The sequence below is a fragment of the Corynebacterium sp. ACRPJ genome (genome assembly GCF_022347345.1).
GTDB lineage: Bacteria > Actinomycetota > Actinomycetes > Mycobacteriales > Mycobacteriaceae > Corynebacterium > Corynebacterium tuberculostearicum_D.
In genome coordinates this window covers 112,618-169,005 of the sequence record NZ_JAKRNC010000001.1, presented here as the reverse complement: position 1 = coordinate 169,005, position 56,388 = coordinate 112,618, and the positions used below count along the sequence as shown (strand labels likewise).

The 56,388-nt window shown below is 59.8% G+C and carries 56 protein-coding genes (2 of these 56 cut by a window edge); 42 read left to right on the top strand and 14 right to left on the bottom strand.

Going from position 1 to position 56,388, the window contains the following annotated elements:
- Positions 1–753, top strand: the 3' portion of a protein-coding gene (locus MHY08_RS00810) for a cobalamin-independent methionine synthase II family protein (protein ID WP_239193209.1). The gene continues 438 nt to the left of window position 1, outside the view; only the last 753 of its 1,191 coding nucleotides appear in the window; its start codon lies off the left edge, out of view; the stop codon is at positions 751–753.
- Between the two features lie 49 nt (positions 754–802).
- Here MHY08_RS00810 and MHY08_RS00805 read toward each other — a convergent pair whose 3' ends face one another.
- Together MHY08_RS00805 and MHY08_RS00800 are read right to left on the bottom strand one after the other, a co-directional pair.
- On the bottom strand, positions 803–1,288 hold the full coding sequence (locus tag MHY08_RS00805; protein ID WP_239234763.1) for a hypothetical protein: 486 nt from the start codon (positions 1,286–1,288) through the stop codon (positions 803–805).
- Between the two features lie 62 nt (positions 1,289–1,350).
- Positions 1,351–3,216 (bottom strand): choice-of-anchor I family protein, encoded by a 1,866-nt coding sequence (locus tag MHY08_RS00800; RefSeq protein ID WP_239234761.1) that lies wholly within the window; start codon positions 3,214–3,216, stop codon positions 1,351–1,353.
- A gap of 99 nt (positions 3,217–3,315) precedes the next feature.
- Here MHY08_RS00800 and ilvA point away from each other — a divergent pair, with 99 nt between their 5' ends.
- The 4 genes from ilvA to MHY08_RS00780 are packed head-to-tail and all read left to right on the top strand — an operon-like array spanning position 3,316 to position 5,854.
- Positions 3,316–4,584 carry a threonine ammonia-lyase IlvA gene (gene ilvA, locus MHY08_RS00795; RefSeq protein WP_239234759.1) on the top strand — a complete coding sequence of 423 codons (1,269 nt, stop codon included), beginning with the start codon at positions 3,316–3,318 and terminating at the stop codon, positions 4,582–4,584.
- Positions 4,584–5,222 carry a YigZ family protein gene (locus tag MHY08_RS00790; protein ID WP_204608408.1) on the top strand — a complete coding sequence of 213 codons (639 nt, stop codon included), beginning with the start codon at positions 4,584–4,586 and terminating at the stop codon, positions 5,220–5,222. The genes ilvA and MHY08_RS00790 overlap by 1 nt, the downstream gene beginning before the upstream one ends.
- Before the next feature lie 2 nt (positions 5,223–5,224).
- Positions 5,225–5,464: a hypothetical protein gene (locus tag MHY08_RS00785; protein ID WP_204608410.1), complete on the top strand. Its 240-nt coding sequence runs from the start codon at positions 5,225–5,227 to the stop codon at positions 5,462–5,464.
- Positions 5,465–5,854: an RNA-binding S4 domain-containing protein gene (locus MHY08_RS00780; RefSeq protein ID WP_239228150.1), complete on the top strand. Its 390-nt coding sequence runs from the start codon at positions 5,465–5,467 to the stop codon at positions 5,852–5,854.
- 21 nt (positions 5,855–5,875) lie between these two features.
- Here the strand turns inward: MHY08_RS00780 and MHY08_RS00775 are convergent, their stop codons facing one another.
- The 5 genes from MHY08_RS00775 to MHY08_RS00755 form a co-directional block, all read right to left on the bottom strand.
- Positions 5,876–6,874 (bottom strand): GTP pyrophosphokinase family protein, encoded by a 999-nt coding sequence (locus MHY08_RS00775; RefSeq protein ID WP_239193197.1) that lies wholly within the window; start codon positions 6,872–6,874, stop codon positions 5,876–5,878.
- Positions 6,875–6,884: 10 nt separating this feature from the next.
- On the bottom strand, positions 6,885–7,502 hold the full coding sequence (locus MHY08_RS00770) for a hypothetical protein (protein WP_239193195.1): 618 nt from the start codon (positions 7,500–7,502) through the stop codon (positions 6,885–6,887).
- 80 nt (positions 7,503–7,582) lie between these two features.
- Positions 7,583–8,914, bottom strand: a complete 1,332-nt coding sequence (locus MHY08_RS00765) for an exonuclease domain-containing protein (RefSeq protein WP_239234757.1) — start codon at positions 8,912–8,914, stop codon at positions 7,583–7,585.
- Positions 8,915–8,927: 13 nt separating this feature from the next.
- Positions 8,928–11,126 carry a glycogen debranching protein GlgX gene (gene glgX / locus MHY08_RS00760; RefSeq protein WP_239193191.1) on the bottom strand — a complete coding sequence of 733 codons (2,199 nt, stop codon included), beginning with the start codon at positions 11,124–11,126 and terminating at the stop codon, positions 8,928–8,930.
- 21 nt (positions 11,127–11,147) lie between these two features.
- Positions 11,148–11,687, bottom strand: a complete 540-nt coding sequence (locus MHY08_RS00755) for a TetR family transcriptional regulator (RefSeq protein WP_239193189.1) — start codon at positions 11,685–11,687, stop codon at positions 11,148–11,150.
- Between the two features lie 164 nt (positions 11,688–11,851).
- Between MHY08_RS00755 and MHY08_RS00750 the strand changes: the two genes are divergently transcribed.
- Positions 11,852–12,664 carry a hypothetical protein gene (locus MHY08_RS00750; RefSeq protein WP_239193187.1) on the top strand — a complete coding sequence of 271 codons (813 nt, stop codon included), beginning with the start codon at positions 11,852–11,854 and terminating at the stop codon, positions 12,662–12,664.
- 82 nt (positions 12,665–12,746) lie between these two features.
- The gene (locus tag MHY08_RS00745; protein ID WP_225746752.1) at positions 12,747–13,151 is read left to right on the top strand and encodes a hypothetical protein; all 405 of its coding nucleotides are present in this window, start codon (positions 12,747–12,749) and stop codon (positions 13,149–13,151) included.
- 9 nt (positions 13,152–13,160) lie between these two features.
- Here the strand turns inward: MHY08_RS00745 and MHY08_RS00740 are convergent, their stop codons facing one another.
- Entirely contained in the window at positions 13,161–14,057 is an 897-nt protein-coding gene (locus MHY08_RS00740) for a YbjN domain-containing protein (protein ID WP_239234755.1), read from the bottom strand.
- A 126-nt stretch (positions 14,058–14,183) separates the two neighbouring features.
- Here MHY08_RS00740 and hisD point away from each other — a divergent pair, with 126 nt between their 5' ends.
- The 14 genes from hisD to MHY08_RS00670 all read left to right on the top strand — a co-directional run bounded on the left by hisD (position 14,184) and on the right by MHY08_RS00670 (position 27,338).
- Positions 14,184–15,494 (top strand): histidinol dehydrogenase, encoded by a 1,311-nt coding sequence (gene hisD / locus MHY08_RS00735; protein WP_239234753.1) that lies wholly within the window; start codon positions 14,184–14,186, stop codon positions 15,492–15,494.
- Positions 15,495–16,625 carry a histidinol-phosphate transaminase gene (locus MHY08_RS00730; protein ID WP_239234751.1) on the top strand — a complete coding sequence of 377 codons (1,131 nt, stop codon included), beginning with the start codon at positions 15,495–15,497 and terminating at the stop codon, positions 16,623–16,625.
- On the top strand, positions 16,622–17,224 hold the full coding sequence (hisB, locus tag MHY08_RS00725) for an imidazoleglycerol-phosphate dehydratase HisB (protein ID WP_239234749.1): 603 nt from the start codon (positions 16,622–16,624) through the stop codon (positions 17,222–17,224). The genes MHY08_RS00730 and hisB overlap by 4 nt, the downstream gene beginning before the upstream one ends.
- A 169-nt stretch (positions 17,225–17,393) precedes the next feature.
- Positions 17,394–18,644 (top strand): MFS transporter, encoded by a 1,251-nt coding sequence (locus MHY08_RS00720; RefSeq protein WP_239234747.1) that lies wholly within the window; start codon positions 17,394–17,396, stop codon positions 18,642–18,644.
- Positions 18,645–18,647: 3 nt separating this feature from the next.
- On the top strand, positions 18,648–19,280 hold the full coding sequence (gene hisH / locus MHY08_RS00715) for an imidazole glycerol phosphate synthase subunit HisH (RefSeq protein WP_239234745.1): 633 nt from the start codon (positions 18,648–18,650) through the stop codon (positions 19,278–19,280).
- 14 nt (positions 19,281–19,294) lie between these two features.
- On the top strand, positions 19,295–20,083 hold the full coding sequence (gene priA, locus MHY08_RS00710) for a bifunctional 1-(5-phosphoribosyl)-5-((5-phosphoribosylamino)methylideneamino)imidazole-4-carboxamide isomerase/phosphoribosylanthranilate isomerase PriA (protein WP_239228140.1): 789 nt from the start codon (positions 19,295–19,297) through the stop codon (positions 20,081–20,083).
- Between the two features lie 3 nt (positions 20,084–20,086).
- Positions 20,087–20,869, top strand: a complete 783-nt coding sequence (locus MHY08_RS00705; RefSeq protein ID WP_239234743.1) for an inositol monophosphatase — start codon at positions 20,087–20,089, stop codon at positions 20,867–20,869.
- Between the two features lie 30 nt (positions 20,870–20,899).
- Positions 20,900–21,670, top strand: a complete 771-nt coding sequence (gene hisF, locus MHY08_RS00700) for an imidazole glycerol phosphate synthase subunit HisF (protein WP_239234741.1) — start codon at positions 20,900–20,902, stop codon at positions 21,668–21,670.
- The gene (gene hisI, locus MHY08_RS00695; RefSeq protein ID WP_239234739.1) at positions 21,667–22,029 is read left to right on the top strand and encodes a phosphoribosyl-AMP cyclohydrolase; all 363 of its coding nucleotides are present in this window, start codon (positions 21,667–21,669) and stop codon (positions 22,027–22,029) included. Before hisF ends, hisI begins: the two co-directional genes overlap by 4 nt.
- Positions 22,026–22,664 carry a TIGR02234 family membrane protein gene (locus MHY08_RS00690; RefSeq protein WP_239234737.1) on the top strand — a complete coding sequence of 213 codons (639 nt, stop codon included), beginning with the start codon at positions 22,026–22,028 and terminating at the stop codon, positions 22,662–22,664. The genes hisI and MHY08_RS00690 overlap by 4 nt, the downstream gene beginning before the upstream one ends.
- A gap of 84 nt (positions 22,665–22,748) precedes the next feature.
- Positions 22,749–23,579: an indole-3-glycerol-phosphate synthase gene (locus tag MHY08_RS00685; protein WP_005324614.1), complete on the top strand. Its 831-nt coding sequence runs from the start codon at positions 22,749–22,751 to the stop codon at positions 23,577–23,579.
- A gap of 45 nt (positions 23,580–23,624) precedes the next feature.
- Complete coding sequence (gene lgt / locus MHY08_RS00680; protein WP_239234735.1) at positions 23,625–24,578, top strand: prolipoprotein diacylglyceryl transferase; 954 nt, start codon at positions 23,625–23,627, stop codon at positions 24,576–24,578.
- 158 nt (positions 24,579–24,736) lie between these two features.
- Entirely contained in the window at positions 24,737–26,152 is a 1,416-nt protein-coding gene (pyk, locus tag MHY08_RS00675; protein ID WP_100067822.1) for a pyruvate kinase, read from the top strand.
- Positions 26,153–26,447: 295 nt separating this feature from the next.
- Positions 26,448–27,338: a cation diffusion facilitator family transporter gene (locus MHY08_RS00670; RefSeq protein WP_005328806.1), complete on the top strand. Its 891-nt coding sequence runs from the start codon at positions 26,448–26,450 to the stop codon at positions 27,336–27,338.
- A gap of 7 nt (positions 27,339–27,345) precedes the next feature.
- On the opposite strand, the gene MHY08_RS00665 is transcribed toward MHY08_RS00670, so the two are convergent.
- Positions 27,346–28,029, bottom strand: coding sequence for a hypothetical protein (locus tag MHY08_RS00665; protein ID WP_239234733.1), 684 nt, complete (start codon positions 28,027–28,029; stop codon positions 27,346–27,348).
- Positions 28,030–28,132: 103 nt separating this feature from the next.
- On the bottom strand, positions 28,133–29,476 hold the full coding sequence (locus tag MHY08_RS00660; RefSeq protein WP_239234731.1) for an IS256 family transposase: 1,344 nt from the start codon (positions 29,474–29,476) through the stop codon (positions 28,133–28,135).
- 132 nt (positions 29,477–29,608) lie between these two features.
- On the opposite strand from MHY08_RS00660, the gene MHY08_RS00655 reads away from it, so the two are divergent.
- From MHY08_RS00655 to MHY08_RS00645, 3 genes are read left to right on the top strand one after another with little or no spacing between them, the layout of a single operon-like run.
- The gene (locus tag MHY08_RS00655) at positions 29,609–29,809 is read left to right on the top strand and encodes a hypothetical protein (protein ID WP_239234729.1); all 201 of its coding nucleotides are present in this window, start codon (positions 29,609–29,611) and stop codon (positions 29,807–29,809) included.
- A gap of 36 nt (positions 29,810–29,845) precedes the next feature.
- Positions 29,846–30,082, top strand: coding sequence for an alkaline phosphatase (locus MHY08_RS00650; RefSeq protein WP_239234727.1), 237 nt, complete (start codon positions 29,846–29,848; stop codon positions 30,080–30,082).
- Positions 30,083–30,121: 39 nt separating this feature from the next.
- Positions 30,122–30,637 carry a hypothetical protein gene (locus MHY08_RS00645; RefSeq protein ID WP_239234725.1) on the top strand — a complete coding sequence of 172 codons (516 nt, stop codon included), beginning with the start codon at positions 30,122–30,124 and terminating at the stop codon, positions 30,635–30,637.
- Between the two features lie 73 nt (positions 30,638–30,710).
- Here MHY08_RS00645 and MHY08_RS00640 read toward each other — a convergent pair whose 3' ends face one another.
- On the bottom strand, positions 30,711–33,101 hold the full coding sequence (locus MHY08_RS00640; protein ID WP_239234723.1) for a glycogen/starch/alpha-glucan phosphorylase: 2,391 nt from the start codon (positions 33,099–33,101) through the stop codon (positions 30,711–30,713).
- Between the two features lie 98 nt (positions 33,102–33,199).
- Positions 33,200–34,405 (bottom strand): amidohydrolase, encoded by a 1,206-nt coding sequence (locus tag MHY08_RS00635; RefSeq protein ID WP_239234721.1) that lies wholly within the window; start codon positions 34,403–34,405, stop codon positions 33,200–33,202.
- A 36-nt stretch (positions 34,406–34,441) separates the two neighbouring features.
- Here MHY08_RS00635 and MHY08_RS00630 point away from each other — a divergent pair, with 36 nt between their 5' ends.
- A complete protein-coding gene (locus MHY08_RS00630; RefSeq protein ID WP_239234719.1) occupies positions 34,442–34,840 on the top strand; it encodes a hypothetical protein in 399 nt (132 codons plus the stop codon).
- Here the strand turns inward: MHY08_RS00630 and MHY08_RS00625 are convergent.
- The gene (locus tag MHY08_RS00625) at positions 34,837–35,919 is read right to left on the bottom strand and encodes a glycerate kinase (RefSeq protein ID WP_239234717.1); all 1,083 of its coding nucleotides are present in this window, start codon (positions 35,917–35,919) and stop codon (positions 34,837–34,839) included. The two genes, MHY08_RS00630 and MHY08_RS00625, sit on opposite strands and share 4 nt — an antisense overlap.
- Positions 35,920–36,118: 199 nt before the next feature.
- Here MHY08_RS00625 and gdhA point away from each other — a divergent pair, with 199 nt between their 5' ends.
- Together gdhA and MHY08_RS00615 are read left to right on the top strand one after the other, a co-directional pair.
- A complete protein-coding gene (gene gdhA / locus MHY08_RS00620) occupies positions 36,119–37,465 on the top strand; it encodes an NADP-specific glutamate dehydrogenase (RefSeq protein ID WP_239234715.1) in 1,347 nt (448 codons plus the stop codon).
- A 201-nt stretch (positions 37,466–37,666) separates the two neighbouring features.
- Positions 37,667–38,425: a DivIVA domain-containing protein gene (locus tag MHY08_RS00615; RefSeq protein ID WP_179386675.1), complete on the top strand. Its 759-nt coding sequence runs from the start codon at positions 37,667–37,669 to the stop codon at positions 38,423–38,425.
- A gap of 174 nt (positions 38,426–38,599) precedes the next feature.
- Here the strand turns inward: MHY08_RS00615 and MHY08_RS00610 are convergent, their stop codons facing one another.
- Complete coding sequence (locus MHY08_RS00610) at positions 38,600–39,262, bottom strand: hypothetical protein (protein ID WP_239193142.1); 663 nt, start codon at positions 39,260–39,262, stop codon at positions 38,600–38,602.
- 150 nt (positions 39,263–39,412) lie between these two features.
- On the opposite strand from MHY08_RS00610, the gene MHY08_RS00605 reads away from it, so the two are divergent.
- From MHY08_RS00605 to MHY08_RS00535, 15 genes are all read left to right on the top strand, one after another.
- Complete coding sequence (locus tag MHY08_RS00605; RefSeq protein ID WP_204608457.1) at positions 39,413–39,958, top strand: DUF177 domain-containing protein; 546 nt, start codon at positions 39,413–39,415, stop codon at positions 39,956–39,958.
- The gene (gene rnc, locus MHY08_RS00600; RefSeq protein ID WP_204608460.1) at positions 39,955–40,725 is read left to right on the top strand and encodes a ribonuclease III; all 771 of its coding nucleotides are present in this window, start codon (positions 39,955–39,957) and stop codon (positions 40,723–40,725) included. The genes MHY08_RS00605 and rnc overlap by 4 nt, the downstream gene beginning before the upstream one ends.
- Positions 40,726–40,727: 2 nt before the next feature.
- The gene (gene mutM, locus MHY08_RS00595) at positions 40,728–41,543 is read left to right on the top strand and encodes a bifunctional DNA-formamidopyrimidine glycosylase/DNA-(apurinic or apyrimidinic site) lyase (protein ID WP_204608463.1); all 816 of its coding nucleotides are present in this window, start codon (positions 40,728–40,730) and stop codon (positions 41,541–41,543) included.
- 53 nt (positions 41,544–41,596) lie between these two features.
- On the top strand, positions 41,597–43,096 hold the full coding sequence (locus tag MHY08_RS00590) for a sodium:alanine symporter family protein (RefSeq protein WP_239234713.1): 1,500 nt from the start codon (positions 41,597–41,599) through the stop codon (positions 43,094–43,096).
- Between the two features lie 16 nt (positions 43,097–43,112).
- Entirely contained in the window at positions 43,113–43,397 is a 285-nt protein-coding gene (locus MHY08_RS00585) for an acylphosphatase (RefSeq protein WP_239193139.1), read from the top strand.
- Between the two features lie 78 nt (positions 43,398–43,475).
- Positions 43,476–46,997 carry a chromosome segregation protein SMC gene (gene smc, locus MHY08_RS00580; protein ID WP_239234711.1) on the top strand — a complete coding sequence of 1,174 codons (3,522 nt, stop codon included), beginning with the start codon at positions 43,476–43,478 and terminating at the stop codon, positions 46,995–46,997.
- A gap of 90 nt (positions 46,998–47,087) precedes the next feature.
- A complete protein-coding gene (gene ftsY, locus MHY08_RS00575; protein ID WP_239193137.1) occupies positions 47,088–49,052 on the top strand; it encodes a signal recognition particle-docking protein FtsY in 1,965 nt (654 codons plus the stop codon).
- Between the two features lie 370 nt (positions 49,053–49,422).
- The gene (locus MHY08_RS00570; protein ID WP_239234708.1) at positions 49,423–52,401 is read left to right on the top strand and encodes a DUF4040 family protein; all 2,979 of its coding nucleotides are present in this window, start codon (positions 49,423–49,425) and stop codon (positions 52,399–52,401) included.
- On the top strand, positions 52,401–52,877 hold the full coding sequence (locus MHY08_RS00565; protein WP_005325274.1) for a sodium:proton antiporter: 477 nt from the start codon (positions 52,401–52,403) through the stop codon (positions 52,875–52,877). Before MHY08_RS00570 ends, MHY08_RS00565 begins: the two co-directional genes overlap by 1 nt.
- Positions 52,877–54,418 (top strand): monovalent cation/H+ antiporter subunit D family protein, encoded by a 1,542-nt coding sequence (locus tag MHY08_RS00560; RefSeq protein ID WP_204608481.1) that lies wholly within the window; start codon positions 52,877–52,879, stop codon positions 54,416–54,418. Before MHY08_RS00565 ends, MHY08_RS00560 begins: the two co-directional genes overlap by 1 nt.
- Positions 54,419–54,952 (top strand): monovalent cation/H+ antiporter subunit E, encoded by a 534-nt coding sequence (locus MHY08_RS00555; protein ID WP_005325271.1) that lies wholly within the window; start codon positions 54,419–54,421, stop codon positions 54,950–54,952. It begins immediately after the preceding gene.
- Positions 54,949–55,239, top strand: a complete 291-nt coding sequence (locus MHY08_RS00550; protein ID WP_005328765.1) for a cation:proton antiporter — start codon at positions 54,949–54,951, stop codon at positions 55,237–55,239. Before MHY08_RS00555 ends, MHY08_RS00550 begins: the two co-directional genes overlap by 4 nt.
- A 3-nt stretch (positions 55,240–55,242) precedes the next feature.
- Positions 55,243–55,611, top strand: coding sequence for a Na+/H+ antiporter subunit G (locus MHY08_RS00545; RefSeq protein WP_239234706.1), 369 nt, complete (start codon positions 55,243–55,245; stop codon positions 55,609–55,611).
- A gap of 230 nt (positions 55,612–55,841) precedes the next feature.
- Positions 55,842–56,180, top strand: a complete 339-nt coding sequence (locus tag MHY08_RS00540) for a P-II family nitrogen regulator (RefSeq protein ID WP_005325265.1) — start codon at positions 55,842–55,844, stop codon at positions 56,178–56,180.
- Between the two features lie 6 nt (positions 56,181–56,186).
- Positions 56,187–56,388: the beginning of a [protein-PII] uridylyltransferase gene (locus MHY08_RS00535; protein WP_239234704.1), read on the top strand. It continues 1,922 nt past the right edge of the window; the window shows 202 of its 2,124 coding nt (coding positions 1–202); its start codon is at positions 56,187–56,189; the stop codon falls past the right edge of the window.

Sequence of the window (56,388 nt, the reverse complement as noted above, 5' to 3'; positions counted from 1 at the left end):
CCTGTGACCTACATCGGCCAGGACGAGGTCGCCGCCGATGTGCGCCTGCTTGCCGACGCCCTCCCAACCGGCACCCCCGGCTTCATCGCCGCCCTTTCACCCGGCTCGGCAGCGCGCCTGACCAACCGCTACTACGACGATGAGCATGAGCTGCTTGCCGACGTCGGCCGCGCTATGCGCACCGAATATCAGGCCATCACCGATGCTGGGCTGACTGTGCAATTCGACGCACCCGACCTGGCCGAGGCTTGGGACCAAATCAACCCGGAGCCGTCGGTGGAAGACTTCCGCGGTTTCATTCGCGAGCGCATCGATGTGCTCAATGACTCCATCTCTGGCCTGCCCAAGGAACAAACGCGCCTGCATATCTGCTGGGGCTCCTGGCACGGCCCGCACGTTACCGACGTGCCCTTTGCGGATATCGTCGAGGAAATCCTGCGTGCCGAGGTCGGCGGTTTCTCCTTCGAGGCCGCTTCGCCGCGCCACGCGCATGAGTGGCGCGTGTGGCAGGACCATGCGCTGCCGGAAGGCACTGTGATTTACCCGGGCGTGGTCTCTCACTCCACCAACGCGGTAGAGCATCCGCGCCTCGTGGCCGATCGCATCATCCAATTCGCCGAGGTGGTCGGCCCAGAAAACGTCATCGCGTCGACCGACTGTGGTCTGGGCGGCCGCTTGCACCCCCAGATTGCTTGGGCGAAGTTGCAGTCCTTGGTCGAGGGTGCGGAGATTGCTACCCGCGAACTCTTCTAAAACGCACAAAGCCGCTCCGGAGTTCCGGAGCGGCTAAATTATTTAGTGCTTAGAAGCGCACGCCCAACTGCTTGAGGGCATTCTTCATCGGCTCCAGCACAGCGGGGTTCACCTTGGCAACCATGGTGAAGGCCTGCAGCAGCGCGGCAACGAGGCTGGTAGCCACGGTAACCCAGCTCATGACCTCGAGGAACTTCTCTGGGGAGGAAGAACCCCAGATGGGAAGCTTCTTGAGCGCCTCGATCTGGTGCGCCTCTGCCTCCTCGGCCACGCAGTCCGGCTCCTTCGGCATTCCGGAAGAGCCGTAGCCGTTAGCCAGGCCCTGCATGAGCTCCTGCGGGGTGCGGGCGGAAGATCCGAGCTCGCCGCTCTCAATCTTCTTGAGGTGCTCTTCCTTGGCGTTGTCGACCTCGGCCTGGCATTCAGCCGAAATCTCCTTCGGCTTATCTTCTGCGGCAGAAGCGGTAGCTGGTGCAACGAGGCCCGCTGCCACGGCGGTGGCGGCGACGAGCGAAGTGTTGAGACGGTTGCGCATGGTTCTCCTTTAGAGTGAGAGGTATTAGCCTCAAATAATTTAGCAGGTAAACCCCGGAAGGTCTATGGCAAAAGCTTGCGCACCTGGGCCGGCAACAGTGCATAGAACTCGTCGACGGTCTTCGGTAGGAAGGCCAGCGCCCCGCCAATCAGGGCGCCAAGACCTACCAAACCAGCCACGATGCCCACGCCGGCGGCGACGCTGCTGCCGTTGCTGCTGTTGCTGGAACCGTCGGAGCTGCCGGATGCGGTAGGGGAGTCGGCGTTGTCGGAGGCGTCGGCAAGCAGGTCCTTGACGGAGAACACGGTGGTGGTGCCGGATACCTCGTTGCCGGCGATGAGAAGGGCGTCCTCGGTGGGGGAATCTGCGGCGGGAACGAAGGCTAGGCCCTCTGGTCCGAGGTCGCCGGCCTGGGTGGTGGCAGCGACATCGTCCTCGTCGTAGCCGACGGAGAAATCGCGATTGTTGACGTAGGTGACAAACTTTGCCTCGGCGGGGGTGGTTACGTCGTAGACAAAGATGCCGCCCACTCGCTCTGCGCCGATGAAGGCATAGGTGCGATCGCCAACCTTGCCGATGGTCAAGGCTTCTGGCTCTGGTCCCTTGTTATCGGAGCGGTCATCGAAATCCGGATCCTCGTTATCAGCGTTGAAGTTCAGGCCGGGCATATCCTTGGTGATGTTCTCGAAGTCCGCACCGGAGTCGAAGACGACGTTGCCTTCGGCGTCGTAGATGCTAAAAGAGCGCGAGCCATAGGAATACAGGCCGTCGAAGCATTCCTTTTCTTCGTTCCAGCCAGAAGCGTTGGAGAGCTTGAGGTTGCCGGCGACCTTCTTATCCTCGATGCCCTCGGGAAGCTCGAGGTCATCGCAGACCTTGCCGTCCTTTACTAGGTCCTTGAGCTCTACTTCGTCGGTATAGCCGCCCCACTCGCGGGCATCGCCTTCGTTGGCGGTGGCGAAATAGGTCTGGCCTTCAGTCTCGAAAGCGCCGATGGAGTCCGGCATGGACAGGCCCTTGACCGGAATGGTGCGCAGCTCCGCCACGTCATCCTTATTGGATGGATCCACCGGTACCTGGGAGTGGTCCGCGATATGAGCGGGAATTACCTTTTCCACGGTGGCGGACTCGATATCGATGACCGCGATGGCGTTGTTTTCCTGCAGCGTGGCGTAGGCCTTGCCGCCCGCGGAGGAGATGTACTCCGGCTCGAAGTCCCGCGAGGGCAGGTTGTGGTGCGCGGAGGGGCTGAAGACACGGATCGAGGGGTCGAGGTCGGCGGTGTCAAAGGCGGTGAAATCGGCCGTGTGGACGTCGCCAAGCGCGGGCGCTGCGACGTCCTCGGGCAGGCTGATGACGGAAATGGAGCCCTCTGGGTCCTTGAGGTAGGCGGTGCCCTCGGCGTTGAGGGCGTCGGAAGGCTCGCCCTCGTTGGCAACCAGCGCGTGGCGGCCTTCGGCGGTGAGGTGCACGTTATCGGGCAGGGCGCCAACGCCTACGCGCCCAAGCTCCTCGCCGGTTTCGGCATTGAAGAACAGCGCCTCGCCGTTGTCGGTTTTGTCCGCCTGCTGTACCGCGGCGACGGCCAGGCCATCGGGGCGCACGGCCACGGAGTTGATTTCCTTGTCCCCGCCGGCGGAGAGGGCGCCGATCTTGCGCGGCTTAGTGGGATCGGAGGCGTCGAGGATATCGACCTCACCGGAGCGCGCATTGACGGTGAGGATGCGCTGGGACGCAGCGTGGTAGGCGACGATTTCGGCGGCGGATTTGCCCAGCACGCCGGATTCATGGGAACCGATGGGAGTCAGCTGCAGTGCCGCGTTGGGGGCGGAGTGCTCCAGCACGTTATCCACGATGTGGGCGTGGGCGGCCGGGGCACAGGCGAGGACGAGCGAGGAGGTAACGCAGAGAGAGATGCGCTTGAGCATAAGTATTCCTTTCTTGTGGTTATGTCCACTATTGCTGATGGAGGTAACGCTGCAACTAAAGGACAGTGAATTTCCAGTGAATGGGTAGACTGTCAAGACATGACTGATTCGACCATCCATGCATCCGATATCCAGCAGGCGCAGGCGCGGATTAGCTCGGAAATCGCCCCGACTCCGCTGCAATACTGCGCTCGGCTGTCGGCCGAGACGGGCTGCGAGGTCTATCTCAAGCGGGAGGATCTGCAGGACGTGCGCTCCTATAAGATTCGCGGCGCGTTAAACGGTATGTCGAATGTTCCCCAAGAGGAGCGCGGCCGGGGAATTGTTACGGCCTCGGCCGGCAATCACGCGCAGGGCGTGGCCTATGCCTGCCGCACGATGGGCATTGCCGGCAAGATTTTTGTGCCGGAGCCCACGCCGATGCAAAAGCGCGACCGCATCCTGGTCCATGGCGGCGACCAGGTGGAACTGGTGGTGGTCGGCGCCAACTTCGATGAGGCAGCCGCGGCGGCGCATGCCGACGCCGCCGAGCGCGACGCCACCTTCATCGAGCCCTTCGACGCCCGCGATACCATCACCGGGCAAGGCACGGTCGCGGCGGAGGTTCTGGCGCAGCTTTCGGCCAAGGGCAAGTCGCTCGATACCATCGTCGTTCCTGTGGGTGGCGGCGGCCTGATTTCTGGCATCACCTCCTATGTGGCGGATATGGCGCCGCAGACTCGGGTGGTGGGCATGGAGCCGGAGGGGGCGGCGTCGCTAAGAGCGGCGTTTGACCACGGCGGCCCGGTGACGCTGGAGGAGGTCGACCCCTTCGTGGATGGCGCGGCCGTCAAGCGCCTAGGCGCGCTGCCCTATGAGATTTTGCAGGCCAATCGCGAGCGCCTGAGCTTCGATACCGTGTCCGAGGGCGCGGTGTGCACGGACTTGCTCAACCTGTATCAAAATGAGGGCATCATTGCGGAGCCGGCCGGTGCACTTTCGGTGGCGGGCCTGCACCAATTGGACCTGGAACCAGGCTCGACGGTGGTGTGCGTAATTTCCGGCGGCAATAACGATGTGCTGCGCTACGCCGAAATCATGGAGCGCTCCCTGGTCCACCGCGGCCTGAAGCATTATTTCCTGGTGAATTTCCCGCAGGAGCCGGGCCAGTTGCGCCATTTCTTGCACGAGATTTTGGGCCCGACCGATGACATCACGCTCTTTGAGTACCTCAAACGCAATAACCGCGAGACGGGAGCTGCGCTGGTGGGCCTGCAGCTTAGCCGTGCCGAGGATCTCCAGGGCCTGCTAGAGCGCATGGGAGAATCCAAGATTTCGGTGCAGTACCTTAAGCCCGGCACCCCCGAGTACGAATTCCTCGTGGCCTAATGCAGAATTCTTATCGTCGCCCAGTAGGCCAGGTCGAACACGAAATTGAAATTAAGCGCTCCCGGTTTATTACCTTGATTGGTCGCGTCACCAATGAGGAAGAGGCTCGCGCGTTTATCGACGCCGCCCGCAGCCGCTTTCCCGACGCCCGCCACCACTGTTCCGCCTACGTCTATCACGTTGATGGTGCGAACCCGGTGGAGCGCTCTTCCGATGACGGCGAGCCCTCCGGTACGGCCGGAAAGCCGATGCTGGACGTGGTGAAGGGCTCCGGCATGCTCGATGTGTGCGCGGTGGTCGTGCGCTACTTCGGCGGCATCAAGTTGGGCGCTGGCGGGTTAGTGCACGCCTATGGTGGTGCGGTGAGCGAGACCATGGAGAAGGTGCGCGCAGTAACTAGGGCGCGCCGGGAGCTTTATGCCGTGGAGTGCCCACATGCGACGGCCGGGCGGGTAGAGGCGGACCTGCGCGGGCGCGGCTATGAGATAATCGATACCGCCTATGCGGCCGCGGTGACTTTTATGCTAGCCGTGCGCCCAGGCGGGCTGGACGAGCTGGAAGCTACGCTGGCAGCGATCTCGCAGGGCCAGCTCGAAGCGGCAGAGGCCGGCAGCGCGTGGGTTGAGGTAGGATCCTGACCATGACTATGCAGCAACGACCGAATAACCCCATTGCGCAGCGCAAGCAGCAGGTGCGCAAGCACTCCCGCAATGCCGTCGTATGCGTGGCCGGCGGCATTGGTGTGGGCGTAGTGCTCGGCGTGCTTTCGGCTAACTTCTGGGCTTGGATGCTACTGGGTGCCATCGTCGCCGTCGCAGGTGGCGGCTATAACTGGCTGAAGATCCAGAAAATCGTCAACGAGAACCACAACCAGTACTAGATGCCGGTACCGCAACCTAGCGGCCGCCCCGTCAGGATCGATGCCTGGGTGTGGGCCGTTCGCATGTTTAAAACCCGATCCGCGGCCGCGACCGCCGTGCGCGCCGGGCACGTGAAGATCAACGGCGAGGCCGTCAAGCCTTCCCAACAGGTGGTGCCTGGCGACCGCGTGCGCGTATGGCGCAACCACCATGAGCATGACCTCGAGGTTTTAGCGACCGTCGCTAAGCGCGTCGGCGCGCCCGTCGCGCGCACCTGCTATACGGACCACGCGCCACCGCCGCCGCCCAAGGAGTTTCTGCCGTCGGTTCCCGTGCGCCCGCGCGGCGCCGGTCGGCCGACGAAGAAGGAGCGCCGCGATATGGAGAAATTCCGCGGCGGTTTCCGGTAAGTTGCCGAAAATCCTGCGCGGCTAGTGGGCGGCGCGTAGGGCTTTCAGGCGCGCAGTAAGCCGCCGCTTGCGGCCTGGGCGGTCGCCGGATTCGGCGGTGGCCTCGATGTGTTGTTTGCCAAACTTGTTGAGCAGGAGGTCGTCGATAAGCCGCACCTGGCCGGGGCGGAAACGGTAGCGCATGGCGTCGTGGACGTGGGCAATGGCGGTATCATCCAGCAGCTGCTCAAGCTGGCCTAAGTGGCGCACGCCGTTTTGCTCCAATAGCTCCGCCAAGAAGCGGTAGTGCTCCGAGCGTGAGAGCGGGAAGCGATTGCCCAAGATGATGGCGAGCACGCCCGGCAGGGTCTCGGCGGTAAGCTCGACGTCCTTGTCGGTTTCTGTATCGGGGGCCTTGAGCGCGGCAATCTCATCGAATTGCTGGTCGGCGAGCTCGATAAGCCCCGCGGCCAAGGTAAAGAGACGATCTACCTCAGGTGACGGTGGGTTCGGTCCTTGCTTATAGCGGATATCGTGCTCAAACTCCGCCCACGCGTGCTGCAGGACGGTGCGAATTTGCACCTCAAAGGTCCATCCCACGTAGGCGGCGAGCTCTTCCATCGCAGCCGCGCTATCTTCGGTCACGGTAAGCACCAGGTGGTGGGAGCCGTAGCCAAAGCCACCAGAGATGCGAGTTTCGGCCGCCTTGTCTACGGAGCGTTCAACCTTAAAGGATTCACCGAAAACGTCTAGCGCCTCTGGAATTGCGGTGGAGTGATACAGGGTGACGCGCACTCCCATGACGTCGTGAATCTCGTCCCACGGCTGGGGATAGACAAACTCGCCGTTCTCGCGGCGCTTTTTGGCCTTCGCCTTCAGCGAGGGCCAGGTTTTGACGCGGGTAGACACGCGGTCAAAGATGATGCCGGCGTCATTGAGGAGGTCCTCGATGGCGGTGCGGAAGTCCACCGCGGCGGTGGGGTGGCTGCGCGCCCAGTCGTGGTACTGGTTGCTTAGCCGCGACATCCTACTTTCCGGCATGGTGCTCCTTTCATAACTCCCGCGGGAATCCGTTAGACCATACTAGCGGCCGTGGGTGGAGCACGGTGCGATGGCGGGGTACGCGCGCTACGGCATCGGCGGCCAGCTGGCGGGCATAGGTATCCGGCAGGTGGGCAAAGGCAAAGAGCGTGGCGGAGTCCGGAACTAGGTAGGTCAGGGAGTGCGATCGCAGGAGTCGGCGCATGTGCTTGTCCAGCACGGTAAAGGTCTCTGGGTGGGCAATCCAGGAGGAAATCGGTGCGCCGTGGGAGCGGACTTGCAAGCCACCGAAACGGGCGGCGGAAGGCAGCGCGCAGGCGGCGGGGCGGGTCCAAAAACGCAACCCTTGCGAATCGAGGGCGGCGCGCTGCAGGTTATGGGAGGCGTGGTTCCATGCTCGGCGCGCGGAGATATCCATGTCCGCGAGGCCGCGGTGGCTGAGCCGGCGAAAGGTCTGCTTGCCGGGAAAGACCAGCGCCATGGATAAGCTCGGGGAGAGCTGGATGGTGGCGAGGGAGTCGCAGAAGCCGTCGTCAGAAAGCCGCTGCTCTTTCAGCCAGGAACGGGCAAAGAGCGCAGGCAGCAGGTTTGCGGTGGTGGGGCGAGGCGGGCGCAGGGCGACGGTCACGGCGGTTTCTCCAGTGCGGCGGTAGGGTGCGGTCGCCTTTATTGGACTGGAGAAACCGCCGTTTGGTTCCCTGGGTGGGCCTAGAAGGGCGGCTCTGCGTCGAGCTGCAGCTCAGCAAAGAGCTTATCGGCCGGCCAGATGTCGATTTCTTGGCCCTTGGCCTGCAGCTCCTCCGCGCGCTTTTCCTTGGAGGTTTTCTTGGCCCATTCGCCCACGATGAGCAGGGTGGACTTTTTGGTGACGTTCTTTGCCACTTGGCCGCCGCGCTCGGCGATGCCCTGCCACAGCACGCCCTTATCGTAGGGCTCAAAATCACCGGTGAGGGTGACATGCTGGCCGTAGAGTGCGCCTTCCGGGTCGGCGTCTGGGTTGGGCTCTGGGATAGTGTCTGGCGTGGCAACGGCCTGCCAGGGGGCAGGACCGCTGGGCTTCTTTTTCTTGGCACCGGCTGCGCGGGTCTGGTCGCGGAAGTCAGTCCCTGCGCCGAGGTCCGCGCCGGAGGTGGGGGCGGTGTGGGCGCGCAGGACGGGCAGAATGGCCTCGGAATCGAGGCGGCCCAAGGTGAATTCGCGTGCGGTGAATAGATCGCGGATGCTGCCGGTGTGCCCGAAGCGCTCGGCCAAACGGGCGATGATTTCGCCGGCCGCACGAGCATCCTCGGTGGCGTCGTGGTGGCTGAAGTCCGGCGCAGACAGGTGGGCGGCGACGGTGGGCAGCTTGTGGTTGCGCACCGAAATAACCTTGGCCTTGGAGGCATCGCGGGACAGCGCGAGGGAGCAGGCCAGCGGCACGGTGGGCACCTCGGCACCGGCAGTAAGGAGGCCGGAGCGCAGTGCGGTGGAATCGAACTGGGCGTTGTGGGCGACAAGCACGTCGCCGCCGAGGAAATCGAAGAGCTCCTTGGCGACGTCGGCAAATGCCGGCGCCCCTTTCACATCGTCCGCGGTAATGCCGTGGATGGAGACGTTGATATCGGCAAAGTGCTCTAGGCCTGGTGGAGGAGTGCACAGCCAGGACTGGGAGTCGGTCTCCTGGCCGTCGCGGAAGCGCACCGCGCCAATTTGGCAGATAGAGCCCCAGTTGTCGTTGGCCGTTTCCACGTCCACGGCAATGAAATCAAGGCCGGGGATGGTGGCGGCGGAAGAGGGTGCTTCGCCCCGCTGTGCGGCGGAAATGGCGCGGGCGACTGCCTGCGGGTCTTGGTGCGGGGCGAAGGCGATAGTGCCGGCGGCGCCCAGGTCGAGGGCGCCGAAGCCGGTGGCAGTCGGTTCACTCACGCGCACGGTGTCGATGGACTCAAGCGGGATATCCTGCGTGGCGGAGGCGCCGAGGCTGGTAGCCAGCAGGGTGCGGTGGAGCACGAGTTTATCCGCTGTGACATCGATGAGTGCGCCGTGCGCGGGAAATGACACGAGGGGCCTTTCTCTAGGAATCGAAAACGGGCGGTTCAATCTGACGCAGAATCAGCGTTGAACGCGGCTGCACCGTGATCGTACCCTCTGCCTCAATGAGGGTTTCCTCCGCGGGGTAGCCGCCGGAATCGGCGGTATCGACCATCAGCCGCCACGTGGCGCCGAGATCCTTGGTGGGCAGGGTGAACTCGATTTCGCCGTCGTGGGAGTTGAAGATCATGATGAAGGAATCATCGGTGATGCGCTCGCCGCGGGCGGTCGTTTCCGTAATCGCATTGCCATTGAGGTAGACCATGAGGGCGCGGCCGAAGTCGTGGTCCCAGTCGTCCTGGGTCATCAGGCGGCCCGAAGGAACCAGCCAGGCGATATCGCGTTCCTTGACGTCCGCGCCGAGCGGGCCGCCGGCGAGGAAACGCTTGCGGCGGAAGACGGGGTGGTGGTTGCGAATGGACAGCACGCGCTTGGTAAAGCCCAGCATTGCGGCGGATTTTTCTTCCTCCAGCATGGACCAGTCCATCCACGACAGCTCGTTGTCCTGGCAGTAGACGTTATTATTTCCGTCCTGCGTGCGGCCGAATTCATCGCCGTGCGAAAGCATAGGAGTGCCCTGGGAGAGCAGGAGAGTGGTCAGGAAGTTGCGGGCCTGGCGGCGGCGCAGCTTGCGGATATCGTCGTTATCGGTGGGGCCTTCCTCGCCACAGTTCCAGGAGCGGTTGAAAGATTCGCCGTCGCGGTTGTCCTCGCCATTGGCCTCGTTGTGCTTGTCGTTATAGGAAACAAGATCGCGCAGGGTAAAGCCATCGTGAGCGGTGATGAAGTTGATGGAGGCGGTGGGGCGGCGGTCATTATCGGCATAGAGATCCGAAGAGCCGGTCAAGCGGGAGGCGAATTCACCCAGGGTAGCGGGCTCGCCGCGCCAGAAATCGCGCACGGTATCGCGGTACTTGCCGTTCCATTCGCTCCAAATCGGCGGGAAATTGCCCACTTGGTAGCCATCGTGGCCGATGTCCCAGGGCTCGGCGATGAGCTTAACCTGGCTGACAATGGGATCTTGCTGTACTAGGTCGAAGAAAGTAGCGAGCTTATCGACGTCGTCAAGCTCCCGCGCCAACGTCGCCGCCAGGTCGAAGCGGAAGCCATCGACGCGCATCTCCGTAACCCAGTAGCGCAGCGAATCCATAATCAGCTGCAGCGAGTGCGGGTGGCGGACATTGAGGGAATTGCCGGTGCCGGTGTAATCCATGTAGTGGGCCTCATCGCCCTCGACGAGGCGATAGTAGGCGCCATTGTCGATGCCGCGGAAGGCAATGGTCGGGCCCATGTGATTGCCCTCGGCGGTGTGGTTATAAACCACGTCGAGGATGACCTCGATGCCGGCCTCGTGGAAGGCGCGAACCATGGTCTTGAATTCGGAGACCACCTCGCCCGGCTTCTTGGCAAAGGCATAGTCATGGTGCGGGGCGAAAAAGCCGAAGGTGTTATAGCCCCAGTAGTTGCGCAGCCCCAGGTTGCGCAGACGATCGTCCTGCAGGAATTGGTGGACGGGCATGAGCTCAACGGTGGTAACGCCAAGCTCTTTGAAGTAGTTAATGACGGCGGGATGGGCCATGCCGGCATACGTGCCGCGGAGCTCTTCCGGCACGTCCGGATGGGTCATGGTCATGCCCTTGACATGGGTTTCGTAGATAACCTTTTCGTTATCGGGAATATGGGGGCGGTGGTCGCTGCGCCAGTCAAAGAAGGGGTTGATGACCACAGACAGCATGGTGTGGCCCAGCGAGTCTTCTTCGTTGCGGCCGGTGCCGGGTTCCTCAGCATGGATGTCATAGGAGTAGAGGGAAGCATCGCCGTCGAATTCGCCGTCGAACGCCCGGGCATAGGGGTCTACAAGGAGCTTGGAAGGGTCGCAGCGCAGGCCGTTTTCTGGTTCATAGGGGCCATAGACGCGGTAGCCGTAGCGCTGGCCAGGGGTGACATTGGGGAGGTAAATATGCCACACATGGGCGGTGACCTCCGACATTTCGATGCGTTCCTCGGTGCCTTCTTTGTCGATGAGGCAGAGCTCGACCTTGTCGGCTACCTCGGAAAACAGAGCAAAGTTGGTGCCGGATCCGTCAAAGGTGGATCCCAGCGGGGTGGGTTTGCCGGGCCAGATTTGGCGGCCGTAGCGCTCGGTGGGCGTGGGGACTGCGTCCATGGCGGGAGTGTTCATGCCCACGAGCATAACCACTTTCTAGGCGCCGGCGCCGTGTGTAAGTCCAGCGTTAATAATGCGTACGCCGCGAATGAGGTCTGCGCGATAGTCTGCGGCGGGAGTCTCGCCGGTGGTTTCTGCAAGCTGGCGTTGGGACTGTTCCATCAAGGTGGCGCCGAGCACGAGGTGAATGGCGGAGAGCGCGGCAGCGCGGTGGGCGCTGTCGGCAGCGAGGGTGCTGCGCGTGGCGGCAGCGGTGAAGGCCGCCAAGAGGCGGTCCCAGGCAGGAGCCTGCGGGAGGGAGAGGCCGGCAATGACTACCTCGGCGCCGTCGCGGCGGGCGAGCAGCAAATCACGAAGATTGAGGCTGATATCCTCGAGCGACTCCCCAGAAACGGGGGAGGTAATGTCTTCCGCTAGGGCTGCAATGAGCGCTTGCTTATTGGCAATGTGCCAGTAGAGCGCGCCGGGGGCGACGCCGAGGGAGGAAGCAACGCGGCGCATGGTGACGTCGCCAAGCCCGTAGGTATCAAGCAGGGAAAGAGCGGCGTCGATAATACTCTCGCGGTTTATGTGCACCTTGGCAATTGTACGGACTTGGCCGGGCGGGACGGTAGTTCACAGGTTCTTTTAACGGAGTCTCAATGTCATTTCCATCGTCGGGTTGTTAGTATTGCGAAGACAAATAAGAGGCCGCCCTTGGGGTGGCTTCACATTCGCAAGATTGATTCAGGAGCTTTCCCTTGTCCTTTTTGACCCCTGCAAAGAAGTCCCTCATCGCAGTTGCGCTGGTTACCCCGCTGGCTTTGGCTGCGTGTGGTTCGGATGACAATGACGATTCCAAGAAGGCTGCCGCCACCACGGCATCCAAGTCTTCTGAGGATAAGTCTGCAGATAAATCCGAGGACAAAGATGCCGATAAGTCCAAGGACAAGGACAAAGACAAAGACAAAGATAAGGACAAGGAAAAAGAAAAGGATCAGAATAAGGACGGCGAAAACAAGGACGCCGCCGCAGGCGCAGAAGGCCAGGAGGGCGAGGACGGCGCTGGCGAGGGGCCAGATCAGCTGGCTAACCCGCTGAACAATGGTGAAGATCCTTTCGCTGGCGCGAAGGATATCAAGCCGATCGAAGGCGGCCAGGACGCTAATGATGGCGATAAGCAGGCCATCGAGCAGCTGGTTCGCGGCCAGCACGAGATCGATAACGTGAAGGAATACTTCAACTACATGCCGCAGCACGCCTGCCAGGCAGTCCGCGATGAGCAGTCCCAGGAGTTCGGCCAGTACCAGCAGTACGTCGATAGCCTGCCGAACCAGTCCTTCGCCGAGTATGCCAACACCATGCGCCAGCAGGGCGGTGGCAACGCCGAGGTAGAGAAGTTCGCTAGCCAGTTGGAGTCCATCCCGCAGTCGACCAAGCTGCAGTCCGTCAACGACGTTGTGGTCAATGGCGACGATGCTTCTGCAACCGTGAGCGTGTCCAACTCCGAGGGCACCGAGACCTCCACGGTCCGCTTCCGTCGAGAGAACGGCAACTGGACCTTCTGTAACTAAGTTGGCTCTGTTAAAGCGCCGGTTACCCCGCACCCTAGGTTTTGGTGCGGGGTTACTCGCGTGTGCGCTCCTGGTGTATGGCGTGGCCGGTGCGCTGTGGGGGCTTTTCCGGCCGACGCTTACCGGCCATGAGGTAGACGATGGTGGCTATGCCATCGATGCGATGGGAAGCGTTCAGTTCATCGCCTTTATTACCTTTGCCCTCATTACCGGCCTGCTTGGTTTGTTCTTGGGGTTGGGCGCGTATCTCCGCCGGCAGGGGCGGGGCTTGTCGATGCTCCTGTGGGTCGGCGTGTGTGCCCTGGCTGGGGCGGCGTCGTTTTATGTCTTTGGCGGGGTCACCGCCACGCATCCGCCAGAAAACCCAGGGGAAGTCGTAGAGTTTGCGCCGAATTTCTCCCCGGCTATCTCGTGGGCGGTAGCGCCCTTTATGGCGATGTTTGCCTATTGGTCCACGGCCTTTGTCAGCGCCGATGAAGATTGGTGATGTGCGCGTCTAGGGCCATTCGACGGGGGAGGCGCCGGTTACTTCGTGCGCGATGTCATCGATGCCGTGCAGGATGTGCTTGAGTCCGCGGCCGATGGCGCTAAATAGTTGCGGCCGGGTAAGTCCCGCGGCGGTAATGGTGGCGGCATCCATCCGCACTTGTAGGCCCTCGGAGGTGTGGTGGCAAAATGCCACGGCGCCGTGGTGGGCGCGATTCCAGTCATTGCAAATGAGAAAAAGCCGGGTAAATTCCGCCTCGTCCAGGCTGGGGTCCCAATGCCCCTTGATAATGAGGCTGGGGCCATTGTCCAGTGCAAAGGCGAAAAGGACATCATTGACCCAGGCGTAGATGGCGGTGGCGCCGTCGCTTTGGAAGCGCTGGATGCCAATAAGCGGCAGGATCTCGGACAGGCTGTCGAGGGTGAAGGGTTCCAAGGGGGCGTCGGCAAGCGGGGCAAGCTCCGGTGAGGCTTCGCGCACGAGGCCGGGATGGGATTGGGCGAGCAGATCCATGAGGACCTCCGCATTGCGCAGCGCCGGTAGGAGGAATGCCGCGAGCTGTTCGCGGCTGGGGGAGGTATCGGCAGGCAGATAGCTATGGCCGGACACGCTCACGCAGTCAGGCTGGTCATAATCAACCACGACGGCCGGGGAGAGGCAATCGTGGTTCCACTCGTTGGCTAGGTGTGCGAGCTCGGAGATCTCGCTGAGATCGACGCCGCCGCGGGGGCTGGTGTGCAGGTGGAGCACTGGTTCTTCCAGCTGGTCTATAAAGATGAAGGTGGAGCCACCGGCCGCATGCGGAACGAGAAGCTCGCCAGTAGGCAGCGCCCAGCAGGACACGTCATTATCGCGGGCAATGGTGCGGGCATGCGCGAGCAGAAGAGAGGGTTCAATCTCGCTCATCGCTGCCACCACCTTGAAGCTGTGTTGACATCGAGTCTATAGCCCAAACCGTCCCCCTCGCTGGCGTTTGACCATTAGGATATTGGTTTAATAACAGAAATCCGATAGGGAGAAAAGGATCCGGGAATGCTTCGTACCATCGATCTGCGTGGCCAAGAGCTGCGCCCCGCCCAGCTGCGGCGAGTTTTGCCGCGCGGTGGCACCGACGTCGCCGCCGTGGTGGACAAGGTGGCGCCGATGGTTCATCGAGTACGCCACGAAGGCGCTGCGGCCGCCTTGAACTTTGGCGAGCAATTCGATGGTGTGCGCCCAACCCACCTGCGGGTGCCCCAAGCGGAGTTGGAGAAGGCCGCTTCCGGCCTAGACCCGCAGGTGCGCCAAGCGATTGAGGTTTCCATTGAGAGGGTCCGCAAGGTTCACGCCGAGCAAAAGCCGGCCGCGCACACCACCGAGCTGGCACCAGGTGCCACGGTGACCGAGGTCTTTCGCCCCATCGAGCGCGTTGGGCTATACGTGCCGGGAGGCAAGGCGGTCTATCCGTCCTCGGTGATTATGAACGCCGTGCCAGCGCAGGCGGCCGGCGCGGAAAGCTTGGTGGTAGCCTCGCCGCCACAAAAGGAATTCGGCGGTCTGCCGCACCCCACGGTGCTAGCCGTGTGCCAGATGCTGGGCGTAGATGAGGTCTGGGCGGTAGGAGGTGGCCAAGCCATCGCGCTGATGGCCTACGGCGATGATGACGCCGAACTAGCCCCGGTGGACATGATTACCGGTCCTGGAAATATCTTCGTCACCGCAGCCAAGAGGTTGGTGCGCGGCGTGGTGGGCACTGATGCCGAGGCCGGGCCGACCGAAATCGCCATTATCGCTGATGACACCGCGAATCCGGTGTATGTGGCCTATGACCTCATCTCCCAGGCCGAGCATGATCCGATGGCCGCGAGTGTGCTCATTACGGCATCTCCAAGCCTGGCTCAGCGTGTGAAGGAGGAGGTAGAAGCGCGCCACGGCGCCACCGCTAATGCGCAGCGGGCGGCCGAGGCTCTAGGCGGCGAGCAATCCGGAATTGTGCTGGTCGATTCCCTGGATGCAGCGGTGGCGGTGGCCAATGCCTATGCCGCTGAGCACCTGGAGATCCACACCGCAGAGCCCGGCGCGGTGGCCGAGCGGATTAAGCACGCCGGTGCCATCTTTGTAGGGGACTTTGCTCCAGTGCCGCTCGGAGATTACGCGGCCGGCTCCAATCACGTATTGCCCACCTCCGGTACGGCGCGCTTTTCTGCCGGCCTTTCTACCCATACCTTTATGCGGCCGGTCAACCTTATTGATTATGACCGAGCTGCGCTGGAAGAGATTGCCCCGCACGTTATCGCTTTTGCGGAGGCCGAGGGGCTACCCGCCCACGGTGAGGCTATCCGCGCCCGATTCGAGGAGAATTAAATGACGCACTTGAATGATCTTCCCCTGCGCGAGGAGCTGCGCGGCAAGTCCGCCTATGGGGCGCCGCAGCTCCACGTGGCCTACCAGCTCAATACCAACGAAAATCCCTATCCTCCCTCGCAGGCGCTAGTGGATGACTTGGTGGCGGAGACCCGGCGCCTTGCCACCACACTCAATCGCTATCCGGAGCGCGATGCGGTGGAGCTGCGCCAGGCCCTAGCGGCTTATATCACTGAGCAAACCGGCGTGCGCGTGGGCTCTGAACAGGTATGGGCGGCCAATGGCTCGAATGAGATTTTGCAGCAGCTGTTGCAGGCATTCGGCGGTCCGGGCCGCAGTGTGCTCGGTTTCACCCCGTCCTACTCCATGCACCCTATCCTCGCGGATGGGACTCACACGCAGTTTGTGGAGTGCCCACGCGATGAGAATTTCCGCATTGATATGGACCGGGCGCTCGCAGCCGTGGCGCAGCACCAGCCGGATATCATCTTTGTGACTACGCCGAATAACCCCACCGGCGGGGTGACCAGCGTGGACGATATTGCCGCGCTTGCCGACGCCGCCCCGGGCATCCTCATCGTCGATGAAGCTTATGGCGAATTTTCTTCCTCGCCTTCTGCGGTGACGCTGCTGGATAAATACCCTACGAAGCTGGTGGTCTCGCGCACCATGTCTAAGGCCTTCGACTTCGCGGGTGGCCGCCTCGGCTATTTCGTGGCGGACCCGGCCTTTGTGGAGGCCGTAATGCTGGTGCGCTTGCCGTACCACCTATCCGTGCTTTCCCAAGCAGCGGCGACGGTGGCGCTGCGCCATAGTGCGGATACGCTCGCCACCGTGGAAAAGATTGCCACCGAACGCGAGCGGGTGGCCGCTCGCTTGCGCGAATTGGGCTATACCGTCCTGCCTAGCGAATCTAATTTTCTCTTCTTCGGCCGCTTTGTTGACCAACACCGCGTGTGGCAACAGTTCTTGGATAAGGAAGTGCTCATTCGCGATGTTGGCATCGCAGGCCACCTGCGCATGACCGTGGGGCTGCCAGAGGAAAATTCGGCCTTTTTGGCCGTGGCCGAGGACCTTGCGGATACGGTAGTGGCTGATTCCCCGGTCGTAGATGAAAGGAGCGAAGCATGAGCAACCGCGTAGGGCGCGCCCAGCGCGCGACGTCGGAATCGCAGATTTCTGTGGTCATTGACCTTGATGGCACGGGACAAAGCGATATTTCCACCGGACTGCCTTTCTTTGACCACATGCTCACGGCCTTTGCTACTCATGGCAGCTTTGATCTCACCGTGCAGGCTGAGGGCGATGTGGAGGTAGATGCCCACCACACTGTGGAAGATACCGCCATCGTGCTCGGCACCGCGCTGCGTAAGGCGGTGGGGGATAAGGCCGGCATTCGCCGCTTTGGCTCCCAGCTTTTGCCCATGGATGAGGCCTTAGTGGAGGCGGTGGTGGATTTTTCTGGGCGCGCCTATTTTGTCATGAACGGCGAACCAGAGAACCTGCAGTGGCAGACCATCGGTGGGCATTACGCCACGGTGATCAACCGCCACTTCTTTGAAACGCTCGCCACCCACGCTGCGGTAACGCTCCACCTCAACGTGCGCTATGGGCGCGATCCGCATCACATTACGGAAGCGGAGTTTAAAGCCGTAGCGCGTGCGCTGCGCGGTGCGGTGGAATTCGACCCCCGCCAGACTGGAATTCCATCGACGAAGGGAGCACTCTAGAACGCATGCACTTTATGATCTTGGTCCTCTTCCTCGTAGCAGGCATGTTGGTGGGAGGCGCATGGTCCGCCTACCAACAGGGGTCGAAGGCAATGACAGTAGTAGCCTCTCTTTTGGCTGCGATCACCGTAGTAGCGGCAATCTCGTGGATGGTAGGAGCGTTTGGTAAATGAGCACAACCCAAGAAACTAATATCTGGAAGGTTCCGGGGTATACCCCGACCATGTTGGCCATCGCCGCAGCCTTCGGTGCTTGGTCCATCCTCCTTCCAGTGGTGCCGCTAGCGGTCATTGACTCCGGCGGCTCAGCGACCTTGGCGGGCTCATCCACGGGCATCTTCATGGCCTTTACCGTGCTGACCCAGATCATCTCCCCGTGGCTCCTACGTCGGTGGGGCTATCGCCGCGTGATGGCACTGTCCGCTTTTACCCTGGGTGTACCTGCCTTTGGTCACCTCTTGGGTACCGATGCTTGGGTTGTCCTGCTCTTTTCCGCACTGCGCGGCGTGGGCTTTGGTGCGCTGACCGTTTCTGAGTCCGCGCTCATTGCGGAACTGGCGCCCGTACGCCTGCTGGGCAAGGCTACCGGCATGATTGGTGTTTTCACTGGCCTGGGACAGATGGTCTTTTTGCCACTGGGATTGATCATGGCGGAAAAGCTGGGATATGCCTCGACGTATATCACTGCCGGCATCATTGGCTTCGTGGGCTTTGGTATGTGCCTGCGCATTCCCAAGATCAAGGTCACGCTCGCCTCCGATACCGAAGAGGAGCCGAACCTTATCCGCGTTCCTACGTGGAAGCTAGTGCTCGTTCCTGCGTTGGCGCTAACGACGTTTTCTATGAGCTATGGCGCCGTATCATCCTTCCTGCCGCCGGCGGTACAAGAACTCGATGCAGAGCGCGGCGCCAGCTTGGCCGGCATCATGCTGTCCATCGTGGGTGGCGCGGCCATGATTTTCCGCTACTTCGCCGGCATGGTGGCAGACCGCGTGGGCACGCCCGGCCGGCTCTATATCCCCGGCCAAATCATGGCCATTGTGGGTGTGCTCGCCATTGCCGTTCCTCTCTACCTTGACGGCTCCGTATGGTGGCTCGTGCTGGGCGCCTTCCTCTTCGGCGGTGCTTTTGGTATTGCGCAAAATGAGGCCCTGCTGTCGATGTTTGACCGCCTGCCGCGCGAGCGCGTCTCGGAGGCTTCTGCCATCTGGAATATCTTCTATGACGGCGGCACCGGCTTGGGCTCGACCCTCTTGGGTGCCTTGGTTGCCGGCTACGGCTATGCGGGGGCTTTTGGGGCCGGCGTGGTCATCCTCGTTGCCGGCGTTGTGATGACGTTGGCAGATTTTGTTCTCGGGCGCACCCGCGTGAGTGAAACCAACGATATCCGGACGCGTCTGCGTCGCATGCGTAAGGTATAGCCCATGGCAAAGACGGTCGCATTATTGGATTATGGCGCGGGCAATGTGCGCTCAGCCCAGCGCGCGCTGGAGCGGGTGGGCGCGGACGTCACCGTTACCGCGGACCCCAAAGAAGCGGTGGACGCGGACGGTCTGCTTGTCCCTGGCGTGGGTGCCTTTGCTGCCTGCATGCGCGGGCTACGGGCGGTGCAGGGCCCTCGGGTCATCGGCCAGCGCTTGGCAGGGGAGCGGCCGGTGTTGGGCATTTGCGTAGGCATGCAGGTGCTTTTCGACGCCGGGGTGGAACACAACATCAACTCCACCGGCTGCGGCGAGTGGCCCGGCACCGTGGAAAAGCTGCAGTCTGCGGTGCTGCCGCATATGGGGTGGAATACCGTTGAGGTACCCGTCGGCAGTGATATGTTTGTCGGATTAGCTGAAGACGAGCGGTTTTATTTCGTGCATTCCTACGGCGTTCGCCGGTGGGAATTGGAAACGGAGATTACCCGCCCGCCGCAGGTGAGCTGGGCCGAGCACGCGGGCGATAAGTTCGTCGCGGCGGTAGAAAACGGTGCCCTGTGGGCGACTCAATTCCACCCTGAGAAATCCGGGGACGCCGGTGCTCAGCTTTTGGAAAACTGGATGCGCACGCTCTAGGTAGGATGAAGGATATGACTTTTACGCTTTTGCCAGCAGTCGATGTATCTCAAGGCCAAGCCGTGCGCCTAGATAAAGGCGAAGCAGGCACCGAAACCTCGTATGGTTCCCCGCGCGATGCCGCACAAAAGTGGCAGTCCCAAGGCGCGCACTGGCTGCACTTTGTGGATTTGGATGCGGCTTTTGGCCGGGGCTCCAACCACGCAGAAATGGCGACGATTACCCGCGAGCTGGGCGTAAATGTGGAGCTTAGTGGCGGCATCCGGGATGATGCCGCGGTGGAGCGCGCGCTGGCTACCGGCGCGCAGCGCATTAGTATCGGCACGGCTGCTCTAGAGCAGCCGGAATGGGTCGAGGACATCCTGGCGCGCTACGGAGATAAGGTCGCCGTGGATCTTGCCGTGCGCGAGGAAGGCGGCGAATGGCGTACCGCCGGCAATGGCTGGGTCTCCGATGGCGGCGATCTGTGGGAGGTACTCGAGCGCCTGGATGCAGCCGGCTGCCAGCGCTTTGTGGTGACAGATGTGTCTAAAGACGGCACGCTCACCGGACCTAATATTGAGCTCCTGCGCGAGGTGGCGATGGCAACGGAGGCAAAGATCACCGCCTCTGGTGGCATTTCTAGCGTGGAAGACCTGCGCGAGCTCGCGCTTTATGTAAATGAGGGCATCGATTCCGCCATTATTGGCAAGGCCCTGTACGAGGGGAATTTCACCCTCGACGAAGCACTCGCTGCGGTGGCCGAGGTAGAGCCGCTGCCGGCGGAAGAAACCATTGACCCTTTCGATCCTGAGGACAACTAAGTCATGATGGAACCCCGCGAGTTGGTGGCCTTCGCGGAGGCGGCCGTAGACCAAGTAGAACCCATTTTTCGCTCCGGCCTCGGAGCTGCGCCCGCCCGTTTTAAGGGGCAGGGAGATTTCGCCACCGAGGTAGACCTCGTCATCGAGCAACAGCTGCGCGATATCTTGACCCAGATGACCGGCATCCCGGTCTATGGAGAAGAATCAGGCGGCAGCGTGCTCGATACCGTGTGGGTGGTAGATCCGATTGATGGCACCGCAAACTACTCTGCCGGAAACCCCATGGCCGGCAGCCTAGTGGCGCTCATTCATGAGGGTGCGCCCGTTGCCGCGGTATCTGACTTCCCGCTCCTGGGGCGCCGTCTGGTCACCTGCGATGGCTCCCCACTGCGCTCAGTAGGTGGGCCTGCCACTGGCTTCGGTGGAGGGGACGAAGCAATGGGATTTGATGAAGCACGTGGTCACGTGGGCTGTTCTTCCCACCTGCCCACCGAGATTTTCCACGAGCTGCGCGAGACCGGACTGCGCCCGCGAATGACCGGTTCCGTAGGACTTGATAATGCCTTCGTTGCGCAGGGAGTGTTCGATGGCGCAATTAACTTCTCCCCGCACCCATGGGATAACGCCGCGGGAGCGCTGCAGATTCAGGCCGCTGGTGGCGTTGTCACCGATCCGGAAGGAAATCCGTGGACTGCGCAGTCGCGCGGCATGGTGGCAGGTACCCCGCAGGTTCATGCCACCATCGTGGATATCTTGTCTCGTCATACCGGTACTTTTCACCGCTAAGACTAAATACCCGAAAAGGAGGCGGCCGCCATGGCTGTAGCCGTACGCGTGATCCCCTGCCTAGACGTGGACCAAGGCCGCGTGGTCAAGGGCATCAACTTTGACAACCTGCGCGATGCCGGCGACCCAGTGGAGCTGGCCGCGCGTTATGACGCCCTAGGAGCCGATGAACTTACCTTCTTGGATGTCTCTGCTTCTACGCAAGGCCGTTCCACCATGCTCGAGGTCGTGCGCCGCACTGCGGACCAGGTATTCATCCCCTTGACGGTGGGTGGTGGAGTTCGCAGCGTTGATGACGTCCGGGAATTATTGCGCGCCGGGGCAGATAAGGTCTCTGTAAACACCGCGGCCATTAAGAATCCGGAACTGCTGCGCGAAATGGCTGAGATTTTCGGGGCCCAATGCATCGTGCTGTCCGTTGATGCCTGCCGTTGCCACGAAGAGTATGCGCCATCCGGCTTTGAGGTCACCACGCACGGCGGTACGGAATCAGCCGGGATCGACGCTATCGAATGGGCGCGCCGTGGCGAAGAACTCGGCGTAGGGGAGATCCTCCTCAACTCGATGGATGGCGATGGCACAAAGCAAGGGTTTGACCTTGAGTTGCTGCGCGCCGTGCGTGCAGCGGTGACCGTTCCCGTTATCGCCTCTGGTGGTGCGGGAAACGCCGCAGACTTCCCACCGGCCGTTGCAGCCGGCGCCGATGCCGTCTTGGCAGCAAGCATTTTTCACTTCGGTGAGGTAGAAATCAGCGACGTGAAAGACGCCCTTGACGCTGCGGGCTACGAGGTGCGCCGATGAGTAGCCCGGGCGACTTTGAACTTCACGGGGACATCGCCAAGCAGCTCAAGCGCAATGACCAAGGCTTGGTGCCGGCCATTGCCCAAGCTGAGTCTGGTGAAGTGCTGATGATGGCCTGGATGGATGACCACGCCTTGGCCCATACCCTCGCCACCCGCAAAGCAACGTATTTTTCGCGCTCGCGCAATGAATATTGGGTCAAGGGAGAAACTTCTGGAAATACCCAAGAGGTGCTGGGCGTTCGCCTTGACTGCGATGGAGATACTATTCTGCTGACCGTGCGGCAGCGCGGCGGCGCCTGCCATACCGGTGACCGCACGTGCTTTGACGCCACCGATCTCCTAGGAGGGCAACCGTGAAGGCTAGACGCCTTGGACCACTACTTATCACTGTAGGAGCCATCGTAGTGTGGCTGTCCTCCCGTGCTACGTGGGTGGTAGCTGCCAGCGAAGACGACAAGGCCGGTTCTGCGGCCAATGACATCATCGGCTCGGCCTGGTCGCTGGAAATCATGGCCTTGACCCTAGTTCTGGTAGCCGGTGCCGTCGCAGGGATGGCGCTGCGGCGCGTAGGTAGGCGAGTAGTGGGCATCGTGTGCGCCCTCGCGGCCGCAGCTAGTGCATGGACCCCGGTGAGCCTGTTGACTGCGGGCGCGGACGCCGAGCGCGCCCAGAAGATCCTGCAGGGAGCCTCAGCCAATGAAAACGCCGTAGACTCTGCCCAGATTTCTGACTGGGCCACGGTAGTTTCCACCGAGGTGCATTCCCTGGGACCAATTCTGGCCCTAATAGGTGCGGCAGCGGCCCTCTTCGGTGCGGTCATGCTTGCGCGCAATCCAGGCGTGGATAAGGCGAAGGCGTCTAGCAAATACGAAACCCCGGCGGCACGACAAGCAAAGCTGGAGGAGGATTTGGAAACCTCCTCCGACTCTGGCCGCGTGATGTGGGACGCCCTTGATAGTGATATCGATCCCACCGATATGGACAAAAAATAGCCCCGTTTCCTGTGTAATTTCCGGAACGGCACGCTAGCGGGTTAACCTAAGTGTGATTTTAATCGCCCGTGGAGGGAGGTGCTGATGCCTACGCCCATTGCCGTTGACCACCTAGTTGCAGGAGTCTTGGAGGACGTCGCTGCGCGGGAAGCTCGCGTGTCTTTCAAAGATGTGAAAGCCCGCTCGCGTGACATGGAGCCTCCCCGGGATGCCCGCGCGGCGTTGCTGCGCACTGGCTGCTCGGTCATCACGGAGCTCAAGCGCGCCGTACCCTACGGTGGCGAAATCGCACATGTTGGTTCTGCGGAACAGATGGCGGAATGGGCCCGCACCTTTGAACACTGCGGCGTACATCTCATGGCATGCCAGACCGATTTCCGCCGCTTTCACGGTTCTTTAGAAGACATGGCAGCTGCGCGTGCTGCGATTGATATTCCCATGATGTCGCGCGATCTCATCGTGGACCCTTACCAAATTCATGAAGCCCGGTGCTTTGGGGCCGATGCTATTCCATTGCAGGTTGAACTCTTAGAGCAAGCTCGCCTGGAGGCACTTTTGGACCGGGTGGAATCGCTCGGTATGACCGCGATCGTAGAGGTACGCAACTGCGCCGAGGTTGACCGCGCAATCAAGGCAGGAAGTAGCGTCATTGCCATCAATGCGTGGTCGTTGGCTTCGGATGCCATTAACCGCGAGGCGTTTAACGATATCGCCCCGGGCTTACCCGAATCCATCCTGCGCATCGCAGTAGGCGGGGTAAACAACGCGCGCAACCTGTTTCACTATGCTTCCCGCGGCGCTGATGCAGTTTTGGTGGGAGAATCAGTCATGGCTGCCCAGGATCCTACGGCGCTGGCGCGCTCTTTGGTGGCTGCCGGGCAGCATCCAGCGTGTCCCGCGCGCAAGATAGAATAAGACCCCAACTAGCTGGTGGGGTGGGGGATAAGGCACACTGGCTACGTGCACACAGAAATTCTTGCAAATATTCCGTCTCCGCCGCAGGGCGTGTGGCAGTTGGGGCCCATTCCCATTCGTGCCTATGCGCTGTGCATCATCGTGGGTATTATCGTCGCCTTGCGAATGACCTTACGCCGCTACACCGCACGCGGCGGTAACCCAGACACAGTATGGGATGCCGCCATCGTGGTCATCCCAGCCGGCATCATTGGCGGGCGGCTCTACCACGTCATTACCGATAACCAGAAGTACTTCTGCGATAGCTGCAATCCCGCGGACGCGCTGAAGATTACCAATGGCGGACTGGGCATTTGGGGCGCCGTAGCCTTGGGCGCACTAGCTTTGTGGGTGCTTTTCAAAGTGAAAAAGGTACCGCTCGGCCCCTTTGCTGACGCGGTGGCGCCAGGCCTCATCCTCGCGCAGGCGATTGGACGCCTAGGTAACTGGTTTAACCAAGAGCTCTATGGGCGCCCGACCGACGTTCCGTGGGCTTTAGACATCTATTACCGCGTCAATGAAAATGGCGGCTATGCTCCCGTTTCCGGACACTCCACGGGGGAGATCATGACCTCGGTGCACCCGACCTTCCTGTACGAGCTCGTGTGGAATGTCCTGGTCTGCCTTTTCCTCTTGTGGGCTCACAAGGCCTGGAAGTTGGGGCACGGGCGCGTCTTTGCCCTTTATGTCATGGGCTATACATTGGGCCGCTTCTTTATTGAAGGGATGCGTTCCGATGAGGCGACCCATATCTTTGGGGTCCGCGTGAATCTCATCGTGTCGCTTGTGATTTTTATCATCGCCGCGATTGTCTTCTTCGTGCTTGATAGGCACCGCCAGGGGCCAGAGTCCCCCGAAGAGGTAGATCCTAAATATTGGGCGGAGCGCCGGGATACTGATGAGCACAGCCCTGTGCACGCGGTATCTGATGGGCAGCAACCGGGCTCTTTATCGACGTAAATACTGCCCAAGTGTGCCCGGTTGGATTTGTTTTTGTGGGAAATGGGGCATTTTGGGGTGCCCGTTCAGAAAATGAACCCGAGAAATTGTGGCCCCAATCCTTTCGAAGTAGTAGGTTGGGGAGTGTTCAGTTTCCCCGACGGAATAGGCCAATAATGCTGGATAGAAGAACGAAGATTGTTTGTACTCTCGGCCCTGCCGTTGCTAGCGAGGATGGCATCTTGCGCCTCGTACAGGACGGCATGGACGTTGCCCGCCTGAATATGTCTCACGGCGAGCATGCAGACCACGAGGCGAATTACAACTGGGTGCGCCAGGCCACCGATAAAACCGGCCGCGCCGTCGGTATCTTGGCGGACCTCCAGGGCCCTAAGATTCGCCTTGGCCGCTTTATCAACGGCGAGGAGCAGTGGGATAACGGCCAGATCGTCCGCATTACCGTGGACGATATCGAAGGCACCCATGACCGCGTCTCCACCACTTACAAGGGCCTGGCGAAGGACGCCAAGCCAGGTGACCGCCTGCTGATCGACGACGGCAAGGTTGCCGTTGTTTGTAAGGAAGTCGACGGCAACGACGTCGTCTGTGAGGTCACCGAAGGTGGCCCGGTTTCCAATAACAAGGGCGTTTCCCTCCCTGGTATGGATATCTCCGTGCCGGCTTTGTCGGAAAAGGATATCGCTGACCTGCGCTTCGCTTTGAATCTCGGCGTTGACCTCGTGGCACTGTCCTTCGTCCGCTCCCCAGCAGATGTGGATAAGGTCCATGAGATTATGGACGAAGAGGGTCGCCGCGTTCCAGTCATTGCCAAGCTGGAAAAGCCTGAGGCAGTAGACGCGCTCGAGTCTATCGTGCTGGCATTCGATGCCATCATGATTGCCCGTGGCGACCTCGGTGTTGAGGTGCCGCTGGAGCGCGTGCCGCTGTTCCAGAAGCGCGCTATCCAGATTGCTCGCGAGAACGCTAAGCCGGTCATCGTGGCTACCCAGATGCTGGATTCCATGATTTCTAACCTGCGCCCGACCCGTGCAGAGGCTTCCGACGTGGCTAACGCCGTTCTCGATGGCGCTGACGCCGTTATGCTCTCTGGTGAGACTTCCGTGGGTATTGACCCGCAGAACGTCGTGCGCACCATGTCCAAGATCGTGGCTAATGCTGAAGATGGCGGCAAGGTTCCACCGCTGTCCCACGTTCCGCGCACCAAGCGTGGTGTGGTGTCCTATTCCGCCCGCGATATTGCCGAGCGCCTCAATGCAAAGGCCATCGTAGCCTTTACTACCTCCGGCGATACCGCTAAGCGCGTGGCTCGCCTGCACTCCCAGCTTCCGCTGCTGGCGTTTACGCCGGACCCAGCGGTTCGTTCCCAGCTGGCTCTCACGTGGGGTGCTGAGACCTTCTTGAGCCCGCACGTTAAGTCCACCGATGACATGATGGAAGCCATCGATGACGCATTGCTGGAGATGGACAGGTACGAGGAGGGCGACATGATTGTCGTCATTGCTGGTACCCCTCCAGGAATTGCTGGTAACACCAACATGATCCAGTGCCACCTGTTGGGTGAGACCAAGAAGTAATTTCTCTTGGCACTAGCGCCGCGACCCCTCTTTTAACGCGTTCCACGGGTCGTGGCGCTTTTCTATATCAATTTATACAAAAGTAGTTTTATATTTACCTTGCGTACACTCGGCCGCCGCTTTTTTGACATGCAGTTGCATTAGTTTATGTGTGTTCTTGTTTCAGCTTCTCTACATATTCAAAGGACAACTGCACAATGACCTAAATCAGGCCGACTTGGCCTCAGTGGCTGCGCTTACCGCCATCCATTTTCATTTAATTGTCAATAAGCGTCGACGGGGATAGGCTGAGTGCATGGCACACGAGCACCACGACCACGATCACTCCAGCACGCCGCTGCGCGCACTCTTGATTGCGCTAGGCATTACCGGCACCGTCTTCTTCGCGGAGCTGATCGGCGGCTGGTTGGCGGGTTCGATGGCGCTGATGGCGGATGCGATGCACATGCTTTCCGACGCTGCGGGGTTGATCATCGCGGTGTTAGCGGTGTTGGTTGGGCGCCGACAAGCATCGGCTCAGGCCACGTACGGCTACCGACGAGTGGAGGTGCTTGCTGCACTGGCGAACGCAGTGATGGTGCTGGCGATCTCGGTGTGGATTGTCGTCGAGGCGGTGCGCCGCCTGCAGAGCCCGGCCGAAGTGCAGGGAAAAACGATGCTGATCATCGCGGTGATCGGCCTGGTGGCGAATGCGCTATCGGCGTGGGTTCTGCACCGGCACCGCAAATCCTCGATCAACGTGGAGGGCGCGTTCTTGCACGTGTTAGTGGATATGCTCGGCTCGGTCGCAGTAATCGTGGCCGGCATTGTGGTACTGACCACGGGGTTTGTGGCGGCGGACGTGATCGCCTCCCTAGCGATCGCGGCGATGGTGCTGCCGCGCGCCTGGCAGCTCATGCGGCTTTCGGCGAGCGTGCTGCTCGAGCAAGTCCCGGCGGACTTCGACGCCAGTGCGATCGAGCCCGCGCTGCGGCAGGTCGAGGGCGTTGCTGACATCCACGACCTGCACCTGTGGAGCCTGGACGGCGTGAACGTGCTCACGACCGTGCATATCGTGCGCGACGGCACCGTCGGCACCGGCCCGCTGTTGGATGCCGCCCAGCAGGCCCTGCGCGAACACGGTATCGAGCACTCCACCATCCAGATTGAGCACCCAGAGCACGAATCCCACGAGACGGTGTGCTGATTCCCTTCTAACCTGACTTAGGCCAATTTTGTGCGGAAGTTCGCGGCCGGTGATTACTTGGATGGTGGCAGTGAGGTCGGGCGGGAATGGTACGGCGGCGTGAATGGTTTCGCCGCCAACGACGAGTTGAAAGCTGCGGTATTTCTTGAGTGTTCTCACGAGGCGTTTGATGAAGTGACCACTGCGGGTCTCCATCAGGTGGGTCACGGCTAGTGCTGCCATCACAATATTGAGATGTGCTGTGATCGAGTTTTGTTTCCTCGCATAGATTGGGCGTGCTTTCAGGTCTGATTTCGACATCCGATACGACATTTTCAATGTGGAATAGCCTGCGGTAATGCCCGATAACCTCCTGGGCGGGAAGAGCGGTCAGGTCGGTTTCATAGCCTTTAATTCCGGCTAGGGCTCGGTGTTTGGCAGCAAGAGCGTAGTTGACCTTCTTGTTCGGGGTGGAAAGATCGAAATAGCGGTTGCGCTTAATGGCGATTTCGCCGTCAACAGCGCGTTTGGCTTTTGCGACTTGCTCTTTGATTCCGCGCAGGCCGCGTCTGGCCCGATCATAGGAGTACTGGAAGTGGGTCACCGTATTCGGGGTTGTGTGTTTGCGCGCATCGCTTGCCGAGGCTTGTGTCCAGATCTGGCCGTGGGCGTAGGCTTCACCAGGGATTTCCCGCCGCCAGGTTTCACTCACCTCAGGCACGGTGGGGTTTCACCGACAAAATGTAGTGCAGACCTGCATCTATCAATGCTTGCTTGTTCGGAGGGTGTCAAGTTGTTTGTGTGTGGGGCTAGGTTTATAGGTATTTGTCGAAGCGGTCGGGGTAGGCCACGGCCATTTGGTTGATGGCTTGTTTCCAGCCGGATACTCGGGCTCCTTCCATGAGTCTGCCGGCTGTTCTTGAGACTCGTTTACCTTGCTTTGCTCTCTTGGCGGCTCGCTTGTCTTCAATATTGCAGATCATCAACCACAGCGTCTTTAGGGCTGATTCATCGTTGGTGAACTGCACCCTGTTGCGAGTAGCTTTACGCAGCTCATTGTTAAAAGATTCAATGGAGTTCGTCGTATAGATCACCTTCCTAGCTGCTGGTGGGAACTGCAGAAACGGGACAAACCGCGCCCACGCGTCCTGCCAGACCTTGACTGAGCGGGGATACTTTTCTGCCAATTCAGAGGCTTCAAATTCGTCTAAGGCAGCCTTAGCTGTGGACTCGTCCGTGGCGGTGTAAATCTTTTTCAACGCGGCCGATACGCCCCGGTGATCCCTGTAGGCTACCCATCGGTTAGCGGCACGAATCAGGTGCACGATACAGGTTTGCACCATAGAGTTCGGCCACGTTGCTTCAACTGCTTCTGGCAGGCCTTTAAGCCCGTCACAGCAGACGATAAAGACGTCCTTGACCCCACGATTGGAAAGATTGGCGCAAACCTGCGCCCAAAATGAAGCGCCTTCTTCTTTGGCGATCCACAATCCCAAAATGTGTTTGATACCGTCGAGATCTACGCCGATTGCCATGTACGCGGACTTATTGACCACTAGGCCGCCATCGCGGATTTTAATGCGCAGCGCGTCCAGGAAAATGACCGGGTAGAACTCGTCTAGCTGGCGGTTTTGCCAGACCATGACCTCATCGAGGACGGCATCGGTGACTGCGGAAATCGTCTCATGAGAAATATCGACACGCATCGCCGTTGCCATATGGTGCTGGATGTCCCTAATTGTCATCCCACCGGCGTACAAGCTAACGGTCATGTCATCGACATCGGTCAATCTCCTCGAGCCTTTAGGGACCATAGTCGGCAAGAATGTTCCAGCCCGATCCCTCGGGACATCAACGGTGACTGGCCCGTAGTTAGAATCCACGGTCTTTGGATACGACCCGTTGCGGTGATTGTCTGTTCTAGCTGCAGCTTTAGCGCTCCTGTCGCCAGACTCGTAGCCCAGGTGGGCATCCATTTCAGCGTTGAGTCCCCTGGTAATTGAGGCTTGCAACATGCCGCGAACCAGGTCGTTGGCATCCGTTGTAGACGTGCCTAGGTCATCAATCAGCTTCGCGATTTCAGGGTTAGCAAGAAGCTTCTTTTCAATCGCATCAATCTTGGCCTTATCAGCCGGATCTCGTCTCGCCACAGTAGTCATTCTGGTCCATCTCCTCATGCAGGTTAGGTACCCACACACAAACCATCAGACACTCTCTATTCCGAAGCCACTCCGGCGGCGTGGGCCGCGCACAACAAGGACCGCGATAAGCTGCAGGACATTAGCCGTGAGATGCTCGGCAGCGCCCTCGACTTGGTCATGGCCGCTGGCCACCCGTTCTACGATAATGACCACCAGAAGGTCGATACTCCCGACTATAGCTTCATGTACGAGGACGACTACGCCAAGCTTTCCGGAGGCGAGACCGACTGGAATTACTTCGAGTCCAACGATGACTTCAAGAAGATGGCGCAAGGTGACGTCAAGCCGTAGCAGAAGTATTGGGGTATCGCGCAGGTAGGTTCCACGTTGCAGAACTCCCGCTCGGGCGAGGCAAAGGCTCCATACTCGGACGAGCTTAACGACGTCGTCGATCTCCCCACCATGACGACTGGCGCCCTCAATGCGCTGGGACAGGACGAGGATGGCTTTTCCATCATGATTGAGGGCGGTGCCATCGACTGGGCCGGCCACGGAAATAACCCAGTGCGCGATATCGAGGAGACTCAGGACTTTAATAAGTCGGTTGATGCTGCCATCAAGTAGGTAGAGGAGAACTCCTCGTGGGAGGACACTTTGCTCGTCGTGACCGCGGATCACGAAACCGGTTATCTATCCGGTGCGAATGAGGCAGCGACGGACGACAACCCTGATGCGGAAGACCGCTTTAACGCCATGGAAGGCGAAAAGGGCAAGGTCGCTCGGCACGGTTGGTACTCCGGGCAGCACACCAACCAATTGGTGCCATTCTTCTTCAAGGGTGCAGGCTCTGAGGACATCATGGCTAATACCTCCGGTACGGATTCGGTGCGCGGCGATTTCATCGATAACACCTTGGTGGCCAACTTGGTCTTTGATGAGTGGTGGAATGGTGACGCCGGCTCTGCCGACGAGCCAGAGCAGCCGGGAAGTACTACTAATCCGGCGGATGATGCAGGAAAGAAGGGCAGCAGCAAGGGCTTTGCCGCAGGTCTAGCTACAGGCCTAGGAATCTTGGGCGCTGTCGTTGGCGGACTCGGTTTCCTAGCCACGCAGATGGGCGTGCTCAATATTGACCTAAAGCCCATCTATGAGCAGCTAAAGCGCGTCGGCCTGCGCTAAACAAACGGAAGTAGGCCTAACGCCACGTTAAAGTCCTGCCCTCAGCTGCAGAAGCGGAGGGGCAGGACTTTTCTTAGCTCTGGGAAATCGGAGTTGGTTGGATCTTCCAGACCTCGTTGGCATAGTCCGCGATGGTCCGGTCGGAAGAAAAGCGGCCAGAGTAGCAAATATTGAGCCACGCCTTCTTGGCCCAGGCAAGTTGGTCTGCCTCGTATTCGGCAGCCATGCGGTCACGGGTTTCGCGGTAGTCGGCAAAGTCGCCTAAGACGTAGTACTGGTCTTGGGCGTGCTCCCCGAAGCCGTCGAGAAGCGAGGCGCGCAGATCGCCGAAGATACCGGCATTGTCTGCGCCCAGGGTGCCGTCGACAAGCGCATCCAGTACGCGGGCTAAGCCTGGCACGCTCTGGTAAAGCTCGCCCGGGTTGTACTCGGCGCGCAGCTGCGGCAACTCCTCATTGCGGGCGCCGAAGATATAGGCGTTGTCCTCGCCGACCGACTCGACGATTTCCACGTTTGCTCCATCCATGGTGCCCAAGGTCAGCGCGCCATTCATCATGAACTTCATATTGGAGGTGCCGGAGGCTTCCTTACCAGCCACAGAAATCTGCTCGGAGATATCAGCGGCCGGGATGATGTGTTCGGCGGGGGAGACGTTGTAATTCTCTACGAAGACGATGCGGATGATGTCCTTGGTGGCCGGGTCGTTATTGACCAGGTCTGCGATGGTGTTGATGAGCTTGATAATCGCCTTGGCACGGTCGTAGCCCGGCGCGGCCTTGGCACCAAAGATAAAGGTGCGCTTCGGCACGGTTTCGCCCTCGTCCTTGATGCGGAAGTAAAGGTCGAGGACGTAGAGGGCGTTCATCAGCTGGCGCTTGTACTCGTGCAGGCGCTTAATCTGCACGTCAAAGATGGAATCAGGGTCGACTTCAGCGCCTTGGTGGTCGTTGACCCACTGCGCAAAGTCGCGCTTATTGGCCCGCTTGATGGCAATGAGCTCTCGCAGTAGGTCAGTATCGTCGGCCTTATCGGCGAGTTTGGCCAGCTGGGTGAGGTCAGTAACCCACGCATCGGAACCAGCCTGCTGGGTGAGCAGCTCTGCTAGGCGGGGGTTGCACATCTTCAGCCAGCGGCGCGGGGTGACGCCATTGGTCTTATTATTAAACTTTTCTGGCCACAGCTCATGCCATGCGGACAGCGTATCGGCCTTGATGATCTCGGTATGCAGGGCGGCGACACCGTTAATGGAGTAGGCGGCGTAGCAGGCGATCCAGGCCATGTGAACCTGTCCGTTGGATACCGGCGCCATGTAGTCAATGCGGCCCTGATCTAGGCCGCGGTGGGCCATATCTTCGCGGAAGCGGCGGTCGATTTCTTCCACCAACTGCCAGATGCGCCAGAACAGCTTTTGGAAGATGGACACTTCCCAGTTCTCCAGGGCCTCTGCGAGCACGGTGTGGTTGGTGTAGGCGAAGGTCTCGGTGACGATCTTCCACGCCGCATCCCAGCTGAGACCGTGGTCATCGAGCAAAATGCGCAGGAGCTCTGGGATGGCGAGCACTGGGTGGGTGTCATTGAGCTGGATGGAGTTGTACTGCGCAAAACCGGTGAGGTCCTCGCCGTGCTGGGCAATGTAGTTATCCACCATGGTCTGCAGGGATGCGGAGACAAAGAAGTACTGTTGGCGCACGCGCAGTACCTTGCCCTCGTAGGTGGTGTCGTTGGGGTAGAGCACGCGGCAGATATCCATGACGCGCTCGCGATCGACAATGGCCTCCGTAAAGCGCTGGGAGTTGAAGGCATCATAATCGAATTCATCGATGGGCTCGGACTTCCACAGGCGTAGCGTGCCCACATTATCGGTTCCGTAGCCGGTGATAGGCATGTCATAAGGAATGGCGCGCACGTCCATATCATCGAAGTGGACACGGCGCTGCTCGGAGGCGCGGCGGATAATGAAGTCATAGCCGTTTTCCATCCACGCATCAGGCTGTTCCTTCTGGAAGCCATTCTCAAAGGACTGGCGGAAAAGGCCGTAACGATAGAGCAGGCCATAACCGGTAACGGGGTAGTCCTGGGTGACGGCGGAATCGAGGAAGCAGGCGGCAAGGCGGCCGAGGCCACCGTTGCCGAGTGCGGCATCGTGTTCGGCTTCGAGGACATCGCTCAGCTCGTGGTCGGCAGCGGTGGCCGCTGCCTTGGCATCGTCGACCAAGCCCATGTTGGTGAGGTTATTGAGCAGTGCGCGGCCCTGCAGGAACTCCGCGGAGAAGTAATGCTGCTGGCGGGTCGCAGCATAGGCGGAACGGGTGCGCTCCCAATTATCGGCAATCTGCTCCATGACGGCGCCGGATAGGCCCGACCAGAACTTGCGGTAGGAAGCGCTGTGCGGGCTTACTCCGGAGGCCGCACGAACATGGGAGGGAACGGTGGATTCGAAAACAGAGTGCCGTGGCTGGCTCATGTGAAACCTTAAGTTAGTGGGAAGTCACGAAACGCCTGCCAGCTTAATAGGATTGGCGCAGCCTTGCAGGGAGGAATAGGGAAAGGCGCGCCGGGTACCTAGGGCTTTGCCAAGTAGGTCAATGCCGCACCATACGCTGCCCGGGTGGAGGCGTAGACGGTCGGGGCGTAGTCCGGCAGGAAGGTCGCCTGGTGGTTGACCGGTGGGTCTTGCAACTCGTCTTCCGGGGTGCAGCCGATGTGCCAGAAGACATAAGGCACGCCCCATGCCTGTGGTAGATAGCAAAAGTCCTCAGAGGCGGTAGAAGGGGCGGCGATGACCGAATCGGAGCCGAAGGCGGCATTGAAAACCTCGGCCACTGGTGCGTGGGCTGCGGCGTCGTTATCGGTGACCTCGCCGTGAGCGTAGTACTCAAAGGTCGGGTCTTGCTCGCTTCCGGACGCCACACACTCGGCCTTGACCATGCGTTCGAGGGAGGCATAGACCTTTTCCGCGAGTGCGGGATCGTAGTAGCGCGTATTGAGCACGAGCTCGGCGGATTCGGGAATGATGTTGTTTTTATCGCCGGAGTGTAGCTCGCCTACAGAGATGACAAAGAACTCGTGTGGGGCAACTTCGCGGCCCACGATAGCTTGGAGGCGGGTGACGATCATGGCCGCGATATAAGTGGGGTCGATGGAGTTATGGGGCATGGAAGCGTGGGCCGATTTTCCAAGGACGCAAATGCGCAAGGAATCGCAGCCGGCCATGATGGGGCCTGCGGTATGGCGTACGGTGCCGGCGCGGCCGGGCATGATGTGTTGGCCAAGGCAAATATCGGGACGCGGCACGCGCTCGATGAGGTTATCGGCCAACATGTCCTTAGCGCCCACGGAGGATTCTTCGGCCGGCTGGAAAAGGGCGAGGAAGGTGCCGGACCAGGAATTACGGGAGGCGTCGAGAAGCGCGCAGGCACCCAGCAGCGCCGTGGTGTGCATATCGTGCCCGCAGGCGTGCATCTTTCCATTAGTGGCGGAATAGGACACGCCGGTGGCCTCTTCCACGGGCAGGCCGTCAAAGTCCGCACGCAGCAAAGCAGTGGGGCCATCGCCGTTGCGGAAGATGGCGACCATGCCAAAGCCGCCGATGTTTTCTACTACCTCGCAGTCAAAATCGGCGAGCTTGGCGCGGATGCGACCGGCGGTGCGCTCCTCTTCATGCGAAAGCTCGGGGTGGCGGTGCAGGTCCTCATAAAAGTCCTGTTGCCACTCCAGATCGGCCTCCTGGGAATTGACGAGCTGGGCGATGCGGGCAGAATCAGACATGGTTTCACACCTTAGGGATTGGGTAGGGTTGGCGCTATGCCGGTTATTCAATTTGATGTTTTGGTTCCCAACGCGCAAGCAGAGCGCGTCGCGGAAATCTTTACCACCGCCACTGACAAGCTGGTGGAGAGCGGTTCGCTTTCCTCAGCTGACGTTACCCGCCCCAAGGCGCCGCAGTTTCCAGAGGGGTTGGAAGAGCAGCTGCGGCAAAATTATCGTGACGAGCATGAGGACCGTGACCTTGCGGACGCGAGCGTGCACCGCTATGACATTGCGGTGGCGGGCGTGAGTGGCTCGGTCAACCAGCTGGGCATGGTGCTCTCGCGCCTTCTAACCCCGCATGCAGTGCTGCCCAAGGACCACGTATTGCTAGAAGATGAGCTGGCGCATGAGCGGCCCGCCATCTTCCCGTGGTCGCTGTCCATTCGGCCTTAGAGCTGCTTGACGATGTCCCCGGCGGCCGCCGCCAGCTGCTGGGCCAGCGAGCCTTCTTGGCTAAGGGGAGCGCAGTAGGCGTCGGTGTCATGCTCGAAGGAGCCGGCAATGATGCCCACGGGAGTTCCGGCTTGTTGCGCGAGGCCAGTGATGGTTCCGACTGCCTTGCCGGTTAGAGACTGTTCATCAAAGCGGCCCTCGCCGGTAATGACGAGATCGGCCGAGGCGATCTTTTCTGGAAGGCCCAATGCTGCGGCCACGTGCGTGCCGCCGGACAGGACGCGCACGTGTTCGTCTGAGCCCCAGAGGATGCGCGATAGCCAGGACAGGCCAATGGGAAGGCCACCCGCGGCGCCATAGAATACAGAATCTGCATCGGTGCCGGTAACCTCGCAGGCTTGGAGCATGGCGCCGGCCAGCAGCGCTACTTGTTCGCCTTGAGCTCCCTTTTGCGGGCCGTACATGGTTGCTGCCTGCACTGGGGTAGCGCGGGTATCTGCCAGCAGTGTGAAGTCAAGCATGCCCGCCTTGATATTGAGCTGCGCGGTATCGATGTGGTCGAGCTGAACGAGGGGAGCACCGCCCTTCGGCAGGGCATAGCCGCGGGCGTCGTGCGCAGCGGCGCCGAGTGCGGTGAGGATGCCCATCCCGGCGTCAATGCTGGCGGTGCCGCCCAATCCCAGCACGATCGAGGTAGCACCGCGGGTTTCTGCATCCGCGATCAGCACGCCAGTGCCATAGGAATCGGCGTGGAGCGGATCAAGGCTGTCCTGCACGGCGGGCAGCCCGGTGGCAGCGGCGACGTCAATGAACGCAGTGGTTCCGGCGAGGACATAGCTTGCCTGGGTCAAGCGGCCGATGGCGTCGGTAGTGGGCAGGGTAATGGTCTCGGCGGATTGTCCACCGGCCGCTGCCGCCTGTGCAAGGACAGCGGCGGTGCCCTCGCCGCCATCAGCCATGGGCAGGGTGGTCACCGTGGCGTCGGGAAGCGCCTGGCGCACTCCCATAGCAATGCTGGCTGCGGCCTCGGGCGCGGAGGCGGTGCCTTTAAACGAGTCTGGGGCGACAACAATATGCATGCCCGTGATTATAAAGCCCGCCCGCGCTGGGGCACGACGCGGCTTAAGATTCGAACGGGCTACAGAAAATATTTAACTTTATTGTCGCTGGTAAGGGGTGTTGTATGTCTCCCTAAAGCCTCGAACTTGCTTGCATTATCGGTAGTTTGATAGGAAACTGGTATCTGTTCTTACAAGTCCACAGAATGGAATGCACACCATGTCAGTAGATAGCCAAATCTCTGAGTACTACGACAAATTGCTCAAGCGCAATGCGGGAGAACCGGAATTCCACCAAGCGGTTTCTGAGGTCCTGGATTCGCTGAAAATTGTCCTGGAAAAGGATCCGCAGTACGCGGACTACGGCCTGGTGGAGCGCCTGTGCGAGCCTGAACGCCAGCTCATCTTCCGTGTGCCATGGATTGACGATAATGGCGAAATCCAGGTCAACCGCGGCTTCCGCGTTCAGTTCAACTCCGCGCTCGGCCCCTACAAGGGCGGCCTGCGATTCCACCCCTCGGTCAACCTGGGCATCATCAAGTTCCTTGGCTTCGAGCAGATCTTCAAAAACTCCCTGACCGGCCTGCCCATTGGTGGCGGCAAGGGCGGTTCTGACTTTGATCCCAAGGGCAAGTCCGAGGTGGAGGTCATGCGCTTTTGCCAGTCCTTCATGACCGAGCTGCACCGCCACATTGGCGAATATCGCGACGTGCCGGCCGGCGACATTGGCGTCGGCGGCCGCGAGATCGGTTTTCTCTTTGGCCAGTACCGCCGCCTGACCACCCAGCATGAATCCGGCATCCTCACTGGCAAGGGGCTGACCTGGGGTGGCTCCCTGGTCCGTACTGAAGCCACGGGCTTTGGCACGGTCTACCTCACCAATGAGATGATGAAGACGCACGGCGAGTCTTTCGACGGTGCCAAGGTTATCGTCTCCGGTTCTGGCAATGTGGCTATCTACGCTGCCGCTAAGGCCCAAGAGCTCGGCGCCACCGTAGTTGCGATGTCTGATTCCTCCGGCTACATCACCACCCCGAATGGCGTGGACATTGAACTGCTCAAGGATGTAAAGGAAACCCGCCGTGAACGTATTTCCACCTACGCCGAAGAGGCTGGAAACGGAGTGGAATTCCACAAAGGCGGAAATATCTGGGAAGTAAAGGCAGACGTAGCTCTACCATGTGCCACCCAAAATGAGCTCGATGGCGAATCCGCAAAAAAGCTCGTTGACGGCGGCGTGCGCTACGTAGCCGAAGGCGCTAATATGCCGTCTACCCCAGAGGCGGTCCACATCTTCCAAGAATCCAAGATCAACTTCGCGCCGGGCAAGGCCGCCAACGCTGGTGGCGTTGCTACCTCCGCGCTAGAAATGCAGCAAAACGCATCCCGCGACTCCTGGTCCTTTGAGTACACCGATGATCGCCTCCATGCGATCATGTCCAATATCTTTAAAAACATCGATAGCACAGCTAAGGAATATGACCGTGAAGGCGACTACGTTGCCGGCGCGAATATCGCTGGCTTCAAGAAGGTAGCGGACGCCATGCTGGCACAGGGCGTGATTTAGTAGCTCGCTTTTTCCTTTTTAGCTCCGCTTCTGCGCTGCCTTTGTGTAGTGGAGAAGGGGAGCTTGTGCTGTAAATACGCGCCATAGATTGTGTGAGTGGGCGGGTGGAAGGCGATTGTCGGCACTGGAGGGTAAATCCTCAGTACACACTCGGTGCGTGGCCTCCACGTCTGGCACGTGAGGGCATGTAAAATTCGCAGCATGTACCGTGTCTTTGAGTCCCTAGATGAACTAGTCCAGCACTTGGAAGAGGCCCATAGCCTCCCCATGACCTCTAATTGCATGGTTCCGCGCCATGAAATGCTCGCGCTTCTCGACGACCTCCGTAACGCCCTGCCCGTTGAGATTGATGACGCGCAGGATGTCTTGGATAAGCAGGATGAAATCCTGCACGGCGCCGAAGAGCGCGCGGATCAGACGATCAACGACGCTAATGCGCAGGCCGATGACATCGTGGGCCATGCTCGCGAAGAGGCGGATGCCACGGTCTCCCACGCAGAACAGCATGCCGCCAAGCTAGTGGCTGATGCTGAAGCTCGCGCTCAGTCCATGGTGGAACAGGCCCGCGCGGAAGCAGACCGCACCATCGCTCAGGCCAATGATGAATATGAACGTTCCGTTGCAGAAGGCCGCGCCGAGCAAGAGCGCATGGTTTCGGAATCGGAAGTTGTGCGCCGCGCTGATGAGGAAGCACACCGCATCGTGGAGTCCGCCCACACTGAGTCCAACCGTCTGCGCAGTGAATGCGATGAGTTTGTAGACGGCAAGCTAAGCGAATTTGAAACCACCCTCAATGGGCTGCTGCGCACCGTAAGCTCCGACCGCTCTGCACTGCGCGGCGGTGCCGGGGTCCGTTCCCGCGGCGGCGACTACCAGCCCTCGAGTCGTGCCGGCGGTGTTGCGGGCGGCTCCCGCTACGCAGAAAGTGAGAACTACGAGCGTCGCTATAACGAGCGCTAAACCTTTAAATTCTTCCTGCTCTTAAGCTTCATTTCCCGGATGGAACTGGGCTCTGGGGCTTGAGGGGTGAGGGATGGTTTAGTCCCTTAAATCAGGCACGGCCAAAGGTCCTGGTGGGTGGGCAGACGGTTTGTCGTACGCCGTCTTCCCACCCACCAGGACCTTTATGTTTCCCTACCAGCGTGAGCAGTTCAGGAGGTTGCGCGGGAGCGAGGCTGTGTGGTGGACACTGCCGGATTCGGTGCATGGGGAGCCGCTGTTAACGGTGTGTGCGGACGTGGCGCTTCCTTCCTTCCTCGAGGTGAGATGCGCAGGCGCGGCGGATTGGACGGCCATACATGCTGCAATGATTGTGGTTACTAATCCAGGGAAAAGGAATGCAACGAGTGCGGTAAAGAAATAGGAAGACAGTGACGTCAAAGAACTATCACTAAAGTTCTGCGGAAAGCACACGGCGCACATACTCACTAGCGCACCTGTGGCAACCAGCATGGTGCCTACAGAAATAAGCGCCGTGGGAATGGTCTCTCGAGAGAACCAGGTAATGGCGCCTGCGCTTAGGGAAAAGATGAGTGCGCCGGTAAGCACCGAAAGGTCCATGCCAGTGGGCAATACCAGGATGGTGCCAGCTATCAAACCAGCAATGATGCTGCAGATGAGTGCAGTAAAGAGGCGAATCCCACTAGCACCATAGATTCCTGAACGGTCCGGCCGTGGAGTCGCGTGCACGAGCGTGCCGGCAATGGTTAATACCGCGGCAGGAAGGCAGCTAAACACGGCGAATCCGAGTGCGATGCTGCGTGGATCCGTGGAGGCTAGCGCCAAGTGGTAAGTCATGCCTCCACACTAAAGACGGCTTTGGCTTGGGAAAAGGCTAATCCGGAAAGGCATAGGCCCTTTTACTTTAAACGACAGACTCTTGACAGAAAGTTTGCCTGTGCTGGCCGCTAGGCGGAGTTTGCGGGGCAAGGTAGACTACCTAGTGTTATGACATCACCATTGAAGTTCGATGTGGGCGAATTGTTGAACGCCCAAGGCGCTGACGCACTGCCGGAGCAACGCACCCAGACCGGCCCCGCACCTGAGAGGATCGGCGTCGAGATGATCGCCATTCCGAAGGGCGAGGAGCTCACCGTAGACGCCACCTTAACCCCTCTAGGTGCAGGTGTCTTGGTGGACGCCAACGTATCCGGACGGCTAACCGGGGAATGTTCCCGCTGCTTGAAGGAACTGCACCCGCAGCTGGATCTCCACGTCACGCAGGTCTTTGCCGCCGATGACTCCTTTGTCTCTGGCGATGATCCTGCAGCCGATGATGAAGGTTCCGGAGATGAGATTCCGGAGATCGAGGATGATGAGCTGGACCTTTTGCAGGCCGTGATCGATGAGGCAGGCCTCAACCTTCCCTTCGCGCCGGTGTGTGAGGACGGCTGTGAGATTGACACGCCTGAAGGGGTGACCACCGGTATCTCTGGCGAAGAAGAGGAAGACAAGGTCGATCCCCGCTGGGCTGGTTTGGAGAAGTTCCTATGAGCCGCAAAAAGAAGCTAACCGGGGAAGAGGCACTGGCAGCCGAATTTGCTGCAGTAGACCACAGCCCACTGTTGGAATCGCTCGGCGTGGACTTGCAGCCAGAACACCTGCGTTTGGCGCTTACTCACCGCTCGTTTGCCAATGAGAATGGGCATTTGCCTAATAACGAGCGCTTGGAGTTTCTGGGCGATGCGGTGCTGGGCCTGTCGGTGGCCTCCCAGCTCTACATCACTTATCCTTCTCGTCCGGAATCGGATATTTCCAAGATGCGTGCCTCGATCGTCTCGCGCTATGGCCTATCGGATATCGCTCGTGAGATAAACCTCGGCCCGCACATTTTGCTGGGCAAGGGCGAGCAGTCCACTGGTGGACGCGATAAGGATTCCATCCTTGCCGATACCACCGAGGCAATCTTTGGCGCCATCTACCGCGAGCATGGATTCGAAACCGCGCGAGAAGTCATCCTGCGCCTATTTGCAGAAAAGATCGACAATGCGACCGTGAGTGGTCGCCACCTGGATTGGAAGACCACCTTGCAGGAGCTGTGCGCCGAGCTTAAGGCACCGATGCCGGTCTATTCGGCTACCTCCACTGGCCCAGAACATGATCAGACCTTTAACGCGGTAGCTACCGTCGCTGGTCTGACCGTGGGCAATGGAGTGGGCCACAATAAAAAGCTGGCCGAGCAGCAAGCGGCTCAGGAGGCCTGCCAGACCCTCCGCGAAACCCCGCTTTTGGTCCAGGGCACCGCGCATAAAGAAGGCTAAGTATGCCGGAACTGCCGGAAGTCGAGTCCGTCCGCCGGGGTCTGGAGCCCCACGTGGTGGGGCGGACTTTTGAGTCTGTGCGCGTCCTGCACCCGCGTGCCAACCGTGGCCAAGATGCGCCACTTCCCGGTCTCCTAAAAGGCAAAGAGATCGCCGCTGTGGCTCGGCGGGGAAAGTTCATGTGGCTGGAATTTGTGGGCGAAGATTCCATGGATCCCCACCGCGACGTGCTCTTCATACACTTAGGCATGTCGGGCCAGGTTCGAATCGGCACGACCGATTCGCCGCATTTGCGCATTAGCGCTCAGCTAAGCGGTGGGGTAGAGCTTAGCTTTGTAGACCAGCGCACCTTTGGCTATTGGCTCTATGCACCGTGGGCGAAGATCTCGCACATTGGCATTGACCCGTTGGAACCAGATTTCGACATTGTGGCAACCGCCCGGCGCCTGCGGGCAAAGAAGACTGCAGTAAAGACTGCACTGTTGGATCAAACCTTGGCTTCTGGAATCGGCAATATCTATGCCGATGAATCCCTGTGGGCGGCACAGATTCCGCCCCGCAAAAGGGCATCGACGTTGCGCCAAATGGATGCCGTAGCCCTGCTCGAAGCGGCTCAAGAGGTCATGACCGCCGCCCTAAAAGTGGGTGGCACGAGCTTCGATTCCTTGTACGTCAACGTGAATGGTGAATCGGGATACTTCTCGCGGTCCCTGGCCGCGTATGGGCGGGCTGGCCAGCCCTGTCGGCGGTGTGGAACGCCCTTGGAGCGCTGCGTAATTTCAGGACGATCCACCCATTTCTGCCCCCATTGTCAATAAGTTATGGCGCATGGGGTTCACGTTGTGAACCTCAAGGCAGTAAATTATTCTGCATGGATTTTCTTGAAAATGTCGTAACGACATTTAATGACGGCGTCTGGTCGTGGATTCTGCCCTGGCTGCTCATCGCGGCGGGCCTATTCTTCGGCATCCGTACCGCTTTGGTGCAGGTGCGCATGGTGCCGGATATGTTCCGCGCCGTCGTCGAGCGACCCAAGGGGGAGGGCCGCGATGAGGACGAGGACTATGGCGGCATCTCTGCTTTCAAGGCCTTTACCATCTCGGCCGCCTCCCGCGTTGGCACCGGCAATGTGGCCGGCGTGGCCGTGGCTATTTCCGTGGGCGGCCCAGGTGCTGTCTTTTGGATGTGGCTCATCGCTATCCTTGGTGGTGCAACTGCATTTATCGAGTCCACCCTGGCGCAGCTGTGGAAGGTGCGCGATGGTGATGGATACCGCGGCGGCCCGGCGTACTACATGAAACGCGGCTTGGGCTGGGGCCCGCTTGGCGCGCTTTTCTCCATCGCTATCGCCTTTACCTTTGGTTTGGTCTACAACGCCTTTCAGACCAACGCCATTGCAGATGCGGTGTCCTTCTCCTTTGACCGCGATGACACCATGTTCCGCTCCATTATCGGTGTTGTTATTGCCGTGGTTGCGGGCCTCATCATCTTTGGCGGCGTGAACCGCATTGCCAATATCACCCAGATCATCGTGCCTTTTATGGCGGTGGCCTACCTGCTTATCGGCGGCTTTGTAGTCATCACCAACTTTGACAAGGTGCCGGGAATGATTGGCGATATTGTCGGCCACGCTCTGGGTATTAAGGAAATCGCTGGCGCCGGTCTCGGCGCGGCCATGATGAAGGGCATTCAGCGCGGACTGTTCTCCAACGAAGCTGGTGAGGGCTCTGCTCCGAACGCAGCGGCTACCGCGGCAGTCTCCCACCCGGTCAAGCAGGGCCTGGTACAAACCCTTGGCGTGTACTTCGACACCTTGGTGGTGTGTACCATCACCGCCTTTATCATCTTGCTGGGGCCGGAGATTGCCTACGGCGCTGAAGCAGAAGGCGTCTCCTTGACCCAGGCGGCTTTGTCTTCTGAGGTGGGCGAGTGGGGAATCCACTTCGTCAGCTTCATCCTCTTTTTCCTGGCTTTCTCCTCCATCCTGGGCAATTATTACTTGGCGGAATCTAACCTGGAGTACCTCACCCAAAGCAAGCCTGCGCTGGTAATCTTCCGCCTCGTCGTGCTTTTCTTTGTCTGGTTCGGCGCAGTGGGTTCCCTGCCGCTGGTCTTTGCTTTGGCCGATACCGGTGCGGCAACCATGGTGATCCTCAATATCATCGCCATCGTGCCACTATCCGGTGTGGCGATTAAGTTGCTCAAGAATTACAACGAGCAGCGCAGCCACGGCATCGATCCGGTATTCCACCGCGACATGATGCCGGAGCTGAAGGGCGTAGAGTGCTGGGACGGATCGGATCCTGTCACTCGCCGCAGCGAAGAGGATCGCCGCGTGTTGCGCGATAAGGGACACCACGACCGCTATTAGAAATTAGGGAGGCAGCATGGCACTGGAAAGAATGACTGCTTTTGTCCATGGGCACGTCCAAGGCGTGGGCTTTCGCTGGTGGACGCGCTCCCGTGCCTTGGAACTCGGTTTGAGCGGGCATGCCACCAATCTGAGAGATGGCCGGGTGCAGGTGGTAGCAGAAGGTCCGCGGGAGAAATGCGAGGAATTGCTGGGACTCCTCAAAGAACAGCCGAGTACGACTCGGCGCCCGGGAACGGTGGATTTGGTTGTCGAACAATGGGCTGCCCCTAAGGGCGAATCTGGCTTCATTGAACGCTAACTCGCAGCACAAGCCCGCTGGAGCGAACCGCCAGGCTCGGCTGGGCAGCTGCGTTCAAGGCTTGCTAAACTTACCCAAATGCACCTGAAATCGCTGACGCTGAAAGGCTTCAAATCATTCGCGTCGGCGACGTCTCTGAAATTCGAGCCAGGAATTTGCGCCGTCGTCGGACCGAATGGCTCCGGCAAGTCCAATGTGGTGGACGCCCTGGCCTGGGTTATGGGTGAGGGAAGCGCCAAGACGCTGCGCGGCGGAAAGATGCAGGACGTCATCTTTGCCGGCGCCGGTGATCGCAAAGCGCTGGGGCGCGCCGAGGTCACCCTCACCATCGATAATGCGGACGGTGCGTTGCCGATCGAATACTCGGAAGTGTCGGTCACCCGCCGCATGTTCCGCGATGGTGCCAGCGAATACGAAATCAATGGCTCCAAAGCGCGCCTGATGGATATTCAGGAGCTGCTATCTGATTCCGGTATTGGCCGCGAGATGCACATTATCGTCGGCCAGGGCAAGCTTTCTGAGATCCTAGAATCGCGGCCCGAGGATCGGCGCTCGTATATCGAAGAGGCAGCGGGTGTGCTTAAGCACCGCCGCCGCAAGGAAAAAGCGCAGCGCAAGCTCACCGGCATGCAGGCCAATTTGGATCGCCTGCAGGACCTTACTGATGAGTTGGGCAAACAGCTCAAGCCTTTGGCCCGCCAAGCAGAGGCCGCGCAGCGCGCCGCCACTGTGCAGGCTGATCTGCGCGACGCCCGCCTGCGGCTGGCAGGAGATAGGGTGGTGCGCCTGCGCAGCAAGTTCCAGGAGGCCGAGCGCGCGGCAGAGGTCTTAGCCGAGCAAGTAGAAGAAGTTACCGCGCAGCTGGAAGAAGCAACGGGTTCTCAGTTAGAAGTGGAAGCCCAGCTGGAAGAGGTAAACCCCAAGGCGGAGGCGGCTCAAAAACTGTGGTTCGACCTGTCCACGCTATCCGAGCGCATTTCCGCGACCCAGCGCATTGCGGAGGAACGAGCGGCCAATGCCGGCGCGCAGGTGGCCTATTCTGGCCAGGATCCGGATGACCTAGAGGCACGGGCTGCTCGCGCGGACGAAGAACATGCAGAGCTTCTCGCTGCGGCAGAGGAAGCTGCGGAACGCCTAGAGGCTATCCGCGAGGAGGTAGCAGAGCGTCGTGAGGCATTCGAGGCCGCTGAGCGCGAGCACATGGCGCAGCTGCGTGCCATTGCGGATAGGCGTGAGGGCGTCGTCCGCCTCATCGCTGCAGAAGAAAAGGCGGCAGGCCAGGTAACTTCGGCAGAAGAGGAGCTGGCGCGTCAAGAGGAGACCTTGACTTCTACCAAGCAGCGTACCCAAGCTGCCCAGGCGGAAGCCGATGAGGTGGCGGATAAGTTGCAGTCTTTGGCCGGTGAGCGTGAGCCGCTCGAGGAAGCCCATGTGCGAGCGGCCAGTGAATCGGGTGCGGCCGATAAGCGTTTGGAGCAGCTACGCGATGAGCAGCGCGAGCGTGAGCGCGCTGTCTACACGTTGCGCTCCCGCATCGATACCTTGGCCCAGACTGCGCCGGAAACGGTTGATGTAGGCGAGCAGTTCCAACCGTTGGCGGAGTTCATCACCACCAAGTACGAGACGGCGGTAGCTGCCGCGTTGGGTGCTTTTGCAGAGGCCCAGGCGGGCGAGATTTCTGCCCAGCTGATTGCGGACTTAGAAAAGGGCACGCGCTCCGCGCTTATCGACGTCTCCGTGGCCGCCCCCTCCTCTTCCTGGCGCGTGGATGCGACATTGCCCGCAGGCACCTCGTGGTTGCTCGACCACATTGCGGTGGTTCCAGAGGTATCCGCAGCGCTGCACCGCCTCCTTGCGGATGTCGTACTCGTCTCCGATGTCGCGGAGGCGAAAAAGCTGGTGGCAGAGGATCCCCGCCTGCGTGCCGTCACCGAATCCGGCGTGGTGCTGGGTGAAGGTTGGGTAGAAGTAGGCACCGGTGCCTCATCCACCGTCGAGGTTTCCGCTCGCATCGCGGAGGCAGAGGAGCAGTTGGAATCTGCCACGCAGGAGCTGGAAGAACTCTCCGGCACGCTCGAGGGCGCGAAGATCGCGGCGGAGGATGCCCGGGTGACTGCAGCCTCGGCGAAGGCAGCCTTGCGCGAGCACGATACCGAAGTTGATGCGTGGAAGCGCGATCATCAACGCCTGCTCAAGCAGTACGAGGCTAATAAGAACGAGCACGAGAAGGCCGCGGCGCGGGCGACCGAGATCGAGGTCAAGCTCACCGAGGCCCGCACGCAGCTTGCCGACGCCCGCGATAGGCTCGCCCGCGTCGATGCGGACGAGCAGCCCGACGAACCTTCTTCGGTAGAGCGCGACGAGGCCTCCGCAGCATTAGAGCAGGTCAAGTCCATGGAAATGGAGGCGCAGGTGGCGGCCCGCTCGGCCCAAGACCACGTGGGTCAGGTAGCGGGGAAGGGTGAGGCGTTGCGTCGCCAAGCGCAGCATGAACGCCAAGCCAAAGCCCGCCATGAGCAAGCCATGGCGCGCCGCAAGGCCCAGGGAGAGTTGGCCGGTGCGGTAGCCAAGCATTCACGCGATCTGGCCGCGCGCGCCACGCAGCTGCTTGAGCGCGCTACCTCTGAGCGCGATGACTACTTTGCGCAGCGCACCTCCTTAAACTCGCAGCTGCAGCAGGTCAAGCAACATGTCTCGGCCGCGCGGCAGCAGCTGGACCGGCTGACCAATCGCGCCCATGACTCGGAAATTGCTCGCTCCCAGGCGCAGGTGCGTGTGGACGAAGCAGAAGCCAAGATTGTGGAACAGCTGGGCATTGCGATTTCGGATCTCTTGCAGGACTACACTCCAGGCGAAGATTTCGACCGCCGGGCGGAAAACGCGCGCTTGAAGCAAGCAGAAAAGGACCTCAATTCACTAGGCAAGGTCAATCCGCTCGCGCTGGAAGAATACAAGGCTTTGGAGGAGCGCTATTCCTTCCTGTCCACTCAGTTAGAGGATGTCATCCAAGCCCGCAAGGATCTTGCGGGCGTTATCGAAGACGTAGACGCGCAGATTTTGCAACTGTTTACAGATGCATGGCACGACGTCGAAGCAGAATTTCCAAAGGTTTTCCAGACCCTTTTCCCCGGTGGCGAGGGACGCCTTATCCTCACAGAGCCGGAGGACATGCTCACCACCGGCATCGAGGTGGAAGCACGCCCACCGGGCAAGAAGGTCAAGCGCCTGTCCTTGCTATCTGGTGGCGAGAAGTCGCTTACTGCGCTTGCGATGCTGGTAGCCATCTTCCGCGCCCGTCCCAGCCCGTTCTATGTCATGGACGAGGTTGAGGCAGCGCTTGATGACGTCAACCTGCGCCGCCTCATTGCCCTCTTTGAGGAGCTGCGAAAGGACTCGCAGCTCATCGTCATTACGCACCAAAAACCGACGATGGATGTTGCCAACGTCCTTTATGGCGTAACCATGCGCGGCGATGGTGTTACTCGCGTGATTTCGCAGCGCATGAATCCCGCAGGCAGCGCCCCTGGAACGGAGCAAGCCAGCGAGGATGCTACTCGCTTGGGTGTAGATGCTCCCCGCGGTGACGAGGCGGGGAAGTAGCCTGGGGTTCGTCCACTTCCCGCAGGCCCCCTTCCGCTATAGGAGGGGGTTTGACGTGCCGCGAGCTGAGAAGACTGGCACTATAGAGGCATGAATTCTTTATGGTTATGGATCGGCATTGCGATCGTCGTCATCGTGCTGATTATTCTTCTCGTGGTAATCGGCAAAAAGCGCGGCGACGCCAAGAAGGTGTCCTTTGATAAGCCTGCTGAGGAAGAACCGAAGCAGCTGACCCAGGAGCAAAAGTCCGGCAACTATCAAGCCAAGTCCGGCTTTAACTTCGCTCCTGCTGGCGGCGCTAAGGAAGCGCAGAAAGCCCCGGTTCAGGCGGACAAGCCGGCTCAAGCACAGCAGGCAGCTAAGGCAGAGCCGAACGCTGCAGAACCGAATGCTACTGACATCGCCAATGAGCAGCTCAGCGGCAAGACCTCGCAGCCGAAGGAAAAGCCGCAGGCACAGGCTAAGCCGCAGGCTGATAAGCCACAGTCTGCTCAGCCCACGGCCGATGCCGCGGCAAACAAGCCCGTGGCCGACAAGCCTGTGGCCGAAAAGCCCGTGGCAGAGGAACCAGAAACCAAACCGGCACAACAGCAGCGGAAGCCGGCGAAGACCGACAAGCCGGCAGAGCCTACTAAGCAGGCCCAGGCCCAAGCGCCAGCGGAGGAGAAGAAGCAAGCGGCAGAATCTTCCGCTGATAAGGCAGATAAACCACAGTCCAAGGGAACTGGCGCTGCGGCCGCGGCTGCTGCTGGCGCGGCAGGCGTAGCGGGTGCGGCAGCTGGGGCGTCGGAAAGCGAAGAATCGCACGCGGACCGTGCCCCGGAAGCGGCTGGGCAGCCAGAAGCTGCACCCAAGCCGGAAGAGCCGGCAGCTGCCGAAAAGGCGGAAACTCCAGAAGACGTTGTCTCCGTGGAAAATGCCGAGGTAGCAGAGGAGTCCCCAGTCTTCGACGAGGTTGTTGAAGACAATGATGCCGAAGACATCGAAGAGCGAGTGGACGACCGCGAGGAAGCCGAAGAAGCCGCAGCCGCAGCCGAGGCACAAACCGGTGCCGCCGAGGCGGCCAAGGAACAGACCGAGGTTCCAGAGGGAGAACCTGCTCCAGCGCCAGCTCCGCAGGATGATATCGCACCCGCTGGTGGACGTCTTGGCCGTTTGCGTGGACGCCTTTCGCGCTCGCAGAATGCCATCGGCCAGGGGCTCATGGGAATTTTGTCCGCAGGCGATCTGGATGAAGACGCCTGGGAGGAAGTCGAAGACACGCTCATCATGGCGGATTTGGGCACCAAGTCCACGATGAAGGTGACTGATTCCCTGCGCGAAAAGATTGCAGAGCGCGGCGTTTCCAGCGAGGATGAGGCACGTGCCATGCTGCGCGAATGCCTCATTGAGGCAGGTCACCCAGAGATGGATCGCTCCATTAAGGCCATGCCGAATGAGGGCAAGCCAGCAATCGTCATGGTCGTCGGTGTCAATGGCACCGGTAAAACCACAACCACCGGCAAGCTTGCTCGCGTGCTGGTAGCCATGGGCCACAAGGTCCTTTTGGGTGCTGCCGATACTTTCCGTGCTGCGGCTGCTGATCAGCTTGAGACGTGGGGTCGCCGCGTTGGCGCCGATACCGTGCGCGGCAAGGAAGGTGCCGACCCAGCATCTGTAGCCTTCGATGCGGTAGCAACCGGCGTGGAACAGCAAGTAGATGTGGTCTTGGTCGACACCGCAGGTCGCCTCCATACCTCCACGGACTTGATGGACCAGCTGGGCAAGGTCAAGCGCGTGGTAGAAAAGAAGACCGATGTGGACGAGGTCCTGCTGGTATTGGATGCCACGGTGGGGCAGAACGGCCTTACTCAGGCGCGTATTTTCCGCGAGGTAGTAGATATTACCGGTGTGGTTCTCACCAAGCTGGACGGCACTGCCAAGGGCGGAATCGTCTTCCAGGTACAAGAAGAATTGGGCGTACCAGTCAAGCTTGTGGGCTTGGGCGAAGGCGCCGATGATCTCGCGCCATTCGAGGTTGAAGGCTTCGTCGACGCCCTGTTGGGTGAGAAGTAGTAGCTAAGCTTGTAGCTCCCCCTGCATATCGGGTGCCACGTACGTGCGCCACGGTGTGCTGGGGGAGTCCTTCGTTTTCATGGGCGAGTTATAGCGTGCAGCAATCTTGCGAATTCTTTCGCTCTCATCTCGCTGTCGTTTCACAGACTATGCAAAGAGGCCTATGCAATTGGCGCGGGAATAAGTCCTGCTGAGCGCCTGTGAATTCTCTGCCTGCGAGCGTAATTGTGGCGGTTGTACTCGCCTTTTATGAAACGTAGAGGAATGCTGCAATGTGGTTTGACCTTGGCGGGAATGGTAGCCTGAAAGGGCTGTATTTAATGCGAAATCCGCATTAAACCTAGACCAAGGTTCGTGAGGCAAGTATTTCGTGACGCTACTTTATGCAGTCCTCCTCGCGGCGCTGGCAGTGATCTTGGCACCGGTAACCGTAAAGGTTATTGACCGAAAGGCAGGCTATCCACTAGCTGGCCTTTTTCTTATTGCAGCGGTCCTCATCGCCAAGGAATTTCCTGCCATTGCAGCCGGGGAGGAATTAAATTTCCACGCCACTTGGGTGCGCGATTTCATCGCACCAGGCGTCGACGTAAGTTTTGCTCTCCGCGGGGACGCGTTGAGCATCTTCTTCGCTATGTTGGCGCTGGTCATTGGCGCCGTCGTTTTCACCTATTCGGCGGCCTATCTGCCCAAGAATGAGGGCAATACCAGCTTTTATACCTTGATGACAGCGTTCACGCTGTCCATCTTGTTGCTGGTTCTGGCCAACGATGTGGTGGTTTTGTTCCTTGCTTGGGAGCTAGTCTCCTTGGCTTCGTTTATGTTGATCGCTCGCTCCGGTTCCGGCGGCGAGGCTGGTTCGCAGCGCACACTGATCCTGACCTTCATTGGCGGATTGACCCTGCTGACCGGCTTGGGTATTGCCGCGACGGTGACTGGGTCGACTACCGTTTCTGAGATCTTGGCGTCCCCTGTATGGACGGAACGCCCAGGGGTAACGGCAGCCGTAGCCGTGTTGATTGCGGCGTCTGCCTTTACTAAGGCGGCGCAGTTCCCATTCCATTTCTGGTTGCCAGAGGCTATGGCCGCCGCCACGCCGGTATCGGCTTTCCTTCACGCGGCAGCGGTGGTCAAGGCCGGTGTGTACCTGCTTATTCGCTTTTCCACCATCTTCCACGATGTGGCGGTGTGGAATTGGTTGCTCATCGTCGTAGGCATGGGCACCGCGGTCATGTCCGCGGTATTTGCAGTGCAGAAGACGGATCTGAAAAAGCTTACGGCCTATTCCACCGTCTCCCATCTGGGCTGGATCGTTGCCACCATCGGTGTGGGCACCCCGTTCGCTATCGCCGCAGCGCTGGTCCACACTCTGGCGCACGCGCTGTTTAAGTCCTCGCTGTTTATGCTCATTGGCGTCATCGACCACGAGGCTGGGTCGCGCGATATTCGCCGCCTTGGACCGCTGTGGAATAAGATGCCGTGGACCTTCGGTTCCGTAGTAATCGGTGCAGCCTCGATGGCTGCGGTGCCACCGCTTTTGGGCTTTGTGTCCAAGGAAGGAATGCTTACCGCGTTTGAAGACGCCCCGATTGGCGGCGCGGGCCAGGTAATCCTTCTCATCGTTGCCGGTATCGGTGCTTTCTTTACCTTTACTTACTCCGCAAAGATTGTCTTCGGCGCCTTCTTTGACGGACCTCGCGACATGGGAGATGTCCATGAAGCACCAGTGTCGCTGTGGCTGCCCGCTGCTTTGCCGGGCTTTATGTCTCTGCCGCTGGTATTTGTGCTCGGGCTCTTTGATGCCCCGATCGATGATGCAGTGGCTGCCGTGGGATTGGAGCATCATTCGCACCTTGCCCTCTGGCACGGGCTCAACGTTCCTTTCCTTATCTCGCTAGTGGTCCTCATCCTCGGTATTGCCGGTATCTTTGCCCGCAAGAAGATGTGGGCAAGCTTTGAAGCTCACGAGTTCATGCCGCGCAGCGGCAATGATTTGCTGTACTCCTTGATGAAGGGCTGCTCCCAGTTGGGGCGCGTCTTGGGCAAGATGTCCGACTCGCATAATCCATCCCGCCACATGCTGCCGATTGTCATTTTGATCATCGTGCTGGCTGCCACCACCCTCATCCGCGATGGCGTCGACGGGGTAGCGCTGCAACCACGGGTGGATGGTCTGGATAACCCATGGGACCTGCTGCCACTGGGCATCATCGCTCTGGCGATGTTTGGACTGGTTCGCACCCAGAATCGTTTGACCGGTGCCATCATGATTGGCATTGCCGGCTCGGGCGTGACCCTGCAGATGTTCCTGCTGGGCGCACCTGACGTGGCGCTGACCCAGTTTATGGTCGAGGCCCTGTCCGTCATCGTCATGATGATGGTGCTGCGCTACCTGCCAGAAACCTTCCATCCGGTGAAGAACAAATCCCGCAAGACCGGCTCCATCGTCATTGCGGTCTTGGCCGGCGTGGCTGCGTTCCTAGGTGTGTGGGGACTCATGGGTCGACACGAGCGCTCCGATTTGGCCATGTGGTACCTGGACAATGCTCCGGACATCACCGGCGGCGACAACGTTGTCGCTACTATCATCGTGGAGTTCCGTGCACTCGATACCTTGGGCGAGCTTTCCGTACTGGGCATGGCTGCGGTGGTTATTGCAGCCATCACCACGACGTTGCCGCGATTCCCGTTCAAGTCGGGTACACGCCCAGCACCGTTTGGCCAGTCCCAGCTGAACTCCGTGCCATTGCGCAAGGGCGTGCACGTTGTCATCCCGCTGTTGGTCATTATGTCCGTCATCGTTTTCTTCCGCGGGCACAATGCCTCCGGTGGTGGCTTCCCCGCAGCGCTGATCATGGGCGCGGCAATCGGGCTTATCTATCTGTCCCGTGGCTCCGATGAGATTGTTTTCGGCCGCATGACTCCGATTCACCTGACCGGTATTGGCATCATAACCGCCTTGATCGCCGGCTTTGTGGGTTACTTGCACCACGGCTTTGGCAATGGTGGCTTCTTGGCTGCAATTCATGCCGAGGCCTTTGGCCAACACTGGACCACCTCGCTCATCTTCGACTTGGGCATCTACCTAGCAGTGCTGGGTATGTTGACCATGGCGATTAACGCATTGGGTGGCTACTTGCGCCCAGGCACGGAGCGTGACTTCTTGCCATGGGTTCATGATGATGATTCCGCGCTGCCGACGACTCCACGCATTTCGCTCGAGGATGTCGACGATCCGTACCCAGACCCGATCAACCCTTCGACCGATCCGTTGGCCTTGCTGACGCCTTCGGAAGCAAAGACGAAGAGGAAGAATAAGCGCTCCGTGGCTAACCGGGGAGGGGAGAAGTAATGATCCTTGCACTGACTATTGCTTTACTCATCGGCAGTGCTGTCTATCTCATCCAGCAGCGCGGCCTGGTACGCATCGTGTTGGGCATGATGGCCTTTGGCCACGGTGCCAACCTGATGCTGCTGGCTACGGGCGTGTATTCCTACCGCGGAGAGTCCTTCCCATCCCAGGTTCCGCACGATCAGATGGCCGACCCGCTGCCGCAGGCCTTTGTGCTGACCGCCGTCGTTATTTCCATGGCAACCTCGACCATCTTGTTGACGATGGCGGCCATGGGCAAGAACGACGACACCGACGTGGTGGAGCCGGTTGATGACAACACCATCGACCATGCCTTTTCGACCTTGGGTCGAGACGCCCAAAATCGCCAAATTTTGGAAGAGTCCACCAATCAGCTGGACCGAATCGGTCAGGTGGACCACAACACTCCCGTTGCAGAACGCGGGGCAACTCAACAGAAGGAGGATGACAAATAATGGCTGATGCTGTAGCTCAACTCCTTCCGCTATTTCCAGCGGTCCCGCTGATTGCAGCGGCCTTCGCGCTGCTAGCACCGTGGCGTGCGGTGCGCGATTCCATCATGCTTATCATCCCGGGCGTTGGAATTTTCGCCGGCTTGGGCCTGCTCATCTACACCATGAACAATGGGGTAGTAGCCCATACCGTTGGCCTCTACCAAGGCAATGTGGGTATCCCGTTTGCGGCCGATGCCTTCTCCGCGTTGATGATCATTACTACGATGATCGTCGCGTTTGGTGCCAACTGGTTTGCCATTGTGGGCGGAGAGACTAAGTCTCGCTACTATCCTTCGCTCACCCTGATCTTGATCACTGGTGTGTGCGGCGCATTGCTCACCGCCGACCTCTTTAACTTCTTCGTCTTTATTGAGGTCATGCTTTTGCCGTCCTATGGCCTTATCACCATGTCTGGTACGTGGTCGCGCTTGGCAGCCGGCCGTGCCTTCGTCTTGGTTAACCTTTTCGCCTCCACCTTGTTGGTTGTTGGCGTGGGTTATATGTATTCGGTTACCGGTGCGGTTAACCTGGGCGCGCTGAAGGGCGCAGCGGCAGGCAATGGGCCGGTGACCGTGGCAGCAGGCTTGATCCTCATTGCGATTACCGCCAAGGCCGGCGTGTTCCCCGTGCAGTCGTGGCTGCCACGCACCTACCCAGGGACCTCGGCCGCGGTGATGGGCCTGTTTTCCGGCCTGCACACCAAAGTGGCCGTCTACATGCTCTACCGCCTCTACGTGCAGCTATTCGATCTGGAACAGCGCTGGAATGTGATGATCATTGTCATCATGATTATTTCCATGATGATCGGTGCCTTCGGCGGCCTAGCGGAAAATTCCATTCGCCGCGTCCTCGGCTACCAGATGCTCAACGGCATGCCTTTCATTTTGGTCATGCTTGCGTTCACCTCTGATGACCCACGTCGTGCACTGGCAGCTGGCATCATGTACACGATTCACCACATGCTGACCGTTGGTTCGCTGATTTTGGCTTCTGGTGCCATTGAGGAAACCTACGGCACAGGCTTGCTCAGCAAGCTTTCCGGCCTTGCTCGCCGCGACCCCATCATCGCCTGGATCTTCGCTGCCGGTGCATTCTCCGTCGTGGGCTTCCCACCGTTCTCGGGAATGTGGGGCAAGCTGATGATTGTCTTCGAGATTGCCCGCGTGGGCGGTGCTTGGGCCTGGATTGCTATCGCGGCCATCATCATCGCTTCCTTCGCTGCCTTCTTGGCCATGCTGCGCGTGTGGCGCAAGGTCTTTTGGGGCAAGGGCCTGCCGGAGGACAAGGTCCCAGATGAATTGGTCATCCGCAAAAAGCTCATGGCCCCATCCGCGGCTCTCATCCTTGGTTCGCTGTGCATGTTCATCTTCTCCGGCATCGTCCTCGATGTCGTGGATTCTGCAGCGGAGCAGCTGCTGGATACTAACGCATATACTGAAACCGTCTTGGGAGATGAGCCGATTGCCGTTCCCAATATCGATGAAATCCAGGAGGGCCGTTAAATGAACGCAATTGTGTATGCATTGTGGCTCATCAAGGAGATTTTCGTCGCCGGCATTAGCTTGGCACTGGCGGCCTTCAAACCGGATAACGAATATAACCCGGTTATCATTCGTTACCCACTGCGCGTGACTAGCGCCTGGGAGATCTTCTGGTTTACGTCCTCCATTACCGCAACCCCGGGCACGCTCTCGCTCGGTTTGCGTGAACCGCCCCGCAAGGGTCTGCCCCGCATCGTGCTGGTACAGGCCGTCCAAGGATCCGACCCAGCGGGAATCGTCGCTGATCTTGCTGATATGGAACAGCGCCTCGCCCCGCGGGTTAAGGACATCGATTACGGCGTCCCGGGGCAAGGGGAGACTACAGAATTGGATGAGGCTTTCTACGAGTATCCGCTCGAGTCCGTCGGTCGTTATATGCGCTCGCCAGACTTGGCTCGGGCGGAGGACACTCCGCTTTCAGAAAGCGAAGCGGACGTCGAAAAGCCAAAGCGCCGCGCCCGCAACGTACAACGCAGAAAGGAGACCGAGCGATGATTGACTTTGCCACATTGTCCCCGTTCGGCTGGGTCGTATTTGTATGCGTATTCATCATGGGCATCGCCACGTGGTGCGGCGTGCTGCTGGCGCTTCGCACGCGCGATGAGCTTACCCGCGCCATTACCTCGGATATCGTTTTCTACGGCATGATCTGCATGTATTTAGCGTGGTCGATGACGAATAATGCCCCGATGGCGTATTACATTGCACTCCTCGGAGCCATTGCCGCCGGTGTGCTACCGACGCTATCGATGGCCCGCATCATTTCGAAGGGCAGGCGATAAACCATGGCCATCTCTGAAATTATCGCTTCGGTCCTGCTTATCATCGCTACGCTCTTGGTGGTCGCTACGGTGGTGTCTCTGTGGCGAGCGCCCGATGCCTTGACCCGTGCCAACCTGCTGGGCCCTACCGTGGGACTTGCGGTGCCGCTGATCATCGTGGCCAAGCTAGTCGTGGACTTTGGCCGCGATGGTTTTTCGCTGTGGCTGCTCATCCAAGCACTGATTGCCTGCTTCGGTGTATGGATCATCGGCTCGGTAGGTTCCTTTTATCTGGGCCGTTCCATCTATGGCGTAACCGTCACCGACGTCAAGCACGCCAAGCACAACCATAAGAAAATTCAGACCGTGCAAGCAGGGGAAGACGATATCTAGTCCTCTCCAGTTCCTTCTGGCGGCGAGCCCTTTCTGCTCCTGCGCGTAGCTGCGCGGAGAACAGAACCGCTCGCCGCTTTTCTGGTTGCACAGTGGGGTCTTCTGAGCCCACCTGCACCCTGGATTCACAATGCGGAAAAGTTGCACAGCAATTGTTGTGCTCGGGCTAGAATGGGTGCACGTTATTCGGTGCTTCTAGACCCGCCCCGAAGAGATTGCAAGGAGTAACAATGAAACTCATCACGGCCATCGTTAAGCCCTTCACCCTGCCGGAAATCCGCCAGGCTCTGGAGCAGCAGGAAGTACGCGGCCTCACTGTTACAGAAAGCCAGGGCTTCGGACAGCAACGTGGGCACAGCGAGGTATACCGAGGGGCAGAATACGCCACTGACTTCGTGCCTAAGGTCAAGCTGGAGGTTGTTGCGGCCGATGACCACGTCGAAGACATCATTAACGCCATCGTGGATGCTGCCTACACGGGCAAGATCGGCGACGGCAAGCTGTGGGTAACCCCAGTTGAAGATGCCATTCGTGTGCGCACTGGCGAGCGCGGCGAGGCGGCACTTTAAGCCCGCATGCATACCGCCGCACAGATTCGCGCCGAGGCCCATGCCTCGGCGCTTCGTGTATTGCGCAGTCTCGAGCTTCCACCAGGAACCGCGCTCGCTGCCACCGGTTCCTTTGCCCGCAATGAGATGACTCCGTACTCGGATATTGATGTCATCCTCATCTATGCGGAAGGCCACGAGCCAGATCCGACTCTGGTGGAGCAGCTGT

What these genes read in the sequence shown, in the direction of transcription:
- MHY08_RS00720 (WP_239234747.1), top strand. Translation starts at nt 17,394, where the DNA reads ATGAGCACAACCCAAGAAACTAATATCTGGAAGGTTCCGGGGTATACC.
- MHY08_RS00655 (WP_239234729.1), top strand. Translation starts at nt 29,609, where the DNA reads ATGCTCGGCAGCGCCCTCGACTTGGTCATGGCCGCTGGCCACCCGTTC.
- MHY08_RS00805 (WP_239234763.1), bottom strand. Translation starts at nt 1,288, where the DNA reads ATGCGCAACCGTCTCAACACTTCGCTCGTCGCCGCCACCGCCGTGGCA.
- hisD (WP_239234753.1), top strand. Translation starts at nt 14,184, where the DNA reads ATGCTTCGTACCATCGATCTGCGTGGCCAAGAGCTGCGCCCCGCCCAG.
- MHY08_RS00800 (WP_239234761.1), bottom strand. Translation starts at nt 3,216, where the DNA reads ATGCTCAAGCGCATCTCTCTCTGCGTTACCTCCTCGCTCGTCCTCGCC.
- priA (WP_239228140.1), top strand. Translation starts at nt 19,295, where the DNA reads ATGACTTTTACGCTTTTGCCAGCAGTCGATGTATCTCAAGGCCAAGCC.
- MHY08_RS00785 (WP_204608410.1), top strand. Translation starts at nt 5,225, where the DNA reads ATGACTATGCAGCAACGACCGAATAACCCCATTGCGCAGCGCAAGCAG.
- MHY08_RS00640 (WP_239234723.1), bottom strand. Translation starts at nt 33,101, where the DNA reads ATGAGCCAGCCACGGCACTCTGTTTTCGAATCCACCGTTCCCTCCCAT.
- MHY08_RS00560 (WP_204608481.1), top strand. Translation starts at nt 52,877, where the DNA reads ATGGCTGATGCTGTAGCTCAACTCCTTCCGCTATTTCCAGCGGTCCCG.
- MHY08_RS00565 (WP_005325274.1), top strand. Translation starts at nt 52,401, where the DNA reads ATGATCCTTGCACTGACTATTGCTTTACTCATCGGCAGTGCTGTCTAT.
- smc (WP_239234711.1), top strand. Translation starts at nt 43,476, where the DNA reads ATGCACCTGAAATCGCTGACGCTGAAAGGCTTCAAATCATTCGCGTCG.
- hisB (WP_239234749.1), top strand. Translation starts at nt 16,622, where the DNA reads ATGAGCAACCGCGTAGGGCGCGCCCAGCGCGCGACGTCGGAATCGCAG.
- MHY08_RS00775 (WP_239193197.1), bottom strand. Translation starts at nt 6,874, where the DNA reads ATGCCGGAAAGTAGGATGTCGCGGCTAAGCAACCAGTACCACGACTGG.
- MHY08_RS00790 (WP_204608408.1), top strand. Translation starts at nt 4,584, where the DNA reads ATGCAGAATTCTTATCGTCGCCCAGTAGGCCAGGTCGAACACGAAATT.
- MHY08_RS00610 (WP_239193142.1), bottom strand. Translation starts at nt 39,262, where the DNA reads ATGACTTACCACTTGGCGCTAGCCTCCACGGATCCACGCAGCATCGCA.
- MHY08_RS00685 (WP_005324614.1), top strand. Translation starts at nt 22,749, where the DNA reads ATGCCTACGCCCATTGCCGTTGACCACCTAGTTGCAGGAGTCTTGGAG.
- MHY08_RS00740 (WP_239234755.1), bottom strand. Translation starts at nt 14,057, where the DNA reads ATGAGCGAGATTGAACCCTCTCTTCTGCTCGCGCATGCCCGCACCATT.
- rnc (WP_204608460.1), top strand. Translation starts at nt 39,955, where the DNA reads ATGAGCCGCAAAAAGAAGCTAACCGGGGAAGAGGCACTGGCAGCCGAA.
- MHY08_RS00625 (WP_239234717.1), bottom strand. Translation starts at nt 35,919, where the DNA reads ATGCATATTGTTGTCGCCCCAGACTCGTTTAAAGGCACCGCCTCCGCG.
- hisI (WP_239234739.1), top strand. Translation starts at nt 21,667, where the DNA reads ATGAGTAGCCCGGGCGACTTTGAACTTCACGGGGACATCGCCAAGCAG.
- MHY08_RS00550 (WP_005328765.1), top strand. Translation starts at nt 54,949, where the DNA reads ATGATTGACTTTGCCACATTGTCCCCGTTCGGCTGGGTCGTATTTGTA.
- MHY08_RS00545 (WP_239234706.1), top strand. Translation starts at nt 55,243, where the DNA reads ATGGCCATCTCTGAAATTATCGCTTCGGTCCTGCTTATCATCGCTACG.
- MHY08_RS00555 (WP_005325271.1), top strand. Translation starts at nt 54,419, where the DNA reads ATGAACGCAATTGTGTATGCATTGTGGCTCATCAAGGAGATTTTCGTC.
- MHY08_RS00540 (WP_005325265.1), top strand. Translation starts at nt 55,842, where the DNA reads ATGAAACTCATCACGGCCATCGTTAAGCCCTTCACCCTGCCGGAAATC.
- MHY08_RS00730 (WP_239234751.1), top strand. Translation starts at nt 15,495, where the DNA reads ATGACGCACTTGAATGATCTTCCCCTGCGCGAGGAGCTGCGCGGCAAG.
- MHY08_RS00585 (WP_239193139.1), top strand. Translation starts at nt 43,113, where the DNA reads ATGGCACTGGAAAGAATGACTGCTTTTGTCCATGGGCACGTCCAAGGC.
- MHY08_RS00635 (WP_239234721.1), bottom strand. Translation starts at nt 34,405, where the DNA reads ATGTCTGATTCTGCCCGCATCGCCCAGCTCGTCAATTCCCAGGAGGCC.
- ftsY (WP_239193137.1), top strand. Translation starts at nt 47,088, where the DNA reads ATGAATTCTTTATGGTTATGGATCGGCATTGCGATCGTCGTCATCGTG.
- MHY08_RS00630 (WP_239234719.1), top strand. Translation starts at nt 34,442, where the DNA reads ATGCCGGTTATTCAATTTGATGTTTTGGTTCCCAACGCGCAAGCAGAG.
- MHY08_RS00615 (WP_179386675.1), top strand. Translation starts at nt 37,667, where the DNA reads ATGTACCGTGTCTTTGAGTCCCTAGATGAACTAGTCCAGCACTTGGAA.
- hisH (WP_239234745.1), top strand. Translation starts at nt 18,648, where the DNA reads ATGGCAAAGACGGTCGCATTATTGGATTATGGCGCGGGCAATGTGCGC.
- hisF (WP_239234741.1), top strand. Translation starts at nt 20,900, where the DNA reads ATGGCTGTAGCCGTACGCGTGATCCCCTGCCTAGACGTGGACCAAGGC.
- ilvA (WP_239234759.1), top strand. Translation starts at nt 3,316, where the DNA reads ATGACTGATTCGACCATCCATGCATCCGATATCCAGCAGGCGCAGGCG.
- mutM (WP_204608463.1), top strand. Translation starts at nt 40,728, where the DNA reads ATGCCGGAACTGCCGGAAGTCGAGTCCGTCCGCCGGGGTCTGGAGCCC.
- MHY08_RS00670 (WP_005328806.1), top strand. Translation starts at nt 26,448, where the DNA reads ATGGCACACGAGCACCACGACCACGATCACTCCAGCACGCCGCTGCGC.
- MHY08_RS00660 (WP_239234731.1), bottom strand. Translation starts at nt 29,476, where the DNA reads ATGACTACTGTGGCGAGACGAGATCCGGCTGATAAGGCCAAGATTGAT.
- MHY08_RS00605 (WP_204608457.1), top strand. Translation starts at nt 39,413, where the DNA reads ATGACATCACCATTGAAGTTCGATGTGGGCGAATTGTTGAACGCCCAA.
- MHY08_RS00705 (WP_239234743.1), top strand. Translation starts at nt 20,087, where the DNA reads ATGATGGAACCCCGCGAGTTGGTGGCCTTCGCGGAGGCGGCCGTAGAC.
- gdhA (WP_239234715.1), top strand. Translation starts at nt 36,119, where the DNA reads ATGTCAGTAGATAGCCAAATCTCTGAGTACTACGACAAATTGCTCAAG.
- glgX (WP_239193191.1), bottom strand. Translation starts at nt 11,126, where the DNA reads ATGAACACTCCCGCCATGGACGCAGTCCCCACGCCCACCGAGCGCTAC.
- MHY08_RS00590 (WP_239234713.1), top strand. Translation starts at nt 41,597, where the DNA reads ATGGATTTTCTTGAAAATGTCGTAACGACATTTAATGACGGCGTCTGG.
- MHY08_RS00780 (WP_239228150.1), top strand. Translation starts at nt 5,465, where the DNA reads ATGCCGGTACCGCAACCTAGCGGCCGCCCCGTCAGGATCGATGCCTGG.